This window comes from Enterobacter cloacae complex sp. P47BA (assembly GCF_014930485.1).
Taxonomy (GTDB): Bacteria; Pseudomonadota; Gammaproteobacteria; order Enterobacterales; family Enterobacteriaceae; genus Enterobacter; species Enterobacter bugandensis.
The window spans coordinates 33,255-90,384 of record NZ_JADBRF010000008.1 but is presented as its reverse complement, the minus strand read 5'-3'; the positions used below and the strand labels follow the sequence as shown (position 1 = coordinate 90,384).

Sequence of the window (57,130 nt, the reverse complement as noted above, 5' to 3'; positions counted from 1 at the left end):
TAATGCGCCCGCACGATCCTTTTGTGTCGCTGAGCGAGGAGCAGCGCCAGAAGGCCGATCGCAACATCATGTTCGAGGGCGTCAGCCAGAGGCTTGCTCAGAAGCCTCTCTACTGGGATTTTGTTCTGCAACTCGCCCAGCCGGGCGATCCGGTGGATGACCCTTCCCGGCCGTGGCCTAACGATCGCAGGCAGATCGTGGCCGGTACGCTGGAAGTGGCGCGCGTCGAAGCCCAGGCTGACGGTCCGTGCCGCGACGTTAACTTCGACCCCTCGACGGTTCCTTCGGGTGTGAACGTGTCTGACGATCCGGTGTTAAACGCGCGTTCTGCCGCGTATTCACACTCCTTTAGTCACCGGGAACGGGAAATTGGTTACGGCAAAGCCACCGAAGCTGTTGAAAAGCAGGAGGTAAAATGAACCCGAATCAAGAACATGGAAAAGCGCCGCAGCATTTCAACGCCCTGGCAAGAGGACTACACTGGCTAATGGCGGCGATGATTCTTGCCATGCTGTTTATTGGTACCGCAATGATGACGACGCTTCATCACCGGATTGCGCTTATCGACCTGCATCGCCCTCTGGGGATTGCCATATTACTGCTGGCGCTGCTCCGTCTGGTGAACCGACTTCGTAGCAAGACGCCCCGGCTGCCTGCTGATTTACCCTTCTGGCAAGTGCTTGCGGCTAAAGCGTCGCACTGGCTGCTGTATACGCTCATGCTGGCAATGCCATTTTTGGGCTGGGCGCAGCTGTCGGCAGCAGGCTTGCCCGTCGTCATGTTCGAGGGATTTAATCTCCCACCGATTTTGCCAGTAAGCCCAACCCTTTTCGCCTGGTGCCACGATGCGCATAGCCTTCTGGCAAAACTCCTTTTTGCCGTGGTGCTATTACATATTTCTGCTGCATTAGTACATGCCTGGATCTACCGGGATAGCGTTTTTGCCAGCATGACAAAAAGCGGCAACCAGAAAAATTAAATAAAAAAATGGCCTTTTTATCCGTTCTCGAATAAAAAATCGCCGGAGTGTGATAATTAAACGGCACAATTAGCGCGACATATAAATTGGCGAAAAATAACCAGGCGTCGTTGTCCCGGTAACCTGCAGTCTGGGGCATCCGACGTTATGGTTAGCAACGCTGCCCGGGCGATGCCTCGTGCGCGTCAATAAAAAACGATCGTTTTTTAGCCGAAAGCGACTTTATTCACATAATGGTCGCGTACTTAAAAAAAGAAGCACTCCCAGTGCTGTCAAACCCGCTCACACCAAACCACTTCAACTCGATGATTTTAAAGCAGTTTCCTGCAATGCATATCCAAAAACGGTAGCGTCTCAACAAAATACATAAACTAGTAGGATAACTAAATTATAATTCATATACTTCTGTGCAAAAGTGGAGGCCATAATGCGATTAATCCTAATGCTGGTGTGCTGTCTGGTTCAGAGTTTAGCCTGGGCGGGTGAACTGCCGAAACCCGCCGGAAAACCCATTTTGACGATTTACGGGAATATAGAAAATACTAACGAAGATGGAAAAGCAGTGTTTGATCTCGCAAGCCTTGAAAAACTCGGGATGGTGAGTTTCGAGACGACATCTCCCTGGTATACGGGCAGGACGAAGTTTGAGGGGGTTCCAATGAACAAACTCATGGATTATGTTGGAGCAAAGGGTTCTGTCGTTAATGTTATTGCCCTTAACGATTACGCTACCGCTATTCCTCTCAGCGATTTTAAGAAGTATAACGCTATTCTTGCCTTAAAGATTAATGGCGAATATATGCGTATCCGCGATAAAGGCCCATCATTCATTGTATACCCTTATGACAGTCTTCCTGAGTTGAATAATCAAATTTATTACTCGCGTTCAGCATGGCAGGTTAGCAAAATGAAGATTGAATAGCAGTTCAGGAGAACATAATGAACAGGATACTGGTTGGTATCATTTTTTCTCTTTTTATCACGACGGGATATATTGCATTTCTTGTTTACGATCGTCAGCAAGAGCTGCAAAAACTGACTCACTACACTGAGTCCTGGTCCGTGGCTCAACTGGTATCAGAGTACTACCGATTTGAATCATGGCTTGGTCTATACGCAACCGATACCGATGACGTTACGATAGACCAGGCCCGCATGCGTCTCGAAATTATGCTCAGCCAGGGCGAGTTACTGAACGGGGGAGACTTAGGCCGCTATATTGAGAGCGATAAAACGCATCAAGAGATCGCTGCACGCCTGAAAGAAATACTGGCGTATCTGGACAGTAACCTGGAAAAAATGAGCCATGAAGAATTAAAAAAGTACCTGGCAAATATGCACCTGCTCGACGCGCCGCTCAGTCAACTGTCTTCAAGCGCATTAACCAAAGATATTAACACAATTAATGAATCTAACCATAAAATACAGATCCTATATTATATTTACTCTGTACTTTCGTTACTTCTGGTGATATTAAGCTTTATTCTGGGGTTCTTAATGATCTATCAGAATAAAAATATTCTTAAAGCCCACATGCAGGTTAAAACCCTCGCTGACGAACTTCAGCGGTCAAAAGAAACGCTGCAAATACAGAATTCGAAGCTGGAATATGATGTGTATCATGACTCCCTTACCGGCATGAAAAACCGTCTATTCTTCTGGGACGATCTCAATAAAATTACCCTTCAGGCAGATAAAAACCATACCCCTGTTACGGTGATGTTATTTGATTTAGATCGGTTCAAAGAGGTCAACGATACCTATGGCCATGACGCTGGCGATTTACTGTTGAATCAGGTATCCCGACGGCTTACCTCAATGAGTAACGCGACGGATACGTTTTACCGCCTGGGCGGTGACGAATTTGCACTTCTCTCCAGCGGCCTGACCGAGAACGCAGCGGTTTTGCGCGCCAAAGAGATCAGCGCTCACATCAGTCTGCCCTATACGATCAATAACCAGCTGATAAAAATTGCCACCTGTGTAGGTATCGTTTTATCTGATAATGAGCGGCGCTCTGATTATCTCTATAAATTTGCCGATCTGGCCCTCTACGAAGCCAAAAAAGAGGGCTCACAGCAGATAAAAGTCTTCCGTCAGTGGATGCTGCAGAAGCTGCAGGAAAGCAGAACCCTTGAGCATGATATGGCTCTCGCAATCAGCAACCATGAATTCGTTGTTTATTACCAGCCTATTGTCGATTCATTCAGCAATGAAATTTACGGCTATGAAGCGCTTATTCGCTGGATACACCCGGTAAAGGGGATTTTGTCGCCTGATTACTTTATTTCTGTTGCTGAAAAAACAGGGATGATTAATGAGATTGGCAAAAATGTGCTTGAACTTGCCTGCCGGGAGGCAGCTTCCTGGGCGGTTCCGGCCAGAATCTCGGTAAACGTCTCACCTGTTCAGCTGGGGACTAAATCATTTACTGCAATGGTTCAGTCCATCCTGAAAGAGACAGGCCTGCCGGCCAGCCGCCTTGAGCTGGAAGTTACGGAGTCTTCGCTCTTCAGTGACAGCAACACGCCGCTTACTATTCTCAAAAAACTCAGATCGCTGGGGGTAAAAATCTCCATTGATGATTTCGGAACGGGTTATTCTTCGCTCTCGAGGCTGAGTGAACTCAATTTTGATAAAATTAAAATTGATAAATCCTTTGTGAATCCGATATCCACCCAAGACGATGCGCTTAATATCGTTAAACTGATAACCGGCATGGCGAAGAGCCTCAATATGCGGGTCATTGCAGAAGGTGTGGAAACCGAAGCGCAGCTTGAACGGCTTCAGGCGCTGGGCTGCGATCTCGTGCAGGGCTATCTGTTCGGAAAGCCACAGGCTGAAATCGATAAAAATATAAAAAACGGTACAGTGTGATCTTACCGGGATCACACTTTTCAACCCTGGGTATACACATACAATGACCGGGTGTTATCATTCACCCCGTAAATACCTTTCAACTCAATCCGAGGCTTTGATGCTGGAGAATGTAATCATCCGATAATCAGCTCCCCGACCTTTTCAGGCCGGACTGATTATCAATGCGCCGAAATCGAATGCGGACACCGCTGTGTGTTTGCACGTTTTGCACATGATGATTAAACAGGTTTTCCAGTATGAATTTATCCCGTCAGGAACAGCGTACCTTACACGTTCTCGCCAAAGGTGGCCGTATTGTGCACGTCCGCGATACGTCCGGCCGCGTCACTGCCGTTGAATGCTACAGCCGCGAAGGGCTATTGCTCAGCGACTGCACGCTCGCCGTCTTCAAAAAGCTCAAAACCAAAAAGCTGATCAAATCCGTTAACGGTCAGCCCTACCGTATCAATACTACCGGGCTGAACAACGTCCGTGCCCAGCCTGATAATCGTTAAGGAGAGGATGATGGATATCCCACGCATATTTACTGTTAGCGAAAGCGAACACCGTATTCATAACCCCTTCACGCCAGAAAAATATGCCACGCTCGGGCGCGTGTTACGCATGAAGCCAGGCGCGCGCCTTCTCGATCTCGGCAGCGGTTCGGGAGAGATGCTTTGCACCTGGGCACGCGATCACGGGATTACCGGTACCGGCATCGACATGAGCCCGCTCTTTACCGCGCAGGCAACGCGGCGCGCAGAGGCGCTCGGCGTCAGCGAACGCGTCCATTTTGTGCATAACGACGCGACAGGCTACGTGGCTGATGAACAATGCGACGTGGCGGCCTGTGTTGGCGCCACATGGATTGCGGGCGGCGTCGCCGGGACAATGGACCTGCTGGCACAAAGCCTTAAGCCCGGGGGAATCATGCTCATCGGTGAACCTTACTGGCGACAGGTTCCCGCAACGGAGGAGACGGCTCGGGCTTGCGGCGTCTCCTCCACCGCAGACTTTCTCACCCTGCCCGACCTTGTCGCGTCTTTCGATCGCCAGGGCTATGACCTGGTCGAAATGGTGCTGGCAGATCAGGAAGGCTGGGACAGATACGAAGCTGCGAAATGGATGACCCTGCGCCGCTGGCTGGATCAAAACCCCGACGATGATTTTGCACAGGAGGTGCGCGCGGAGCTGACGGCAGCGCCTAAGCGCCATGTGGCTTACACAAGGGAATATATTGGCTGGGGCGTGTTTGCGTTAATTGCACGATAGGAGGGAGTGCCGGTATAGCCTTTTGGGGCTATACCGGCCTTAAGCATGAAGCGCTCAGCATTGTGAACGCTGCGCTACGCCTGGCATGAAAAAACTTCTATCATTGCTTTTTCCGTTACCGCATTCACAGGCGCTTTATGGACACCCCTTCTTTTCTCTATTTATTGCTTTTCCCGGCCAAAAAGATGATGAAAGTGGGTAAAGCCAATAATATCTATAACCGCATTCAGTCGCTAAAACGGGTCTGGGGCGATGTGGATTATGCCCATTCTTACCGCATTGCGTTACCGCAGTCCGAGGTCTTTAAGCTGGAAAAAATGCTGCATTTTCTTTTGGCCAAATATCAAACGGGCATTGATGCCGGCGACGGCTATACCGAGCTGTTTTCCATTGAGGCGCTGGAGCCCGCCATTAAGCATATTCATTACGTCATTGAACATGGGGTCATTGATGCTCAGCTCCTTCAGGGAATCGAAAAGCCACAGCTTCGGCCCGGCAAAAGCGCGGCGCATCGCCACGCGAAAATGAAAAAGCGGTCAGATACTATGATTAACAACGTTGTCAGGGTGACGGAACAGTTCAGCAGGATAAATCGTTTACTGCTTATCTTGCTATTTAAGCAGCACCGCCTTCGTTATCAATATGACATTGAAGGTAATACCATACTGTTTCGGATAGCAGACAACCGTACTGACCAACGCGATGCTCACAAAATAATGCGCATGTTCAGCTTTTTTATTGAAGACTTCAGATACTTGGGAGGGACCAACTACTGCTCGGGGGTCTTTGGTGAAGGCACGGTCACGCAATACAACGTGGAGTTGATTTCAGGCGACCCTGACGCACATCCTCTGGTGGCCTATCTCGCCTCGCAAACAGAGCGCTTGTTTAATAAATTGCCATCGCGATCGGCGTTATTAATGGAAGATCTGCCGATACTGGAATCGAGCCGAATCCTGCGTAGGGTATTACAGAATGATGACGAGGATTAAGTTGCTTATGCGGCGACACTTAATGCTATTCAAGGCCAAGACGACGTACTGTCATCAAGACAGATGCCCTCTGGTGAATCCTGTATCGCGCTGTGGGAAGTCATGGATTATCGGTACGCCAGTTATATCTGGTGCTAGAAATCGCCGCTGAGGGCTTCTGGTGAAGCGTAGAAGGGATTGATGGGACTGCATGCGCTGGTGTGGAAAAAGATACGCATCTATGACCGCCAGGACGGGAGAATTTCGCCAGGTGAGGGTAGACCTTCTACCCGTTGTGGTAACGTCGCCGTAGTGGCTTTGTATCTGCTGGTGAATAGAAAAGTATGCTTTTATGGCGTTTAATGCTCTGGCAGAATCAAAGGCCTGAAACCTGAAGTTGTGGGGTGACCAGACAAACTCATCCAAAATCCTTGAACAAGTAAACTCACCTCAAATCCTCCCGAATGCTATCCTTCTGTTGATCAAATCGCTGTTGTATACCCCGCTTCACGCCAACGCGCCGAAAAGCAATACCTGACCAAAAAAGCCAAGTACTTAAAAGATACAATATGTTAAATGACTGTACAATTATTGAACAGATGCACTTCAAAACATCAAGTTATCTCCCTTGCGTCAGCCCAAAGCAGCATTGTGTAACTGCATTGCTTGTTGCAGTGAGGCGTGTCGCTGAAGGCATCACGTAGCGATTTTTGGCGAAGAAAAACGCTTTTCACCGAGGGCCTGGGCTGACGGTCTAGCAGATCACCAACAGAGCCGGGGATATTTGAACAGGAGAATGTAAACTGGAAGGATAAAGCAACGGGACACCCACGGGGGCGGGTTGTGAAAGTATTTCCTGTTATCTTCGACCTTATTGCACGTAAAATGACCAGACACATTTTGGGAAGGAGTCTTTAATGGATATTGCGCTGCTCAACAGGGGCTGGAACAGAACATGGTCAGATACCATGGTAAATCTGGAAGCCCGGAAACTCGTCGAAACTGCAAATCGGCTATCAGCATTCTATTTGCAAGATGGTCTTACACGAATCAAGTTTGTCGAAGAGATAAAACAGGTTGTAGATAAAGAATTTGAAACAGCACGACGAGCTAAAACCGATGAAGAATGCATTGCATGCATCAAAAATCTTCGTGCTGAAACAGATAATCTGCTTGAACAAGAGCGTCTGTTAAAAACCAAGTCCGCACAGCTTTACGCGAAGGTTGAGTTTGTTAAGGAAAATAATAAAATCGTCGGATACGTGATTTCAGCTATTCACATTGTGGTTTCTGGAATGGCAATTGCTGGCGGTGCGTTGATGGTCGCAACGATGACACCTTTAGGTATGCTGGCAGGGGCTATCCTTGTAACAGATGGCATTAACGGTCTGTCAAAAGAAATCATTCCCGGTATATATGGAAAACAATATAAAACAGAGGGATTTGTGGCTGATGGCACTATGGAAGCGGCCCAGTTTATGGGTTTCAAGCCTGAAACAGGACTTGCGATTTATAACGCTATTACGTTAACTGCAAATGTATATAGCATCTTTGGATTAGCCAGAAGACCCGAAGCATGGAGGCTATTTAAATGGATGCCCCGTGATTTCTATCGCAAGGTCGATACGATGAGCCGCCCAAAATTAACAATGAAAATAGTAGGTTATGGACTTAAGGCCAAAGTAATATTTGACCTGCTTTCTACTGACACATCGAACCATTAACCTCTGAATTTTCTCCAGAACCGCCAGGATTTGTAAGAAAGGACTGGCGGCTGAATAAATGCAACGATGACTATTGCGATCAGAATTGATATACCACCACCCACGACGGTTTCTTTCGCAGAAAACAACACTAAAATGATAAAAACCATCAGACATGCCGATGTTATCCATAAAACAACCCTGAATCGATTAGCCAGATCCTGAATCGCTTCCCCCAAGGTTCCGCCGTAGCTTTCAACGTTGTTTTTTATCTTCTGCAAATCCGATGGTGTAAACCCTGAACGTAACAAAGCCTCATCAGTCACTTTCATATCGTCTCGTCCCTTATCTTCCAGAAGTGTTTTCCCAATCGCTAATTGTGCAAGCAATCATACTGATGAACTTTACAGCAATCCACATGATGTTTGTGCAATGTATCAGATTTCAGACAATAGCATCCATAAAGCCCCGTTAGTGGTACAAGCAACAAGCGGAGCGTAGCGACTTCATCAGGCCAACCTGGTTGGTTTCGCTTTGCGAAAGTCACCAGTGACCAAATCAGATTGTCAGAGGGATCACACCTTATCAGGGTGCTCGTGTACCTTTCGGAGCGTGAGCGAAGCGCTGGCAGAGCCTGCATGTCGTGTGCAGGTACGTTTACCACTATTCACCTGTTTACGTGGCTCATACGGCCACACATCGGGCTTAAATGCGTGTGATCAATCTGTTTCGGTAGGTTTTAGAGACGTTGGCAGCGTCATCAGCTTCGAGTTGATAGCGGTTCGTGGGGACTGTTCACGCTTTGTACCTGTTCGAGCTTTACAACTACAGGCCGCTACGTGCTAACTTCCCTGAATAGCCACTGTTAACCATAGCGGCAACTGTTGGTCATAGAATCCCTTAAAAAAAGACTGTACCTTGAGAGCGATAATCGTCTTAATTCATTGTTTTTAAAGGATTTTGTTGTGTGAGTGCCGATAATAGGAGTCGAACCTACGACCTTCGCATTACGAATGCGCTGCTCTACCAACTGAGCTATATCGGCCCTGAGAGGCCGGTTACGAGTGTAACCACGGAGCAAAAGGTTAGATCTAACCGGGTGATGCGTCAATGCCCTTTTGAATCAAACGGCTATTTTTGCATCACCCGTGACTATTTACGCACGAATCGTATCGTCACCGAAGCCGATCCACTTATAGGTGGTCAGCGCTTCAAGGCCCATCGGACCGCGCGCGTGCAGTTTCTGCGTGCTGACCGCCACTTCTGCGCCAAGTCCGAACTGGCCGCCGTCCGTGAAACGGGTGGAGGCGTTCACATATACCGCAGAGGAATCCACTTCATTCACAAAGCGATCGGCATTGCGCAGCGTACGCGTCAGGATCGCGTCAGAATGCTGCGTGCCGTGTTCACGAATGTGCGCAATAGCGTCGTCGAGATCCGCAACCACCTTCACGTTCAGCTCCAGCGACAGGAACTCGTCGTCGTACTGCTCCGCTTTTACGGGAACCACGCTAGCCGGGCCACCCTGGAGCAGCGCGAGGGCATTGGTATCAGCGTGCAGCGTCACCCCGCTCTCCGCCATCTGTTTGCTCAGGGCTGGCAGGAAAGTACTCGCAATCCCCTGGTGCACCAGCAGCGTTTCCACGGTGTTACAGGTGCTTGGACGCTGGGTTTTGGCGTTGACGATAATCTTCAGCGCTGGGTCAATTTCGGCGCTGTCGTCTACCACGATATGGCATACGCCGATGCCGCCCGTGATGACCGGAATGGTCGACTGCTCACGGCACAGCTTGTGCAGGCCCGCGCCACCGCGTGGGATCAGCATGTCGATGTATTTGTCCATGCGCAGCATCTCGTTGACCAGCGCGCGGTCAGGGCTCTCAATCGCCTGCACGGCCCCCGCCGGCAAGCCGCACTCTTCAAGCGCCTGCTGGATGACTTTCACCGTCGCGGCGTTGGTGCGCCAGGTCTCTTTCCCACCGCGCAAAATGGCGGCATTACCGGTTTTCAGGCACAGGGAAGCGACGTCAACCGTCACGTTTGGACGGGCTTCATAAATCACGCCGATGACACCGAGCGGCACGCGGCGACGCTCCAGACGCAAACCGCTGTCGAGCAGCCCACCGTCAATCACCTGCCCTACCGGGTCGGCCAGATTACAAACCTGACGAACATCGTCGGCGATACTTTTAAGACGCGCCGGGTTCAGCGCCAGGCGGTCGAGCATCGCTTCGCTCAGGCCGTTTCGACGCGCTTCCAGCAGATCCTGCTCGTTGGCAAGCAAAATGTCCTGAGACTGTGCTTCCAGATAATCAGCGATTTTTTCCAGCACGCGGTTTTTCTCGCGGCTGGAAAGGAGCGCCAGTTTGTAAGAGGCGGCCTTCGCGGCTGCGCCCATTTGTTCCAGCATGTTCTGGCTCCTTAACGAATAATCATGTCATCGCGATGCACGGCAACCGGGCCATATTCATAGCCCAGAATAGCGTCGATCTGCTGCGAGTGGTGGCCCGCAATGCGGCGTAGGGCATCGCTGTTATAGCGGCTTACGCCATGCGCGATGTCGCGACCTTCAAGGTTACGGATGCGGATCACTTCACCACGGGAGAAGTTGCCTGTCACGCTTTTAATTCCTTTAGGAAGCAATGAACTCCCTCGTTCCAGAATCGCCGCGGTTGCCCCTTCATCAACGGTGAGTTCACCGGCAGGCGGCGCGCCAAAGATCCAGCGCTTGCGGTTCTCCAGCGGGGATTCCTGGGCGTGGAAGCGGGTGCCAACGGAAATGCCTTCCATCACGTCGCCAATCACGCCAGGGCGGCTGCCCGCGGCAATGATGGTGTCGATACCGGCGCGGCACGCCACGTCGGCGGCCTGCAGCTTGGTCCCCATCCCGCCCGTTCCGAGGCCGGACACGCTGTCACCGGCGATGGCGCGCAGCGCATCGTCGATACCATGAACATCGGTAATCAGTTCGGCTTCCGGGTTGGAGCGCGGGTCGGCGGTGAACAGCCCCTGCTGATCGGTCAGAAGCAGGAGTTTATCGGCACCGGCCAGGATGGCGGCCAGCGCAGAGAGGTTATCGTTATCGCCCACTTTTATTTCAGCGGTGGCAACGGCATCGTTTTCGTTGATAACGGGAACAATATTGTTGTCCAGCAGCGCGCGCAGGGTATCGCGGGCGTTCAGGAAACGCTCCCGGTCTTCCATATCCGCACGCGTCAGCAGCATCTGCCCGACGTGAATACCGTAGATAGAGAACAGCTGTTCCCAGAGTTGAATGAGTCGGCTTTGTCCCACGGCGGCCAGCAGCTGTTTAGAGGCGATCGTCGCGGGGAGTTCGGGATAACCCAGGTGTTCACGCCCGGCGGCAATCGCCCCGGAGGTCACAATCACAATACGGTGCCCTGCGGCATGCAGCTGAGCGCACTGGCGTACAAGCTCAACAATGTGGGCGCGATTTAGGCGGCGCGATCCGCCTGTTAACACACTGGTACCGAGTTTTACCACCAGCGTCTGGCTGTCACTCATGATTCTCTGCCGTTCAACGATAAGGGAAAGTAATGTCGAACGAACGTTTTAACAGGAGTCAGCCCGGTTGCCAACTGCCTTAGTGCATCACCAGGCACTTTGTTGCGCGGGATCAGGAAGCGTAGCGGCAGAATTTGACAAATTTATTACCGTAATAATAAATCACAGTTTTTTAAAATTATTCTTAGTTTGTCATAAAAGTTTCATTCCAGAACGATAAAACCCTTCCTGTTTTTTCACGGGACTTAAGCATCAGCTTATCGTCCAGCGAATTTTTAAAGCGCGTTTATAAGACAGGATCGAAAATGAAAAAGAGCACTCTGGCATTAGTGGTTATGGGCGTGGTGGCTTCCGCATCTGTTCACGCAGCAGAAGTTTATAATAAAAACGGTAATAAACTGGACGTGTACGGCAAAGTGAAAGCTATGCACTATATCAGTGATGATGACACCAAAGATGGTGACCAGACTTACGTTCGTTTCGGTTTTAAAGGCGAAACCCAGATTAACGATCAGCTGACGGGCTATGGCCGTTGGGAAGCTGAATTCGCAGGTAACAAAGCTGAAAGCGACTCCTCGCAGAAAACACGTCTGGCGTTCGCCGGTATTAAACTGAAAGACTTTGGTTCACTGGATTACGGCCGTAACCTGGGCGCGCTTTATGACGTCGCGGCATACACCGATATGTTCCCTGAGTTCGGCGGTGACGGCCTGGCACAGACCGACAACTTCATGACGAAACGTGCCTCCGGACTGGCCACCTACCGCAATACCGATTTCTTTGGCATGGTAGACGGTCTTGATATGACCCTGCAGTACCAGGGCAAAAACGAAAACCGCGACGTGAAAAAGCAGAACGGTGACGGCTTTGGTACGTCTCTGGCCTACGACTTCGGCGGCAGCGATTTCTCCGTCATTGGTGCTTATGCCAGCTCCGATCGCACCAACGCGCAGAACCTGCAGGCGCGCGGTGAAGGTAAAAAAGCCGAGGGCTGGGCAACCGGTCTGAAATACGACGCGAACGATATTTACCTGGCCACTATTTATTCTGAAACCCGCAATATGGCCCCTATCTCCGGTGGTTTTGCAAATAAAGCGCAAAACTTCGAAGTGGTTGCACAATATCAGTTTGACTTTGGTCTGCGCCCATCCGTGGGTTATGTACAGTCCAAAGGCAAGGATATCGAAGGCATTGGCGACGAAGATATCGTGAAATATATTGACGTGGGCGCCACGTATTACTTCAACAAAAACATGTCCGCGTTTGTTGATTATAAAATCAACCAGATTGACGACGATAATAAGCTGGGCGTGAGCAGCGATGATATCGTTGCGCTGGGTGTGACGTATCAGTTCTAAGATTATCCAGATAAGAAAATCCCGGCATACAAGCCGGGATTTTTTTGCCCAGGGTAAATGCGGTCTGCTGCCCTCCCCCCCGGCCCTCTTCCACAGGAAGAGGGAGAAACCATTACGCGGTCAGCTTCACCGCTTCGCTGGAAAAGTCATCCGCTGGCTCGAACTTAAGGTCCAGGGTGGCCAGCAGCGCGCTCGCTTTGTCGTGGAACTCTTTCAGAGTGTATTCCAGGCGATCGATCACTTCCTGATCTTTGATGGTCGTGGCCTGCCAGTTGCCGTCTTTGTTAAACAGGCCAAACTGGTAGCTATACGTAAAACGTTTCTCCTCTGCTTCCATTTCCATCCACCAGCCCCAGAATTCACGTTTTTCGGGTGCAGGCTTCACGTTGACGCATACAGCCAGGCAGTCGAAAAAAAAGCGATTCTCTTCACACTGCTCTTCTCGAATATACGGGCCGAGAGCCATAAATTTCTTAATCAGCCTACTTTTCGGGTGTCCACTCGGTAACGTCATTGCGATCTCCTTTTGTGAAGCCACTGTTTTACCAAACCAGCGAAATTTAGCAATCTATTAACACACTCTCTGGGCGATCCAGCGCGTGATCTCTTTCAAGGCTTTGTCAAAATTCTGATACACCGGGCTGAACGGCACCTCAAGCAATTTGCCATCCGCAGATGACGAAGTGATTAAGCGTGACTCTTCCTCCGGGCTGAACGGATCGTTTTTCCAGAAACCGGACAGCATCGGCGTCGGGCAGCGGCGTCCAAGCAACCCTTGCGTTTTTAACGAGTAGCGATTGAGTTCGACGCGCAGCGCTTCGTCTGAGGCATCATGCATGCCAAGTCGACTGGCAAGGACGTCCAGATACATCTCCGGCACGCTGCCCTGACGGGCAGGATCGCTGAGCAGGGCGTGAACCACCGGGCCCAGGCAGGCGACGGCCTTCAGACGTGAAGATTCAAGGTAAGCCAGACGCACCGCAACGTTGGCACCAAAACGGAAGCCGAACGCCGCGACGCGGGTGTGGTCAACCCACGGAACATTTTCCAGCGCTTTAAGCGCATGCTGGTGCAGCAGGCTCGAATCCTGCGTTAACTTCCACTTCGATGAGAATCCAATAGAAGGCATATCGAGCGTCAGCATCGCGATCCCTTTTGGTGCGAAGTAGCGCTCATACAGGCTGTAATAGTCGATTTGCAGGGAATCCAGCCCGCCGCACATTAGCACGGTCGGAAACGGGCCGTCGCCTTCAGGCATGTGCAGGAACCCGGTGACGGGCGCACCGCCCGGAACGGCGAACTCCAGCTCGCGCATCTGACCCGGCAGGCGTTGAGCAGCCTCCTCATAGGCACGATTCGCCAGCGCCTGAGCCTGCTCGGCCAGCTCATCCCCTTTCAAATGCGGATAGGCGGCGATGGCGTAGAGGTTGGCCGCATGCAGCCAGTGCTTGCCGCTGCGCGTGGCATCCTCTTCCTGGCTGGCTTTTTGCTGCCAGAGCATCGCCTGTTTAGACCATTCGTAGATCCAGTTCCCGCCCCGGTAGCCCACCACCGTGTCGTAGAGCTCGCTGTCAGTACGCTCCGACTCGCTCATTACGATACGCGCCTGCACGTCGAGGATTTCACGGGGATCGATACCGCGCCAGATCCACATCAGGCGGTTAATCATGCGATACCAGTGGGGCACGTTTTTACCGTCTAACGCAGACTGGACGGCAGGCATGGTTCCCGGATTAAACCGACGGACCAGCGTCGACGTTTCAGGGTGTTTGAAACGGGGTTTGAAAAGCGTCTCGGTGAGATTTGCCTGCGTCATTGCGTTGCCTCCATGGATACGTCATATAGTGCCCATTGTAACGCGTGGCGGGATAAAAAGAACAACGCCCGGCATAGCCGGGCGTGTAAAGTTACGTACTGGTATTAACGGCCTGAGATAGGCGGCACGAAGACCACGCCCATATCCCATGGCTGTTCAATCCAGGTATCCTGCGGGATATCAATCACGTAATCGTCGACCAGCGGACGGCCAGCAGGCTTCGCAAAGATAGTGACGAAGTGCGCTTTCGGGTACATTTCGCGAATAGCGACCGCTGTACCGCCGGTGTCCACCAGATCGTCGATAACGATGAAGCCTTCACCGTCGCCTTCAGCGCGTTTCAGCACTTTCAGCTCACGCTGGTTATCATGGTCATAGCTGGAGATGCAGACGGTATCGACATGACGAATACCCAGCTCACGTGCCAGCAGCGCCCCCGGTACCAGACCGCCACGGCTGACGGCAATAATGCCTTTCCACTGTTCGGAAGGCATCAGACGCGCAGCCAGTTTGCGTGCGTGAATCTGCAACATGTCCCAGGTGACGACGTATTTTTCGCTCATGTGAAGTGTCCCAGCCTGTTTTTATACGGCTTAAAAAGTGTTCGAGGGGGAAATAGGTTGCGCGAGATTATAGAGATCTGGCGCACTAAAAACCAGTGTTTAGCGCTCCCTGCCTGAGTTTTTACATGCTTTATGCTACCAGCCAGCAGAGAAAGTGGTATTCTCAGTTGCATCTCGCAAGCCTGTCTTGTGGTAACTATTAACCTGCTAACCCTGTGGCCTGCAACCCTGTTTGCAGCGCCTCGACAAGGAGACTTATCGTGTCTGAACTGTCTCAATTATCTCCGCAGCCGCTGTGGGATATTTTTGCCAAAATTTGCTCCATTCCACACCCTTCCTACCATGAAGAACAGCTTGCCGAACATATTATGGGTTGGGCGAAGGAAAAAGGTCTGCACGCAGAGCGCGACCAGGTTGGCAACATTCTGATCCGCAAACCGGCTACCGCAGGCATGGAAAACCGTAAACCGGTTGTACTGCAGGCGCACCTGGACATGGTGCCACAGAAAAACAACGACACCGTTCACGACTTCACTAAAGACCCAATCCAGCCGTACATCGACGGCGACTGGGTAAAAGCGCGCGGTACCACCCTGGGCGCGGACAACGGCATCGGTATGGCCTCTGCGCTGGCGGTGCTGGCTGACGACAGCGTTGAACACGGTCCGCTGGAAGTGCTGCTGACCATGACCGAAGAAGCGGGCATGGACGGCGCGTTCGGTCTGCAGGCGAACTGGCTGCAGGCAGATATCCTGATCAACACCGACTCCGAAGAAGAAGGTGAGATCTACATGGGCTGCGCGGGCGGGATTGATTTCATCTCTACCCTGCCGCTGTCACGCGAAGCGATCCCTGCTGGCTTCCAGACCTTCAAGCTGACGCTGAAAGGGCTGAAAGGCGGCCACTCTGGCGGCGACATTCATCTGGGTCTCGGCAACGCCAACAAACTGCTGGCACGCTTCCTGGCGGGCCACGCGGCCGAGCTGGACCTGCGTCTAGTGGACTTCAACGGCGGCACCCTGCGCAACGCGATCCCACGCGAAGCCTTTGCCACCGTGGCGGTGCCAGCGGCGAAAGCGGACGAGCTGAAAAAACTCTCCAGCGTCTACCTGGATATCCTGAAAAACGAACTGTCGGCGAAAGAGAAGAACCTGACCGTGGTGCTGGAATCCGTGTCTACGGATAAAGCCGCCCTGACCGCGCAGTCTCGCGACAGCTTCGTTCAGCTGCTGAACGCGACGCCAAACGGCGTGATTCGCAACTCTGACGTGGCGAAAGGCGTGGTGGAAACCTCTCTGAACGTGGGCGTGGTGACCATGAGCGACGACAGCGCGGAAATTATCTGCCTGATCCGCTCCCTGATCGACAGCGGTAAAGAGTATGTAGTAAGCATGCTGGAATCTCTGGGTGCGCTGGCGGGCGCGAAAACCTCCGCCAAAGGCAGCTACCCTGGCTGGCAGCCGGATGCAAGCTCTCCGGTGATGGCGCTGGTGCGTGAAACTTATCAGCGTCTGTTCAACAGCACCCCGAACATCCAGGTGATCCACGCGGGTCTGGAATGTGGTCTGTTTAAGAAGCCGTATCCGGACATGGACATGGTTTCCATCGGGCCAACCATTACCGGTCCACACTCGCCGGATGAGCAGGTTCATATTGAAAGCGTCGGCCATTACTGGACGCTGTTGACGGAACTGCTGAAGGCGATCCCTGCGAAGTAATTTGTCGTCTGTTGCCCGGCGGCGCTACGCTTGCCGGGCCTACGATGAGTGCAATCTACAATCCCAAAACCAGCTGACGCTCCAGCTGCGGATCCAGCAGCGTGACGTGCAGTCCCACCAGCCTCACCCCTCGTCCGCCTCGTCGTTCTTCCCACGCCTTTTTCGCTGTTGCGATAAGATCTTCTTTGTTCAGGCGCGGCCAGACGTGCTCCTGCGTCGTCTGCTGAAAGTCGTTAAATTTCAGCTTGATGCCCTGTCGGGCAATCAGTAAATCAGGCTTTACTTTGATCAGGCGTCGCTCCAGCTCCGGATAGAGCTGTTCCGTAATAATGGTTTCGCATTCCGACCAGTCATGGATGTCTTCGCTCAGCGTGCGCTCAACCCCGACCGATTTACGAAGCCGTTCGTTGTTTACATCGCGGTCGTCAATGCCCTGACTGCGCTCCCACAGCACGCGGCCAAACTTCCCAAAGCGCTTGAGCAGCATAGCCAGGTCGCTTCGCTGCACGTCTTCGCAGGTGCGTAACCCCATACTTTCCAGCTTCGCGGCGGAGACTTTGCCTACGCCGGGGATTTTGCCAAGCGGCAGCGTTTTTAAAAACGCCGGGACCTCTTCAGGGGTGATGACGTACTGGCCGTTGGGTTTATTTAAATCGGAAGCAATTTTGGCGAGAAATTTTACCGGCGCGACGCCTGCCGACGCGGTGAGATTCAGCTCGTTGAAAATGGTCTGGCGGATCTCCTGCGCCATCAGGGTAGCGGAGCCGTGACAGTGCAGGCTGTCGGTGACGTCCAGATAGGCTTCGTCCAGCGAAAGCGGTTCAATCAGTGAGGTGTAGCGGGAGAAGATTTCGCGTATATGGTTTGAGGCTTCTTTATAGGCGTCAAAGCGCCCTGGCAAAAGAGTAAGGTGCGGACACAGTTTCAGCGCCATCGCCGTCGGCATGGCGCTGCGCACGCCAAATTTGCGTGCAGGATAGTTGGCGGTGCTGATCACACCGCGCTGAACGCGGCTGCCGCCAATGGCGATGGGAATATCCCGCAGCGCCGGGTTGTCACGCATCTCCACTGCGGCAAAAAAGCAGTCCATATCGACATGGATTATTTTGCGCATCGGTCATACCACATATGTATTTATATACAGTATAACAAAAGGCAAAAAATGCGTCAGCTATTTTCCTTACTCACGATTGTCATATAAACGTGTTACAAACATTCGTAATAAAACCTTTATATACATACATTTATAAAATCAATGGAGCGTAATCATTCATGAAGAAAATTCTCCCGATTTCGTTACTGTTTCTGGCGAGTGCTGCATCTGCTAGCCCTGCGATCGTTGCCCACCGGGGCGGAACTGCGGATGCACCTGAAAATACCCTGCCAGCCATTAAGCTCGCCCTCGAAAACAAAGCAGATATCGTCTGGATAACCGTGCAGCTCAGTCGGGATGGCGTACCGGTTCTCTATCGACCTGCCGATCTGAAAGCGTTAACCAATCTGCAGGGAAAGGTGTCACAGTATACCGCTGAAGAACTGGCAAAGGCGGATGCCAGCGTGAAGTGGAAAGATAAGGGCCTGCCGGAAAACCTGCTTAATTCCCCGATACCGACGCTGAAGTCGGTGCTGAGCGCCTGGCCAGATACGCGTTTTTTCATTGACATCAAATCGCCGGATGCCGATCCGGCGACCATGGGCAACGCGCTGCTTAACGTATTGAAAGAGACCAACAGCCTGAATCGCGTTCGCGTTTATTCAACCGAAGATCGCTATATGGAAGCATTGCCTGTCGAAATCCCCCGCTTTGTCACGCGCAGCGAAACCCGCACGCGTCTGGCCACGATTTCGTTGAGCCATGAATGTCTGCCTCCTTCACAAAAAATGGACGATTACTGGTATGGGCTTGAGTTAAACCGAAAAGTAGAAGTGGTCGAGAAATTCACCTTAGGCGAAGGTGTCTCTCCTGCAACATTAACGTGGGACAAAGAGGCCGTTGACTGCTTCCGCTCTCAGGGCAATGCCCATCTGATTTTTATCGGCGTGAACTCAGAAGAGGATTACCAGAAGGCGAAAACACTGGGTGCCGAAGGGGTTCTTGTAGACTCACCAGCCAAAGCCAAAAGCTGGGCAAAATAAATGATAAAGGCCGCACGAAGCGGCCTTTTCCTAGATGATCCTCTGCTGATCCCGGGCCATCCGTTTTTTACGGGCATCACAGGGCTCCGGGCAGTCGCACACCTTTTCCATTCCGATGGAAGAGATACCTCCACAGCTGCCCTGAATGCTTTTACGCTTGATGATCCAGCCTAAAGACATACCGAACACCACCAGCAAAAATACCGCAAAGGTTGCCAGAAAGGTCAACATAATCAGCCCCCGAAATCATCAAGGAGGATGTTTTCATCTTCCACGCCGAGATCTTTGAGCATCTTGATCACGGCGGCGTTCATCATTGGCGGACCACACATATAGAACTCGCAGTCTTCCGGTGCCAGGTGCTGTTTGAGGTAGTTTTCATACAGCACGTTGTGAATGAAGCCCGTATAGCCCGTCCAGTTATCTTCCGGCTGCGGATCGGAGAGCGCCACGTGGAAGGTAAAGTTCGGATTCTCACGCGCCAGTTGTTCAAACTCATCGTCGTAGAACATTTCGCGCAGCGAGCGCGCACCGTACCAGAAGCTGATTTTACGCTTGCTGCCGAGACGCTTGAGTTGATCAAAGATGTGCGAACGCATAGGGGCCATACCCGCACCACCGCCGATAAAGACCATTTCCGCGTCGGTATCTTTAGCAAAAAACTCGCCGAACGGACCGGAGATCGTCACCTTGTCGCCTGGCTTAAGGGACCAGATATACGACGACATCACGCCCGGCGGCGCGTCAGGCACGTTTGGCGGCGGCGTGGCGATACGCACGTTGAGCATGATAATGCCCTTCTCTTCCGGGTAGTTAGCCATGGAATAGGCGCGCAGCGCGGGCTCTTTTACCTCGGAAACAAAGCGGAAGAGATTAAATTTATCCCAGTCGGCCCGGTACTCATCGGGCACGTCGAAGTCCGCATACGCCACGGTGTGCGCCGGACAATCAATCTGGATATACCCGCCTGCACGGAACGGGACGCTCTCCCCTTCAGGGACACGCAGCTTGAGCTCTTTAATGAACGTGGCTTTGTTATCGTTCGAGATAACCTCGCACTCCCATTTTTTCACGCCGAAAATCTCTTCCGGCAGCTCAATCTTCATGTTCTGACGCACCGCAACCTGGCACGCCAGGCGGCACCCCTCTTTCGCTTCACGTTTCGTGATATGCGACAGTTCAGTAGGCAGAATATCACCGCCCCCCTCTTTCACCGTCACACGGCACTGCCCGCATGAGCCGCCTCCACCGCAGGCTGACGAGACAAAAATCCCGTTGCCCGAGAGCGTATTAAGCAGCTTGTCCCCTGCCGAAGTGCGGATCTGGTTCTGCGGATCGTCATTGATATCAATGATCACATCCCCGGAATTAACCAGCTTTGCGCGCGCCGCCAGAATCAGCCCTGACAGCACCAGTACTATCAGCGTGAACATCACCACGCCAAGAATAATTTCCATCTGTTAGCCCTTATAGCTGCACACCGGAGAAGGACATAAAGCCCAACGCCATCAGGCCGGTGGTGATAAAGGTGATCCCTAAGCCACGCAGCCCCGCAGGCACGTTGGCATATTTCATTTTTTCACGGATCCCCGCCATGGTGACAATCGCCAGCATCCAGCCGATACCGGAACCGAAGCCGTACACCACCGATTCACTGAAGTTGTAATCGCGCTGAACCATAAACGAGACGCCACCGAAGATGGCGCAGTTCACCGCGATCAGCGGCAGGAAGATCCCCAGCGCGTTGTACAGCGACGGGAAATACTTATCGAGGATCATCTCCAGGATTTGTACCAGCGCCGCAATCACCCCGATGAAGGTGATGAAGTTCAGGAAGCTAAGATCGACGCCTTCCACCAGCGCGCCGTCCCGCAGCACGAAGTTGAACACCAGGTTGTTAATCGGAACCGAAAGCCCCAGCACAACGGTGACCGCCACGCCCAGGCCAAATGCCGTCGAGACCTTTTTAGAGACAGCAAGGAACGTACACATGCCCAGGAAGAAGGCGAGCGCCATGTTTTCAACAAACACCGCGCGCACAAATAAACTCAGGTAATGAGCCATTGTCGGTTACTCCTTTTCCTGCTGTTCAGGCTTCAACGTACGAATCAGCCAGATCAGCAAACCGATAATGAAAAACGCGCTTGGGGCCAGCAGGAACAGGCCGTTCGGCAGATACCAGCCGCCGTTCTGTACCGTATCCAGCACCTGAACGCCAAACAGCTTGCCGCTGCCAATCAGCTCGCGCAGAAAACCGACCGTCAGGAGGATCACGCCGTAGCCCAGGCCGTTGCCGATACCGTCCATAAAGCTCGCCAGCGGCGGCATTTTCATGGCGTAGGCTTCAGCGCGCCCCATCACGATGCAGTTGGTGATAATCAGGCCGACAAACACCGAAAGCTGTTTGGAGGTTTCATAGGCGAACGCGCGCAGCAGCTGATCGACCACGATCACCAGCGAGGCGATGATCGCCATCTGCACGATGATCCTCACGCTGTTGGGGATGTGGTGGCGGATCATCGAGATAAACATGCTGGAAAACGCCGTCACCAGCGTTACCGCCAGCGTCATCACCACCGCCGTTTCCAGCTTAGTGGTCACCGCCAGAGCCGAGCACACACCCAGCACCTGCAGGGTTATCGGGTTATTGGCTAAAAGTGGGCCAATCAGCACTTTTTTAACTTCTTTCAGTTCACCCGTATCAGCCATTATTCAGCGCTCCTTCACGTACGTTCTTCAGGAAGGGACCAAAGCCCAGTTCACCCATCCAGAAATCAAAACTGTGCTGCACCCCGTTAGAGGTGAGTGTGGCGCCGGAAAGACCGTCAACGGCGAATTCATCCCCAGGACGCGCACCTCCTTTCACCACCTTCAGCGCAGGCTGACCGTTATCATTGAGCACTTTTTTACCGATAAACTGCGCACGCCAGTTAGGGTTTTCCACTTCGCCACCCAGCCCCGGCGTTTCGCCCTGATCGTAATAAGTAATACCTTTGACCGTGCGGCCATCGGTATCCAGTGCCACAAACGCATACATCATTGACCATAAGCCGTTGCCGTAGATGGGCAACACGATTTCCTGTATGCGCTTCTGCTCGTCACGGACGAGGTAAATCTCCGCGACATTGCTGCGGCGCTTAATGCCAGCCGGATCCTGCGAGGCGTCAAGCACGGTGCTCATCTGTGGATCCTTTAATGCCAGCGCCTGGTTATATTTCGCCGGGTCTTTATCCATCAGCTCGCCGGTTTTTAAATCCACCAGCCGTGCGGTAATGCGTTCAGCAAACACGTCGGCGACGTCGTCCTTCGTCATGCCTTCCTGCATCAGCCCGGCCACGGCCAGGATGTTACGCTGTTTATCCAGCGCGCGCTGTTCCTGCTGCAGCGGTTTCAACCCTACGGCGGAACCGGCAACCACGATGGAACAGACCAGACACAGTACCAAAACCACCAGCAGCGTTTTGCTGATGCTGTCGTTATTTTTAACCTCAGCCACGCGCCTTCCTCCGCTTAATGTTGGCGCGCACGACCAGGTAGTCGAACAGCGGCGCAAACAGGTTGGCAAACAGAATGGCCAACATCATCCCTTCCGGATAGGCCGGGTTGACCACGCGAATCAGTACACACATCACGCCAATGAGCGCGCCGTAGCACCATTTCCCCCTGTCGGTAAAGGAGGCCGAGACGGGATCGGTGGCCATGAACATCATGCCAAACGCAAAGCCTCCCAGCACAAGGTGCCAGTACCACGGCATGGAGAACATCGGGTTCGTGTCTGAACCAATGAGGTTGAACAGCGTGGCGGTAAGCACCATGCCGAGCATAACGCCCGCGACGATGCGCCAGGACGCCACGCGGCCAAAGAGGATGATGGCCCCGCCAATCAAAATCATCAGGGTAGATACTTCGCCAATGGAGCCCGGAATGTTGCCAAGAAACGCGTCGAACCAGGTTACGGGCTGGCCGGTAGCATTGTTGACCAGCGTTTCGCCGCCACCTGCCGCCCACTGTGAAAGCGGCGTCGCGCCGGAGAAACCGTCCGCAGCCGTCCACACCAGGTCGCCCGAAATCTGCGCCGGGTAAGCAAAGAACAGGAACGCACGCCCCGCCAGCGCCGGGTTGAGGAAGTTACGTCCGGTGCCGCCGAAAATCTCTTTGGCAATCACCACGCCAAAGCTGATCCCCATCGCCGCCTGCCAGAGCGGCAGAGTAGGCGGAACAATCAGCGCAAACAGAATGGAGGTCACGAAGAAGCCTTCGTTGATCTCGTGTTTGCGGATGATGGCGAACAGCACTTCCCAGAAGCCGCCCACGATAAAGACGGTCATGTAGATCGGCAGGAAGAAGACGGCCCCCAGCGTCATCATGCTGACCCAGCCTGCATCAGCCGCAAAGCTGACGCCCAGCGACTGCGCCAAACGATAGTGCCAGTCAGACTGGATCACCTGCGCCAGCTGCTGGGCGTCGTACATATGATGCAGCGCCGGAATGGTTTGCAGACCAACGTTGTACATGCCCCAGAACATGGCCGGGAAGACCGCAAACCACACCAGGATCATCATGCGTTTCAGGTCGATGGCATCGCGAACGTGCGCTGCCCCTTTCGTCACCAGACCCGGAGTGTAGAAAATAGTCGTCGTCGCTTCATACAGCGGGTAGTACTTTTTGAGCTTCCCTTCGGTAAAGTGCGGCTCAATTTTTTCAAAGAGGTGCTTTAATCCCATGGTTATCCTTCCTGCTCAATGCGGGTTAACACCTCGCGTAATACGGGTCCATATTCGTATTTACCCGGACACACATAGGTACAGAGCGCCAGATCTTCTTCATCCAGTTCCAGGCAACCGAGCGCCTGCGCGCCGTCGGTATCGCCTGCCAGAAGATCGCGCAGCAGCACGGTAGGCAGAATATCCAGCGGCATTACACGTTCGTAGTTGCCAATCGGAACCATCGCGCGCTCGCCGCCGTTTGTGCTGGTAGAGAAGTTAAAGAGCTTATGACGCAGAAAGTGGCCAAGCGTGGTGCGGGTGACGGAGTATTTTTCTGCCCCAGGCAGAACCCAGCCGAACAGCTCTTTCTCACGCCCTTCCAGAACGACGCTCACCTGAAGATGGAAACGTCCCAGGTACGCGTGCGCATTGACAGCGCGGCGGCCGCTGAGTACCGAACCGGAAATGAGGCGGTTTTCACCCTCTTTCGTTTCCCCTGCCAGCAGTTCATTAATGTCTGCTCCCAGAAGCGTCTTAACCAGACGCGGGTTTGCGGCCTGCGGCCCGCCGATGGCGATAATCCGTTCAGCGCAGAGTTCACCCGTAGTAAAGAGCTTACCGATGGCAATGACATCCTGATAATTAAGGTGCCAGACCTGTTTTTTAAGGCTCACCGGCTCAAGGAAGTGGATATGGGTCCCGACCAGACCCGCCGGATGCGGGCCGGAAAATTCATTAAACGTAACCTGCCCCTGCGGATGGCCGCCAAGCTTGCCGCCGCTGGCCTGGCAAACGTGCACTTTTCCGGGCGTCAGGCGAGTCAGAACGGTCAGCCCGGCATCAAAGGCTTTACGCTGCGCCAGGATAATGGGCTGCGGGTCTGCGCTGAGCGGGTTGGTGTCGATGGCCGTCACGAAAATGGCAGCCGGGGCGGTATCAGGAACAGGTGATTTGCTGAAAGGACGCGTACGCAGCGCCGTCCACAGGCCGGACGCGAGCAGCTGAGCCTGCACATCTTCGCGGCTAAGCGTCGCGAGGTCTGCCGCATCATAACGAGCAAACTCACGCTGTTCATCGCCTTCAATGCGGATTACCACCGACTGCAGCATGCGACGCTCGCCGCGGTTGATCGCTACCACGGTGCCGCTGGCGGGGGTCGTGAACATGACGCCGGGATTTTTTTTGTCTTCAAAGAGCGCTTGCCCTTTGATCACGCGATCGCCCTCCTGCACCAGCATTGAAGGACGCATGCCCAGATAATCGTCACCTAAAATTGCGACATGACGGACGCTTGCGCCACACGAGACGTGCTGCTCAGGCACGCCTGCAATCGGCAAATTAAGTCCTTTTTTTATTTTAAACATGTGGTTAGCAGGTTTCCATAAACAACAATCCAGTGGGCGCAAAGTGTAACATTTTCCCCTTCTCTCGGGCAGGGGATCCACCGTCGGGCGCGCCAAAATGCGAGCTATTACGCAAAGTTCCTGGAGCCAGCGCGTTTTTGATGGTTTATAAAGTAAAACTAATTTGTAAACTCACCGCCCGGCTCTTGCGAAAATCTATAGCGGTGCTAATGTGAGCGCACCTAACAGAATAATCTGATTTCGGGTCTCTTTTGCCGTCCTGGCAAGTTAGTCCAGGTTTTATCAAGGAATTTGTAGTATGCGTAAAATCGCATTGTTCATTGCGATGCTTCTGATTCCGTGCATGTCGTTTGCCGGGCTGCTCAGCAGCAACAGCTCCACCACGCCGATCAGCAAAGAATATAAACAGCAGTTAATGGGATCCCCGGTTTATATTCAAATCTTCAAGGAAGAGCGCACGCTCGATCTGTTTGTAAAAATGGGCGAAACATATCAGCTGCTTGATAGCTACAAAATTTGTAACTATTCCGGCGGGCTGGGCCCGAAACAGCGTCAGGGCGATTTCAAAAGCCCGGAAGGTTTTTACAACGTTCAGCGTAACCAGCTAAAGCCGGATAGCCGCTTCTATAAAGCCATCAACATCGGTTTCCCGAACGCCTATGACCGTGCTCACGGTTATGAAGGGAAATACCTGATGATCCACGGTGCCTGCGTGTCTGTCGGCTGCTACGCGATGACCGACTCCGGCATTGATGAGATTTTCCAGTTCGTAACCGGCGCACTGGTCTTTGGGCAACCTAACGTTCAGGTCAGCATCTATCCGTTCCGCATGACCGATGCCAATATGGCGCGCCATAAGTACTCTTACTACGCCGATTTCTGGAAACAGCTGAAGCCGGGTTATGACTACTTTGAGCAGACCCACAAGCCGCCGGTAGTCTCTATCGTCGATGGCCGTTACGTGGTCAGCAAACCGCTGAGCCACGAAGTCGTCCACCCGCAGCTGGCCTCAAATTACACGGTCCCCGAGACAAAATAGCACCCACTCGCCTGGCATAATCTTTTGCCAGGTTTCGTTGCCCGTCAGCGGCTGCGTTGCAATAACGGTGACCACATCGTTCGGTGTGGTCTCTTTCTGAAAATCTATCTCCACATCCTGATCGAGCAGCGTAGCAACGCCAAACGGCGCACGGCGCGTGATCCAGAAGAGATTCGTCGAGCAGAACGCCATCACGTAGCGTCCGTCAGACAACAGCATGTTAAACACGCCTTTTTCACGCAATTCGGCTGCCAGCGTCGCGATGTATTTGAATACGGCGGCCATATTGCCGGGCGTGCGCGGATAACGTTCCGTCAGCTTATGCAGCAGCCAGCAGAAGGCCTTCTCGCTGTCCGTTTCGCCCACCGGGCGGAAGTTGCCCGTTTCCAGAGATTTATAGCCCGTAAGCTGCCCGTTGTGCGCGTAGGTCCAGTTACGGCCCCACAGCTCGCGGGTAAAGGGATGGGTATTTTCCAGCGCAACTTCGCCGCGGTTTGCCTGGCGAATATGCGCGATCACCGAACAGGATTTAATGGGATAGTCCTGCACCAGTTTGGCAATCGGTGAGTTAAAACTGGGCTGTGGATCTTTGAACGTGCGACACCCTTTGCCTTCGTAGAAGGTGATGCCCCAGCCGTCTTTATGCGGCCCGGTTCCCCCACCGCGCTGAACCAGCCCGGTGAAGCTAAAGCAGATATCGGTTGGCACATTGGCGCTCATCCCGAGCAGTTCGCACATACAACACCTCCACAACAGCGGGGGGCAGCCCCCTCGTCTTTCAAGCTGCACTTTTGTTGGCTGCCTTCGCTCACCCCAGTCACTTACTTATGTAAGCTCCTGGGGATTCACTCAGTTGCCGCCGCAGTGCAACTCGAAATCCATTGGGGATATGCCCCCCAGCGAAGTCTTACTTAACCATCTCTTTTTCGATCAGCTGGATCAGGATGTGGATCACTTTGATGTGAATTTCCTGAACGCGATCAGCATAGCCGAAGTGCGGAACGCGAATTTCGATATCCGCCGTACCGTCCATCTTACCGCCATCTTTCCCGGTCAGGGTGATGACCTTCATCCCTTTTTCGCGTGCGGCGGCGATCGCTTTGATCACGTTGGCGGAGTTACCGGAGGTAGAGATACCCAGCAGCACGTCGCCTTCACGGCCTACTGCCTCAACGTAGCGGGAAAAGATGTGGTCGTAACCGAAGTCGTTGCCTACGCAGGAGATGTGGCTCACGTCGGAAATCGCAATCGCCGGGTAGCCCGGACGGTTTTCGCGATAGCGTCCGGTCAGCTCTTCGGCGAAGTGCATGGCGTCACAGTGGGAACCGCCGTTACCGCAGGAGAGCACTTTGCCACCGGCCTTAAAACTGTCGGCCAGCAGGACCGCCGCGCGCTGAATAGCGTGAATATTGGCATCATCTTTCAGAAAGTTCGCCAGCGTTTCCGCCGCTTCGTTCAGTTCGTTACGAATAAGATCCTGGTACATGAGGATAATCCTTCAGTATTGATGAAATAACACAGTGGAGTGTACCGGATAGCGGGAAAAGCGAGAAGCTAAAGCCATGCGAATCGTCCGGCGTTTTGATTTTTTGTGCCGACGAAAACGCGAACAATGTGAACCAGGTTGTAATTATTTTGTAAACACATTGCTAAAGGAATTCACATCAACTACAACCATATCATCACAAGTGGTCAGACCTCCTACAAGCAAGGGAGCTTTTCTTTATGATGATTTTGAGCATTCTCGCAACCGTTGTACTGCTCGGTGTGTTGTTCTATCACCGCGTCAGTTTATTCCTGAGCAGCCTGATTCTTCTGGCCTGGACGGCTGCGCTTGGCGTCGCAGGTCTCTGGAATATCTGGATTTTGGTCCCTCTTGCCATCATTCTGCTGCCGTTTAACCTGGCCCCGATGCGTAAGTCGATGATCTCCGCGCCGGTATTTAAAGGCTTCCGCAAAGTGATGCCGCCGATGTCGCGCACCGAGAAAGAAGCGATTGATGCGGGCACCACCTGGTGGGAAGGCGACCTGTTCCAGGGCAACCCGGACTGGAAAAAGCTGCACAACTATCCGCAGCCGCGCCTGACCGCCGAAGAACAGGCCTTTATTGACGGCCCGGTGGAAGAAGCGTGCCGCATGGCGAACGACTTTGCTATTACCCACGAAATGGCCGACCTGCCGCCGGAGCTGTGGGCGTACCTGAAAGAGCATCGCTTCTTCGCGATGATCATTAAGAAAGAGTACGGCGGTCTTGAGTTCTCCGCTTACGCGCAGGCTCGCGTGCTGCAAAAGCTGGCGGGCGTTTCCGGGATCCTGGCGATTACCGTCGGCGTACCGAACTCCTTAGGCCCGGGCGAACTGCTGCAGCATTACGGTACGGAAGAGCAGAAAGATCACTATCTGCCGCGACTGGCGCGCGGTCAGGAAATCCCGTGCTTCGCGCTGACCAGCCCGGAAGCAGGCTCCGATGCAGGCGCAATCCCGGATACCGGCGTGGTCTGTATGGGCGAGTGGCAGGGCCAGCAGGTGCTGGGCATGCGCCTGACCTGGAACAAACGCTATATCACCCTGGCGCCTATCGCCACCGTGCTCGGCCTGGCCTTTAAGCTCTCCGACCCGGAAAAACTGCTGGGCGGTGAAGAGGATCTGGGCATTACCTGCGCGCTGATCCCAACCTCGACGCCGGGCGTTGAAATTGGCCGTCGTCACTTCCCGCTGAACGTGCCGTTCCAGAACGGCCCGACCCGCGGCCAGGATATCTTCGTGCCGATTGACTACATCATCGGCGGCCCGAAAATGGCCGGTCAGGGCTGGCGCATGCTGGTGGAATGTCTGTCGGTGGGTCGCGGTATTACCCTGCCGTCGAACTCAACCGGTGGCCTGAAGTCCGTCGCGATGGGAATTGGCGCTTATGCCCACATTCGCCGTCAGTTCAAAATCTCCATCGGCAAGATGGAAGGTATCGAAGAGCCGCTGGCGCGCATCGCGGGCAACGCCTACGTGATGGACGCCGCTGCATCCCTGATTACCTACGGCATCATGCTGGGCGAAAAACCGGCCGTGCTGTCCGCGATTGTGAAGTACCACTGTACCCATCGCGCGCAGCAGTCGATTATTGACGCGATGGATATCGCGGGCGGTAAAGGTATTATGCTCGGCGAAGGCAACTTCCTGGCGCGCGGCTATCAGGGCGCACCGATTGCCATCACTGTGGAAGGGGCCAACATCCTGACCCGCAGCATGATGATCTTCGGCCAGGGGGCGATTCGCTGCCATCCGTACGTGCTGGAAGAGATGGCCGCTGCGCAGAATAACGACGTGGACGCCTTCGACAAGCTGCTGTTCAAACATATCGGTCACGTGGGCAGTAACAAGGTGCGGAGCTTCTGGCTAGGCCTGACGCGCGGCCTGACCAGCGCGACGCCAACCGGCGATGCGACCAAACGTTACTACCAGCATCTGAACCGTCTGAGCGCCAACCTGGCTCTGCTGTCCGACGTTTCCATGGCGGTGCTGGGCGGTAGCCTGAAGCGTCGCGAGCGTATCTCCGCCCGTCTGGGCGACGTGCTGAGCCAGATCTTCCTGGCCTCTGCGGTGCTGAAACGCTACGACGACGAAGGCCGTCAGGAAGCGGATCTGCCGCTGGTGCACTGGGGCGTGCAGGATGCGATGTATCAGGCGGAACAGGCGATTGACGACCTGCTGGCGAACTTCCCGAACCGCTTCGTGGCTGGCGCTCTGCGCGTGGTGATCTTCCCGACCGGTCGTCACCATCTGGCGCCGTCAGACAAGCTGGACCACAAAGTGGCGAAGATCCTGCAGGTTCCGAGCGCAACCCGCTCCCGCATTGGCCGCGGTCAGTATCTGGCACCAACGCCGCATAACCCGGTGGGCCTGCTGGAAGAGGCGCTGCTGGACGTGATGGCCGCCGACCCGATTCACCAGAAAATCTGCAAACAGCTGGGTAAAAACCTGCCGTTTACCCGTCTGGACGAACTGGCGAAACAGGCGCTGGCCGGTGGCATTATCAATAACGACGAAGCTGCGCTGCTGGTGAAAGCCGAAGAGAGCCGTCTGCGCAGTATTAACGTGGATGATTTCGAACCGGAAGAGCTGGCGACGCAGCCGGTAAAGCTGCCGGAGAAGCACCGCAAACCTGAAGCGGCATAACCCGCTTCGCTCTGACAAACCCCGCCCGGTGCGGGGTTTTTTATTGCCACATTTTCTCGTAATGACGTGCTACAGTGTCAAAAAGGGGTCGTTTGAGGAGTCTGTATCGTGCCTGGTTTGAAGATTTCGATTTTGCAGCAGCCTTTAGTGTGGATGGATGGCCCTGCCAACCTGCGCCACTTTGATCGTCAACTGGAAGAGATTACCGGGCGAGATGTGATTGTCCTGCCGGAGATGTTTACCACCGGCTTTGCGATGGAAGCGGCGAAACAGTCGATGCCCCAGGAAGAGGTGGTCGCCTGGATGCATGCCAAAGCGCAGCAAACCAACGCGCTGATCGCCGGGAGCGCCGCACTGCAGACGGAACGCGGCCCGGTGAACCGCTTCCTGCTGGTTGAGCCGGAAGGAAAGGTGCATTTTTACGATAAACGCCACCTGTTCCGCATGGCCGATGAACATCATCATTATGAAGCCGGTAACGAGCGCGTGGTGTTCGAGTGGCGCGGCTGGCGTATTCTGCCGCTGGTCTGCTACGACCTGCGCTTCCCGGTATGGTCGCGCAACCGCAACGATTACGACCTGGCGCTGTACGTCGCCAACTGGCCCGCGCCGCGCTCGCTGCACTGGCAGGCGCTGCTGGTGGCTCGCGCGATTGAAAACCAGGCGTACGTGGTGGGCTGTAACCGCGTGGGGACGGACGGCAACGGCCACCACTATCGCGGCGACAGCCGGGTGGTGAATCCGCAGGGCGAGATTATTGCCACCGCCGAACCGCATCAGGCGACGCGCATTGATGCGGAGCTGTCGTTGACGGCGCTGAAGGAGTATCGGGAGAAGTTCCCGGCGTGGCAGGATGCGGATCCGTTTAGCATTGGGTGAAAAAATGCCGGGTGGCGGCTACGCCTTACCCGGCCTACCAATGTTGCTCGCTTCTTTTAACTCACTAACGCCTGCCCGTCCTTGCGGCTCTCCGTCGCGGCCACGTAGTGCCCTTCCGGCATACGATAGATCACCTGCGCACCGCCGAAGTTGTAATCCTGGAGCGGATCTTCCACCACTATCTGATGCCCGCGCTCGCGCAGCGCGGCAATGGTGTTGCGATCGAACGTCGATTCAACAATCACCTCCCTGCCCTGCACCACGCGCCAGCGCGGCGCGTCGATGGCCGCCTGCGGGTTTTGCCCGTGCAGCATGATGCGCAGCGCCATCTGCATATGCCCCTGCGCCTGCATCGGGCCGCCCATCACGCCGAAGGACATCAGCGGCTTGCCGCTGCCGTCCATCGCAAAGCCCGGAATGATGGTGTGGAAAGGACGCTTGCTGCCCGCCAGCGCGTTCGGGTGTTTGGGATCGAGCACAAAGCCGCAGCCGCGGTTTTGCAGGCTGATTCCGGTATCCGGCACCACAATGCCTGAACCGAAGCCCATAAAGTTGGACTGGATAAACGAAACCATCATCCCGCTGGCGTCCGCGGTGCTGATGTAGACCGTGCCGCTCTGCGTCGGTGAACCGTACACAAAGTCAGAGGCGTTATCGCGATCGATAAGCGCCGCACGCGACTTCAGATAGTGGTCGCTCAGCAGCTCTTTTGCTGCGAACTCCATATGTTCTTCATCCGCCACGTAGCGGTCGAGATCCGCCAGCGCCAGCTTCATGGCTTCAATGGATAAGTGCAGAGACTGCACGGAGTCCGGATGATGTTTCTCAATGCCGCACTGCTCCAGAATACCGAGCGCAATCAGCGTGGCGATCCCCTGCCCGTTTGGCGGCAGCTCCTGTACCGAGCCGCCCGCGAAGTCGCGCGACAGCAGGTCAACCCAGTCCACGCGATGGTTTGCCAGATCTTCCGCTGACAGGTGCGCGCCGTGCTCCTGGGCGAAGGCGGCAATTTTCTGCGCCAGCTCGCCGCGGTAAAAGGCTTCACCGTTGGTTTTGGCAATCAGCTCCAGCGAATGTGCCTGCGCCGGGTTACGGAAGATCTCCCCCACGCGCGGGGCGCGGCCTTCCGGCGCGAAGCAGGCGCTAAAGCCAGGCTGATCTTTCAGCTTGTTATAGCCGCGCTGCCAGAGATGACCAATCAGCGGCGAGACCGGGAAGCCGTTGCGCGCGTAGTCAATCGCAGGCTGCGCCAGCGTGGTCAGCGGTAGCGTGCCGAAGCGTTCTGCCAGGGCCACCCAGCCCGACACCGCACCCGGCACCGTCACCGCGTCCCAGCCGATTTCCGGCACTGCGCTTTTACCGGCAAACAGATCCGCATGCCAGCTGGCCGGCGAGCGCCCGGACGCGTTCAGGCCGTGAAGTTTTTCACCGTCCCAGACGATGGCAAAGGCGTCGCTGCCGATGCCGTTGCCGGTCGGCTCAACAACGGTCAGCGCCATGGCGGTGGCAATGGCCGCATCGACGGCATTACCACCCAGCTGCAGCATTTTCATTCCCGCCTGCGCCGCCAGCGGCTGCGAAGTGGCAACGGCGTTGTGGCCCATCATCGGCGGGCGGCGTGAAGCGTAACCGGATGTAAAATCAAGCGCTTTGGTCATCATGACTCCTTAGTCGTGGCGCGGATCGAGCGCATCGCGCAGCCCGTCGCCAAGTAAATTAAAGCCCTGCACGGCAAGGAAAATCGCCACGCCGGGGAAAACGGACATCCACGGCGCCTGCTCAAGGAAACCTTTCGCGGTATTGAGCATGGACCCCCAGGACGGATTGGGCGGCTGCTGCCCCAGCCCTAAAAACGACAGGCTGGCTTCGGCAATAATCGCCGAGGCAATGGCCAGCGTGGCCTGAACCAGGATCGGCGACATCACGTTTGGCAGAACGTATTTAATGATGATCCAGCGATCCGGCAGGCCTATCGCCCGCGCGCCGTCGATGTACTCTTCATTGCGAATGGCGATCACCTGCCCGCGCGTCAGGCGGGCGAAGATCGGCATCGCCGAAAGACCGATGGCGATCATCGCGTTGGTCAGGCTCGGGCCTAAAAATGCCCCCAGCGCGATCGCCATGATCAGGAACGGACAGGCCAGCAGCGCCTCGATAAAGCGCGAGATGACGCCGTCCCACATCTTCTGGAAGTAGCCCGCCACCAGCCCCAGCGGCACGCCGATGACCACCGCGATAACCACCGACATACAGCCCGCCATCAGCGAGGTTCGCGCTCCCCAGATAATGCGGGACAAAATGTCGCGCCCCAGCTCGTCGGTGCCGAACCAGTACATCGCTGACGGCGCTTTGCGCACCGCGAGGAAGTTGGCTTTAACCGGGTCAAACGGGGCGATCCACGGCGCCAGCAGCGCCACCAGCACAAAGAAACCCACCACAAGCGCGCCAATCACCGCGCTTTTATTGGCGAGGAATTTCTTCAGCACCCGGTTCTGCGCGCGCGGCAGCGCGGGGGCTACGGTTTGCGTCGTCAGTTCCGCCATCGTTAACCTCGCATTTTCGGGTTGATAAGGACGTAAAGCACGTCGGCCAGCAGGTTGAGCAGCAGGAAGCCGATCGCCACGATCAGCACCACGCCCTGCACCACCGCGTAGTCACGGTTGAACACCGAGTCGACGATCATCTTGCCAAAGCCCGGAATGGTGAACACCTGCTCGGTCAGCACCGCGCCGCCCAGCAGCTCGCCGAACAGCAGCGTGGTGAGGGTGATCACCGGTACCAGCGCGTTGCGAAACGCGTGCTTTAGAATGACCGCCTTCGGCAGCAGCCCCTTGGCGCGTGCGGTACGGATATAATCCGCCTTCAGCACCGCGATCATCGACGCGCGGGTATGGCGCATCAGCGTCGCCGCCAGCCCGGTTCCGAGCACGGACGCGGGCAGCAGCAGCGTGCGCAGGTTCTGAAGCGGATCTTCACTGAACGGCACGTAGCCGGACGCGGGCAGCCACTGCAGGTTCACCGAGAAGACCAGAATCAGCAGGATCCCCAGCCAGAAGTGGGGAATAGAGATCCCTGAGATCGCCACGAAGTTCGCCCCGTGATCGACCCAGCTGTTTTTGTTCACCGCCGCAAGGATCCCCATGCTGATGCCAAACACCAGCGCAATAATCATCGCCAGCAGCGACAGCTCCAGCGTAACCGGCAGCTTGCTGGCGATAAGCTCGGTCACCGGCTCGTGCGTGCGCAAGGAGACGCCCAAATCGCCCTGCAGCGCCCGCGTCAGCCAGTGGAAATACTGAACCGGGATCGGCGCATCCAGGTTCAGCTCCGCGCGCAGCTGGGCGATCACCGCCGGATCGCGTTCCTCACCGGCCATCGCAATCAGCGGGTCACCGGGCAGCAGCTTTTGCAGCCCGAACACCATCATGCTCACCAGCAGTAGCGTCGGGACGGCCAGCAGCAGACGTTTGCAAATCAGTTCCAGCATGGGTTCTCCTCAGGACGTTTATTTCGCCAGCGTCAAACCCGCCAGACGCACGATGCCGTCCGGGTAAGGCTTAAAGCCCTGCACGCGCTTGTTCAGGCCAAAAATGCGCGGCTCGAAGTAGAGGTAGGCAATCGGCATGTCGGTTTGCAGCTGCTTCACCACCTTGTCGTACAGCGACTGGCGCGCGGCCTGGTCGGTGCTCTGGCGCGCCTGCGTCAGCCACTCATCGACCTGCGCGTTGCTGTAACGGCCATCGTTAAGCGTGCCATTGCTGTGGATAAAACCGTAGATGCTGCCGTCCGGATCCGGGCGACCCGACCAGCCGGAGAAGCTCAGCTGATAATCACCGCTCTGCTGGCGATCCAGCAGCGTGGCAAATTCGGTCATCTGCAGGTTCAGCGTGAAGCCGGCCTCGGCGACCATCGCCTGCAATACCTGACCCACCTGCTGCGAGGTTGGGTTGTTCGGCACCAGCAGGTTGACGGTCAGCGGCGCGGTGACGCCTGCCGCTTTGAGCAGCGCTTTGGCTTTATCAACGTCGCGCGGCGGAACCGGCAGATTCACGTGATACGGGCTGACCGTCGAAAACGCCTGGTTGGCTGGCGTATACAGCCCTTCAAAGACCACCTGGTTTAACGCATCACGGTCGATGGCCTGAGAAAACGCCTCGCGCACGCGGGCATCTTTGAACGGATCGTTCGCCGGGACCTTGCCGTTGTTAATATTGAAGGTGATCCCCTGATAGCCCAGGCCGGTGACCTTCGCCAGCGCCAGCTTGCTGTCGGCTTCGACGGTTTTGACGTCGCTGGCGGCAATGCCTTCGGTCAGATCCAGATCGCCCGCGCGCAGGTTCGCCAGACGCACGGAGGCATCCGGGATCGGCAGATAGATAATTTTGTCGAAGTGGTAGGCGCCTTTGTTCCAGTAGTTGTCGAAGCGGGTCAGAACGATGCGGTCCTGCGACACGCGGCTGTCGAACTTGTACGGGCCGGAACAGACCGGATGGGCGGCAAAGTCAGGCTTTTTCGCGGCCTCGGGTGCCATCATCGCGCCCGCGCGGTCGGTAAGCTGCATCAGCAGCGCGGCGTCCGGCGTTTTCAGGTGCAGCGCTATCTGCATCGGGCCGGTGACCTCTACCGATTCCACGGAGGAGATCTCGCTTTTCCGCAGGGAGCCTTTGAGGGTCAGGGCGCGGTCCAGGTTGTATTTCGCGGCAGCGGCATCGAATTCCTCTCCGTCATGGAAGGTCACGCCTTCGCGCAGATCCATGGTCAGCGTTTTGCCGTCGGCGCTCCAGGCCCACGATTTCGCGAGACCTGGCACGACCTTCAGATGCTCGTCGACGTCCACCAGCCTGTCGCACAGAGAGGCAAACACGAAGCGGCCATAGTAGGTGCGCGCCAGGTGCGGGTCGAGCATGTCCGGGTCTGCCCCCAGGCCGATTCGCAGCACGCTTTCAGAATGGGCGGGCAGCGCCGCGCCAAGCAACATAACACTTCCCAGTACGGTCAAAAGAGAATTACGCATTGTCATTATCATGAGTTCCTTGAAGGAAGGGAGGAGTGAGTGGCCGCGTGTTCAAACAGCGCGCGGCGGCGCAGAAAGGCTTCGGATGGCGGTGCGATCTGGATAACGCTGCGATCGCGGTTAATCTCCTGCCAGCGGTGACAGGCAACCTGACGCCCGCCGTCGAGCACCTGATTAATTGGCTCGACCAGGCGGCATTCGTCAGTGACGTACGGGCAGCGGGTGTGGAAGCGACAGCCCGACGGCGGGTTAGCCGGGTTCGGCAGATCCCCCTGCAGCAGCGGCGCGTCGCGCTCAACGCCCGGCTGCATCTGCGGCGCCGATGCGATCAGCGCCTGGGTGTAAGGGTGCAGCGGTGCGTCAAAGATCTCGTCGACGGTGGCAAGCTCAACGATTTGCCCAAGGTACATCACCGCCACGCGGTCGCTCATGTGGCGGATCACCGCCAGACCGTGGGCGACGATCACCATCGTCAGCCCCAACTGGTGCTTCAGGCTCTCCAGCAGATTAACCACCTGCGCCTGCACCGACACATCCAGCGCGGAAACCGGCTCGTCGCCCAGCAGCAGCTTTGGCCCCGAAGCCAGCGCGCGCGCAATGCCGATACGCTGGCGCTGCCCGCCGGAAAACTCGTGCGGATAGCGCCCGGCCCAGGCGGCAGGCAGGCCAACGGTCTTGAGCAGCTCCGCGACGCGGTACTGACGATCCGCTTTCTTCATGTTCTGGTGCAGCCACAGCGGCTCACCGACGATCTGCTCCACCGTCATGCGCGGATTCAGCGAGGCAAAAGGATCCTGAAAAATAATCTGCAGTTCGCGCCGGAGCTGGTTCAGACGTGCGCCTGTGGCGTGGGTAATCTCCTCCCCCTGATAAAACACGCGTCCTTCGCTGGCGGCCAGCAGACGCAGCAGCAGACGGCCAAGGGTGGATTTCCCGGAGCCGGACTCGCCGACAATCGCCAGCGTTTCGCCCGGCATCACGGCAAGCGAAACGCGATCGACCGCCGTGACAAACCGGGCCGGGGAAAAGAGTTTTTTCGGACCGGGGAAAAGCTTGCTGAGGTCCCGGGCTTCAAGAATGGGCGTGGTCATGCGGTCTCTCCCAGGGCAATGTGGTGTTCGAGCGGCACGCGGAAGCAGGCGACCTGATGGCCCGCGCCGAGCGTGGTGAGCTGCGGTTTTTCATCATGACAGCGCGACTGTGCAAACGGGCAGCGCGTCGCGAAACGGCAGCCTTGCGGCATGGATTCCGGCAGCGGGACCGTTCCGGGAATGGTGGAGAGCTGGCCTTTGCGTGCGCCCAGCGAAGGGATCGAGCCCATCAGGCCGATGGTGTACGGGTGCTGCGGATCAGCGAATATTGCCTCAACGCTTCCCTGCTCTACCACCTGCCCGGCATACATCACCGCCACCTGCTGCGCCACTTCAGCCACCACGCCCAAATCGTGAGTGATCATCAGCACCGCCGTGCCGGTTTCCTCTTTTAGGGTGTTCAGCAGGGTCAGGATTTGCGCCTGGATGGTGACGTCGAGCGCGGTGGTCGGCTCATCGGCAATCAGCAGTTTAGGGTGGTTGATCAGGGCCATGGCAATCATCACGCGCTGGCGCATGCCGCCGGAAAGCTGGTGCGGATACGCCTTGAGGCGCATCTCCGCCGCCGGGATCTGTACCTTTTCAAGGATCTGCAGCGCGACCTTCATCGCCTCCGGGCGCGTAACGTTCTGGTGACGCATGACCGCTTCACTGAGCTGATCGCCTAACGTGAAGGCCGGATTAAGCGAGGTCATCGGCTCCTGGAAAATCATCGCCAGCTCGCTCCCACGCAGATCGGCATACTCCCGCTGGGAGAGCTTGCGCAGGTCGTGGCGGCGAAACTGCATCTCGCCGCTGACAATCTGCGCGCTGGCGGGCAGTAAACCCATCAGCGCCAGTGAGGTGATACTTTTCCCGCAGCCGGACTCCCCCACCAGCGCCAGCGTTTCGCCCGCTTTGACCGTCAGGGAAATGCCGTCCAGGACGCTGACCGGCGAGCCGGAAAACTTAACGTTGAGATTATTCAGCCGGAGTACAGGCGTGGAGTCCTTAAACGGGATCGTCGTCATAGCGTGAAGTCGTCCTCAAGGTGGATCGCCTGAATCAGGGCGTTTTGCAGGCTAAGCAGGTGTTCGCGCATGGCGGCCGCTGCTTCATTAGGCTGGCGATGGATAATCGCGGTCATGATCTTGTGATGGTGGTCGTTGTAGCTGTCGACACGTTCGGGCGTGCGGGCTAATTCACGCAGATGCTGCCAGCCGGGTTCGCGCCGCACGGCGTCAATGGCGTCAAACAGGCCAAGCATCAGGCGATTACCCGCGGCCTCCGCAATGGCGCGGTGAAAGGCGCTATCCCAGAGTTCATTGAGATCGCGGTCATCCGGGCTGACCTTGTCGATGCGTTCCAGCATGCGCTGCATGAGCGCGAGGTTTTCCCTGGTGGCACGCAGTGCCGCAAGCCGGGCTAAGCCGGGTTCGATCTGTATACGAGCTTCCATCACTTCCAGCAGATTGGTCTGCTGAACCAATCCCTGAAGGGCCAGCGGTTCAACAGGGGCAGCCGGACCAATAAAGGTGCCTTTGCCCTGTTTACGCCAGATCCGCCCTTCTTCTTCCAGCACGTCCAGCGCGCGACGCACTTCGCGTCGTCCTACGCCGAGTGTTTCCGATAGCTCACGTTCCGTGGGCAGCGGAGTGCCTGGTGTTGACTCATGCTGGTTGATTAGCCCGCGCAGTTGCTCAAGCGCGGTGCTGGAATTGGCCAGAAACCGTGACGGTTTTTCCATATTGGTTCGCTCACTATCATCGTTATTTTCTTTTTATGAACGATAAGTTATTGATATGACGTGCTACTTATCGTGCTAATGATTAAGCAATAAACGAACCAATTTTCTAATGGTTCAAAAGAGATTTAAAAAAGCGGTAGTAAATGAAGGGGTTACAGCAACGTATTGTTACAGACGCAAGCGGCATCCTGAGACGATAAAGGCCGGAAAAGAACATGAAACGCACAAAAACAGTGCAAATATTGCACTACAATAGTGCCATTGTTAATTTTTTGCACTATAAATGATAACAATAAGTTAACAAAAAGTAATAAATAAGGCGCGCTTACGCCTGAAAATGGCCCCCTTGCGAGGGCCGCGAAAGATTAAGGAACAGGCTGCCAAAGCGTCGCAGCCGCAGTCGGCGCCCAGTCGGACTGAGACGTATGCCCCTGCACGCAGCGATACTGTGTGCCGTTATACGTGACAATTTCTCCAGTCTTATAGCGCGTACCGACTTTCCACTCGCCTTCCGGCTCAGGCGTCACAGACCCCTCTTTCGTCGTGGCTTTAAGCGGTGTACTGGCGAGAGACTGATGACCTTTGGCATTTTCGGCGATCACCTGGTAGCTGTAGGTTGTTCCCGCGCGCAGGCCGCTGTCGAAGATCTGCGTTCCGCTTACGGTGAGTAACTCCGCCCCATCGCGTAGTACGTGGTATTTCACCGCGTTGTCTACCGCATTCCATTTCACCGTCAGGCTGTTTTCCGTCGAAGAAACCAGGGCCAGGCCACCTGGCGCGTCAGGACGTCCCTCTTCGACCTGTACGGTTTCTACCTTAACCACGTTGCTGCTTTCAGAGATGTTGTTCGCTGCATCACGTGCTTTCACGCTGTAGTGGTACACCACACCGCCGGTCTCTACCGCATTATCGGTCCACTGGGTGTCCGTTGAAGACCCGACTTTGATGTCATTACGGTAGATGTCATATCCCACTACGCCACGGTCATCGGTGGAGGGCTGCCAGGCAAGGGTGATAGTCAAGCCATTGTTCAGCACCTTCAATCCTGCTGGCGCAGTTGGCGCGACGGTGTCCTGCGGGCGTTCAGGTGACATCAGGTCCGCGCGCTCTTTCATTTCATTGAAATAGTCAACCTGCTGCGGGATGGACAGCTGCTGATCGTTTGAACCCAACGTCCAGATAAAGAACCCACCATAGCCGTTTTCCGCCTGCCAGCCCGCACGGTTTACGTTGTTCTGTCGGTTTTCAACAAAGCGACCTTCTGGCCCCCACTGGGAGTTGATGGTCTGACCGAGAACGATTTTGCTCTTATCACCCACCGCCCGGGCGTAGTTAGCCATCGCCACGTCATACTTAAAGCGTGGGCCGGCGTCATAGGCCATGACGTTGAAGAAATCGAAAACGTTTTTCCCCTGCGTCAGCAGCGGCAGAACTTCGCCATGGTGTGAAGAGCGAGCCGCCTCAACGAAGGAACAATTCTCGGTTACCGCGCTGTTGGCGCAGTTCTCCGGGTCAGCACCAACGTGATAGGTGGTCAGGCTCAGCAGCTTTTTGCTGCCGGACGCATTGAGCTTGCTACGAACCCGTTCAGCCAGATCCAGCAGGTTTGCGTTTTCCTCTGGCGTGACGCGATCGGGCTTTTCAAAGTCAAAATCGATGCCGTCAAGCTGAACGGTACCCGCCTTCTGGTAGTTCGCCATATTACATTTGCCTTGCCAGTCGGCGCTCAGGCATTCGCCAACCATCTCTTCGGGCTTCAGGTTCTTTTTATATACCGGGAAGTTGGTATTCAGCAGATTCACCAGATTCTGCGCCAGCGTTTCTCGCGTTTGCGCGTTATTCAGATAAGACCACATCGCGGAATACGTCTCGCCGCCGAGCGCCAGCATCATTTTTTTCTCCGGGTGCGCCAGCTTCAGCTGACTCCACACGACATAGGCTGGCGCATTAATGTACCAGGGATCATATTGTGGTACTGCAACAATATTATCGGAACTGGACAGCTTACCGCTTGCATCCCAGCCACCAAATGAAAGCAGGAACGTATCCGCTTTCACCTCTTTCATATCCTCAACGGACTCGACCGGAACGCCCCAGGAGGTCAGATAGGTGACCGCTCGCGGTGCCTGCGCCGCGAAAGCCGACTGCGCCATTAGTGCGCTACCAATTAACAGAGATAATGTAAGTTTTTTCATCAAAGTTCCTTATTGCTTTGTGATGATAGTCCTGTGGATTACCTCGCAAATTGTCTTTTTTTTTAGCGCCGAGATCGTTGGGGATAATAGAGTGGTGAATCAGGAAACCCTCCGCATTAAATAAGAAATATCTCTCGCATTTATAATAAATACTTCAACGACAGCGCGGGAGAATTCTCGCATCCTGTAAGACGCTTCTTTATTTAATTTTCCCATCTTCACCAATTAAAAAAGATGGCATACCTGTGTTCCCGCTCTTTTATCAGGGAAAATTCAGGAATTAATCACAACTATTATCCAACTAGGGACGCTCTCAATGAAATATGCAACAAACGTGATGCGAAAACAGGGTGGTTTCACCCTGCTTGAACTGCTGGTCGTGCTGATGATTATTGCGCTGCTGGCAGGATTTGTCGGGCCAAAAGTCTTCTCAAATGTCGACTCGGCTAAGGAGAAAACCGCCATGCGCCAGATGCGCTCGCTTGCTGAGGCACTCGGGCAATATCGCCTCGATACCGGCAGTTATCCAACTGAAACACAAGGTCTGAAAGCGCTGACTGAAAAGCCTTCCAACGCGCAAAACTGGAATGGCCCTTATCTTAGCCAGCATGTGCCGTTAGACCCGTGGGGCAATCCGTACCAGTGGCATAACCCCGCCCGGACAAAAGACGCCATTAATGAAGTCGAAATAACCTCCGGCGGTAAAGACGGTAAGCCTGTCACTTACGGGTTCTGAATATGTTGCGCCTGTCCATATATTCGCTGTTTATCTTCAGCGTATTTTCCTGCCGGGCCGATTGCTGGCAGTTGGCGGGAGAACGTTACGGCATTGAGCCAGAGCTATTACAGGCGATAGCGATAGTGGAATCCAACGGTAATACCCGGGCCATCAACAAAAATCGTGATGGCTCAATGGATGTCGGTCTGATGCAGATCAATAGCATTCACTTCGATGCGCTGCGTAAATTTCGTATTAGTCAAAAAGATCTGCTTACCGACCCTTGCCAAAGTGTCATGACCGGCGCCTGGATCCTGGCAGGTCAAATCCAGCGCTTTGGTTATACCTGGGACGCGGTGGGGGCGTATAACGCCGGAACGGCAAATACCCCCCAGCGCCGCGCGCTTCGTCAACAATACATAAGAAAAGTGGCTCCGCATTATGCCCGCCTTAAAAGGCAGAGCCATACACTGTCGCCAAAATGAAACCATATACCGTCACCATCCTCCAGGGGGGGAAACGCGTCAATCAGACCGTACTTGCCGCGTCGCCTGATGATGCCAGCGCCCGCATTATTGCCGGCGGCGGCATCGTTTTGCAGGTACAGGAACGCCCCGCCCGCAAGGAGAAACGCTTTCCACTGAATCTGTTCTTGCAGGAGCTTATCGCTCTGCTGGAAGCCGGGCTGGTCGTGGTCGAGGCCGTCGAAGCGCTGCGCGAAAGCAGCCGCGACGGTGGCACCTCGCTGGTTCTGGATACGCTGGTTAAAAAGCTCTACGAAGGAGCGCAACTCTCCCAGGCGATGATGGCGCTACCAGCACTGTTTCCGCCTCTGCTGATTAACACCGTTGCCTCTTCTGAGCAAACCGGACACTTACCCGAGGCGCTAAAGCGTTTTCAGTTTTACGAATCAAGAATGGAAATTCTGCGCAAGCGGATTAAATCAACCCTGCTCTATCCGACGATTGTCATTGCCGCCGGCGGGATAATTCTGTTCTTTCTGCTCGGCTTTATTATTCCGCGTTTTTCCGTGGTGTTTGACGGGATGAAGAACCCGTCCGCCAGCGCACAGCTTATCCTCTGGTGGGGACGCCTGACGCAAACCCATGGCTCGCTGCTGCTGGCCGGTTGCGCGGCAGCGGTCGCAGGCATCGTGATGGCGGTACGTAGCCCGCGCCTGCGCCAGCGCGCGCTCGGTTTGTTGCTGCGCATTCCCGCCTTACGCCAGCAGCATCAGCTTTCTGTGCTGGTGCGTTTTTACCGCACGCTGGGCCTGCTGTTACAGGGCGGCCTTCCCGCGCCAGATGCGTTAATGCTGAGCCGGGAGATCCTGCCCGCCACGCATCGTCAGCAGGTTGAACAGGTTATCCGCGACGTCGCCGCTGGCGAGTCGCTCTCCCGCATGCTGGAAGCGCAACGGATGACGACTCCTGTCGCCAGCCGCCTGCTGCAGGTGGGCGAGCGCAGCGGCGAGCTGCCTGCCATGTGCGAGCGGATCGCCGCTTTTTATGATGAATCGCTGGAACGCGCGATTGAAACCTTTAGCAAAATTTTTGAACCGATTCTGATGATGGTCGTTGGCGGCATCGTTGGGCTCGTCGTGTTTTTACTGTACATGCCCATTTTTGAACTGGCAGGAGGATTGCAATAATGTCTCACTCACCGTCTGTAGAACCCCTTTTCGACCTGCCAGACGAGCAGCGCTGTCAGGCGCTGGCGGAACTGCTGGACAGTTTCCCCGGCGCGTTAGAAGAAGCCGCCGGTTCCCTGGGGCTCACGCCGCTCTCACCCACACAGCTCGCCGACAGCGAAGAGGATTTCGAAGCCGTGCCGCTGACCGAATCGCTCAGCCAGCGAGCATTGCCGCTGCGCGTTAACGGTCAGCTCCACGTTGCGCTGGGCGATCCGTTTTCACTGGCACTGCGCCAGTGGGCTTATAACGTGAATGCGCTCCCCGCGCTCGCCCCGCTCTCTCAGCTTAATGCCCGCCTTGATGAACTGGCAAAACAGCAGCGCACGCTCGATCAGCTGGAGCAGCAGCAGAGTGAAGAGAATAAAGAGGCCCGGTGGCTGGAGATCACCCCAGCAGCCATCGCCAGTGAACCCCACGCCGTCATTAAGCTGGTTAACGCCACGCTGTTTGATGCCCTGCAGAGCCGCGCCAGCGATATTCATCTTTGCGCCGTCGCGGATGGGTTGATGGTGAAGTACCGCATCGATGGCGTTCTGCACAGCATTCGCCACTGCGCCGGACTTCAGCAGGCGGAGCAGGTGATCTCCCGTCTCAAGGTATTAAGCTGCATGGACATTTCCGAACGACGCACGCCACAGGACGGGCGCTTTAAGGCGTTGATTCTCCAGCGTCCCGTCGATTTTCGCGTGTCCATCATGCCGGGCGTCTATGGCGAGGATGCTGTACTGCGCGTGCTGGATAAATCTCACGATCAAAACCTGCGCCTGGAGACGCTCGGCTTTGATGAGCACACGCTAGGCGCGATTCGCCAGTTAACCCATCTGCCCCACGGTATGGTGCTCGTCACCGGGCCAACGGGGAGCGGGAAATCCACCACTCTTTATTCAGCACTCAGCGAACTCAACAGCGGTGAATGCAAAATTATCACCATTGAAGATCCCGTGGAGTACCAGCTCAACAGCGTGCTGCAAATTCCGGTCAACGATAAAAAAGGGCTCACCTTCGCCCGCGGCCTGCGCGCCATTTTGCGTCACGACCCGGACATCATCCTGGTGGGTGAGATCCGCGACGGTGAAACCGCCGGCATTGCCGTGCAGGCGGCGCTCACCGGCCACGTGGTGCTCTCCTCGGTTCACGCCAATGACGTCTTTAGCGTACTGGAACGTTTTTTATATATGCAGGTAGAGCCCGCCAGCCTGATCACCGCCCTTAACGGCGTCGTGGCGCAACGGCTGGTGCGCCAGATTTGCCCGGACTGTATTGATGACACCACGCCCACAGATGACCTTCTCGCGGCGTGGCAATCCGGACCGCTGCAGCAGCTCACGCCCCGCTGGCGTCGAGGGCGAGGCTGCGATACCTGCCGCGACAGCGGTTTTCGCGGCAGGCTGGCGCTGGCGGAAGTGCTGCATTTCAGCGATGCGATGAAAGAGGCAATGCTGGCGCGATCGCCCCGGCGCAAGCTAAAGGAAGTGGCGCTGAATGACGGTTTTGTTCCGCTCTCGACCATCGCGCTGCGCGCCGTGGTCGAAGGCAAAACCACCTGGGAGGAGGTGAACCGTGTTATCACTCACTAGCACCTGGCAGTGCGATATCTGGCCTCATGCCGTGCGGTTGCGCCGCAACAACGTGGTTCTCGCCACCCATGAACGCCGGCCAGATGAGCCTCTTGAAGCCGCGCTCGAAACGCTGCTGCGCCTGCGCCCTTCCGTCTTACCGTGGCGTGACGCGGTGGAGTTCCACCTCGATACCGACGATCTGACGTTTTTAATCCAGCCCTGGCATGACGGCGTGACCACACCGCAGGAACTGCTCCAGCTCGCCCGACAGCAGGCGGTTCTTCGCGCGAGTCCGCCCGTCGACTGGCAGGTGCGCTTCGAGACCCTTAACTGGCAGCAGTCAGCGCTGGCCGCGTGCCTTAAGCAACCATGCTGGCATCTGCTTGTCACGCTGGCGCGTCGGGAGCGGCTGCGTTTTCGCGGTGTTGTCACGCCGTTTCAAAAGCTGTTTAGCCACTTCGCCGCCGCACTGCCGGAAAACGGCCTGTTTGTGGCGATGAGCCCCCACCATAGCCGGATTGCCAGCCGTCAGCACCACAGCTGGCGCGACGTCTGGACACTCACCCTGCCACAGCAGGAGATGGACGCCCAGCTGCGGGTTATCGCCCGGCTAAGCGGAATGCAGGACTGTCCTGGCTACGTCATTCATACCGACGGTGAGCATCACCAGGAAGTCGCGCTACAGGAGAGTCCTCATGACGCCGCTGTTTACGCGTAGTTCCCCGTGGGCCGCACGCACGCTGCTGTTAACCGGACTCCTCTGTTTACCGCTCACCGGTGCCGTGATGTATGGCCTGTTTGAGCACCAGCGCCTTGAGCTGGAGACGTTGCAGGTACAGCAGCAGCTCGCCCAACGGCAGCAGGTGCTGCGCAAGCTGCGTGAAGCGGAGCAGCGCCGGTTGCGCCAGGCTCAGCAACTGCAGGCCGTCCCGCCTGCCATCAAGCTGCTGGACAACATCGGCAGCGTACTGACCCCTGATATTGCGCTCCTGAGCATTGACGTCATTGCCAGTAAAGGCGATGCGCGGCTTACGGTGAATGCAGGCAATCTTGACGCCCTGCTCGCCTTTAGCGAGCGGCTACAGCAGTTGCCGGCGCATGTGGTGCTTGAGAACCATCGCCAGTCGGCGCAGGGCGATCCTGCCTGGCCGATTAACGCGGTACTCGACGTCAAGGTGACGACGGAGGCGCACCATGCGGCTTCAGAATAAACCCGCCGTGCTGCGCTGGCAGGCGGCGTTATTTGCCGGGCGCATCGGAACGGTTCCGCTCGTGCTCGCCGGGCTGCCCGCAGGACTGCTGCTGTTATGGCTTGGCGGCGTGCGGCCGCACACCATCCATTTGCAGGAGAACCTTGCCCGGATCCAGGCGCAGCTACAAACCACGCTGCCGCTGGATAAACAGCAGCCGGAACTGCAAAGCCGCATCAGCCTCGGAGAATATCAGCAGGTCAGGCTCATTTTTGAGCAGTTCAGGAGCCGAGGGATGAAGGTCGACGCCAGCCGCTATCAGCTGGAAAACGACGACGGCAAAACCGCGCTACGGCTGGATATTCCGCTGCGCGGTGAATATCTGCCGCTGATGGACGCCCTGGAAACGCTAAGCCGCACTTTGCCGTTACGCATTGAGCAGCTAAGCCTGCGGCGCGCCGGGCCATCGGAAAGCCAGCTCAGCGCCACCGTGCAGCTTCGCCTGTTGAAGGAGTCGCCATGAAACTGCCGCGCTATTTACAGCTGGCGCTGGTGCTGACCGCCGGTGCTGTTTTCTGGAGCCAGTTTGCCGATGACGAGATATCGCCAGCGCCGCTTGAGGCGCAGCCGGTCTCACGCCCGCGCCCCGCGCCAGCAAAGCCGGAGACGGCTCACGCAACGCGCGTCGATCTCTTTTCAACGCCACATAGCAGGGCGCAAGACGCAGCAGAACAGCCGCCGGAAAACGATCGGCCTGAAGAGGCGACACCAACCGCACCGCCGCTACCGCTTCAACTCCTCGGTGCCTGGTGGGAAAACCGTCAGAGGATCGTTGTGCTGACGGATGGTAAAGAGACCTGGCCGGTCTGCGAGCGCTGCAGGGCGGACGGCAGGATCTGGATCGGCAGTTCGCCGGTCAACAACTGGATTTTAAAAGCGGTGGCGAACGACCACCTCCTGTTTGAATGGCAGCCCACCCATAGCCAGCAGCGGCTGGAACTGGATGAGCTGCAATCGGAACCGACACATTAATCATGAAAAAAACTATTGCTCTCACTTTTTTGTTGTCATGCGCGCTACTGAGCGGCTGTGCACAACGTGCGGCGCCTCCGGTCCGGGAATCAGTGACCGCCTCGCCGCAGGTGCTAGTTAAGCGGCTTAAGGAGATAGATCAACAGCGCATCGCCAGCCCACAGGATATTGCGCTTCGCGCCGAGCAGGCTGACATCAGCAAAAAGCTGGTCAATGACTACCTGAAAAACGCCGATCTCGCGGTGCGTCAGAACAATTACACCCTGGCGACGCAAATGTGGCGCGATGCGCTTACCTATGAGCCCGGTAACCTGCGCGCCCTGCAGGGCTTACGCAAACTCGATGCCCGTAGAGCGCTGGACGCATTGTATAAGGAGGCGGTGGCTAACAGCACCCGCGACCCGGCACGCGCGCTGCACAAAATCCAGCAGGTACTGGAAGAAGATCCCAACTGGCCCCAGGCGCGCGCGCTGCGCGATCACCTGATGCGTGAGGTGTCGCGGATCAACCAGCCGGAGCAGCGTCTGAACCGGGAACTGCAAAAAACGATAGCGCTTAATTTTCGCGAGCACAGCCTGATGGCCATCTTTAACACCATCAGCCAGATGACCGGGGTCAATATCATTTTTGACAAAGATATTTCCTCCAGCACTACCGGCAGCCTGATAGCCAAACGCACCACTGCGGAAGATGCTATCAACGTGCTGCTGTTGTCGAATAACCTGCGGAAGAAGGTGCTGAACAGCAATACGTTGCTGATCTACCCCGCCACCGCGCAAAAAGAGAAGATCTATCGCGACGTGGTCGTCAAAACCATCTTCCTGGGCTACGCGAAAGCGAAAGATGTCAATGTCGCCCTGCGCAACATGGTCAAGCTGAAGGATGTGCACGTTGATGAGCGAACCAACTCTGTCACCCTGCGCGGGCCAAAAGAGAGCGTGGAAAAAGCGGAGCGCCTGTTAGTGACGCTCGACCGGCCTGAAGCGGAGGTCACGCTGGCCGTTGAGGTGCTGGAAGTAAATACCAACGATCTCGAAGCGCTTGGCGTGAAGCTGCCGCAAACCATCAGTGCGGGTTTTGCGAAAAGTAAAGAAGGTGATTTAAAGGGAAGCGGGATCCCGCTGGGCGACCTGAGCGCCAAAAATATCATGGTCGATATCGACAATATGACCATTGACATGAAAAAGGTGTTGAGCAACGCCAGAGTGCTGGCCAACCCGCGGATCCGGGTAAAAAACAATAAAAAAGCGCTGGTTGATATTGGTCAAACGATCCCGGTACTGACCACAACCGTCAATGACGGGATTTCGCAACAGAAAGTGGATTATCAGGACGTCGGCCTGAAGCTGGAAGTCACCCCGGAAGTCAGTATGGATGACAATATCTCAATGGAGGTGAAGTTCACGCTCAGTGCCCTGGGCGCCGAAGAACCCGGTGAGAACGGAGCAAAGTATTACCGCACCACGAAACGCGAAGCCAATACCACGCTCAGCAGTATGAACGGCGAGACCCAGATGCTGGCAGGGCTGATCAAGCAGGATGAAACCACGACCCAAAAAGGAACGCCGTTATTAAGTGACATCCCGGGGCTGGGCCGCCTGTTTAGCAGCAATTCCGACAACAAAGAGCGCACGGAGGTGGTGCTGTTAATTACGCCGACTATTGAGCGCAACCTCGATTTACCGGGAAGCCACGTCAGTACCATTGAGATGGGCAGCGACGATTTAACGGGCGACAGCATTCAGCTGCGCGACCTGCAGCGCGACGAGCCGGGCAGCGGGTTCACCGCACCGGCGCTTGCGCCGCCAGCCCATTTCCCTGACCGGGCGGCCACGCTGCCGCCACCGATCCTCGATGAGTCAGAAACGGAAAACGGAGCATCGTAATGCAGCGCCAGCGCGGTTTTACCTTGATTGAGATGATCGTCACGCTGGCGCTACTCGCCACGCTTGCCGCTGCCGCTGCGCCGCTGATGCGTAACTACCATCAGCGGCAGCAGGAGACGCAGTTACGTGAGTCGCTGCGCACGCTACGCGATGCCATTGACCGTTATCACCAGGCAAGCGTGGACGGCATCATTGAGAAAAAAACCAGCGAATCGGGATATCCGCCGACACTAAAAAGCCTGGTGGAAGGCGTCCGGGATAAGACATCGCCCACTGGCGCGATGATCTACTTCCTGCGCCATATACCGCGCGATCCGATGTGCGATTGCGAGGGAAAAAATGATGAAGAGACCTGGCGGTTACGCGCATCCACGCAGCCACCTGGCGATTTCAGCGGCGGCGGGAAAGACGTGTTTGATGTCAGTAGTACCAGTACGGCCAGCGGTCTGAATGGAGTGCCCTATGCGCAATGGTGAAAAAGGTTTTACGCTCATCGAGCTGCTGGTGGTGATGGCGATCATCGCGACATTGATGACCCTTGTCGCTCCACGTTTTTTCCAGCACGCGGACAGAGCCAAAGAGGTGGTGCGCGAGCATAACCTGCATGCGCTGCGCAGCGCGATCGATCACTACCGCCGCGATCGCCTGGCGGGGCCATACAGCCTGGAAGATCTGATCGAGGCCGGTTATCTGCGCCAGATGCCGCTGGATCCCATCACCAACCGCCGCGATATCTGGGAGGCGAAGACCGATGACGAAGGGCAAATTATTGACGTCGAGACGCCACCTAAACCCGGGCAGGATCATCGCGATGCGTTCGATTAAACAACAGGGAGGTTTTACCTATCTGCTGCTGCTGATTGCGCTCTCCACGCTGGCGTTGTCGCTGCTGAAAAGCCGCGATGAGGTGCAGATGCGTTATCAGGCGCAACAGGAGGCTGAGCTTTTATTTCGCGGCGATCAAATCCGCGCGGCGATACAGGCCTACCGCGGCAACGGTGATGGCTGTTTTCCCGTGCGTTTCGAACAGCTGCTTATTGATAAACGCGGGCGAAAACCGCTTTATCACCTGCGCCAGCACTACGCCGACCCGCTAACCGGGAGTAAAAACTGGGGGATGATCCTCGATCCTCAGGGGCGCTGGATTGGCGTGCGCAGTCTCGGAAAGGGTACGCCACGTAAAAAAGTCGGCTTTCGTCACGATCCAAAACAGTTTGCCAAAGCGAAAACGTATTACGACTGGAAATTTCAGGTAGAGAGCGATCCGCAGGCCCCGCTGCCTGCGGCTTGTGGTCGCTAATGGAATAATAAGGTATTAGCCGCAATATCATAAAAATATGTCTTTTTCTTACCAGCGGGGCCATGGCGGGCATGTTATTGATCGCCACTCTGGAAGTGCAGAAATACACAAACTGGAGAGTGCGTATATGCAAAAAAAAAGACTGGCTTATTTTTTCATCTCGCTGGCTGCTGTGTCTCAAAACATAAGCCCTGTATTTGCTGGTGAGCTGGCAATTAAGGCAAAAAATCACGTAACGGCTATTCCACTGGAGGAAGTTGATCATTATCTGAATCAAAATAAAACGCAGGAGACGATTGTTATAGAAGATGCGGCGCTGCTTGATGTTCATATCTCGTATGCTAACCTGCCCGCCGAGGCGATAGTGGAAATTGCGGGTAAAAATAACAACGAAGTTTACCGCTATGCGGCTGAGAAAATCCTGAGCGGCTCGGATGATCACCATGTCAGTTTCGATGCATTATCCATCTTTGGTGATAGCGTAACGGTACGGTTGTTATCTGCCGATGGCTCTGCACTTCCCTCTTCCCGACAGGCCGAAATTGCCTTCCAGGTCAGGGGCGAGGCAAAGCTTCAGGATGTGTCATTGTTTAATATCATCCCGGGTGACAAAAACCCGCCCCCGCACTCCTGCTTTAAAGAGTCACCTTTTATCTATAACTATACAAAACCCGTCGCGGTGATCCGCGATACCTATGACCGGGAAAAACCGCATTACAATACCGGATGGCGCATCGGCGAAAAAGGGGTTGATGGCGATCTGCTGGTATTAAGCAGTTTCCCTTTAAAAGAAGATAAAAAGGTAAGAACCACAGAGGTCTGGTTTGTTCAGGAGGTTGAGGTTAATCCAAACGATTGCACCAGTTATCAGATAAAGAAAACGGCCAAAGTGAAAGCCTTTGGCAAGTCATCCAGCAGAGACGGTAAATATCGCTTATTGTCGTTAGATTTTGCGGGCGATAAAGCGCAAGAAGATTTCGTCAAATCACTGGGTTATTTAGGGATTGATCCAAGAGATGAGACGAAGGCTAACGACATTGCCACTCAAAAAACCGAATTTTATCTGCCGCAGGCGCAGTTTAAAAAAGATAATGCGCGTTTGTATGCTGCAGTGAATAAGTCAGATGGCACCCACTGTGCTATTGAGCTATATGACCGCGAAGCGGGTCAATTCCGGCATCGTTGTAGCACATACAACAACGATATGAGTAATAAAAACAACCCCATGAAGCCGGGCGTAGGTGCGCCGCTGATCGATAACGACACGCAGCGCGTTCTGGCGCTCAGTACCAGCGGTGAGCTGGTGAATGGTTATAATCAGGCAATGCCGATTGCCCGGATCTGGCCGAAAATTAAAGAATTCTTTCCTGATGGCGCGATCCCCGATACGTCTTTTATCGTTAACGATCGGGTGGCTGCCGCCCAGAAATCATTGAAAGGCTATGCGAGCGTTAATGTGGCACAGGTCATTCCAGAGCCGGGCTCCACGCCCGATGTTTCCCAGTTTGCCTGCAAATGGTGGCTGCCTGCAGGGGTTAAAGCATCCGAACCCAATCCTGAGAGCAGTACAATGTTACTTTATGAAAAAACAGGTACCGTTGCCGACCCGCTTATTGCCTGGTGTGATATCAAAGGTGGAGAGCAAAAATATCGGCCACAATGGGTGATGACCGCTATTCCCTAAAACTCTGGCGCGTCAGGCAACATGCTCCTTGAGATGTTGCCTGACGGCTTGTTAGCTTTTCGCTAATGTATTGCCGTTTTTACTGCGCGATGGGAATGGTCCCTTTGATAACCACTAATGTGATTGTCGCCTTTGCGTCTCCTGCTTTCAGCGGGATTTTATATTCATCCGGCTGGGTAAAGAGCGCCATGTATTTGTCATCTGGCATATCTATGATGACGTCATCGTCTGCGGCGGTGGCTTCGATCCGTTGCAGCAGCTCTGCTTTGGTCAGAGGTTTGTTCCATCCGGCAACAATACGATCGTTTTTAATGTGAATCTCATTACTCTCAAGGACGCAGAGCGCATTTTGCTCACCGCCCTGAAGGCGATAAAGTCGGTTTTCCGTTAAGGTGTCAAGAGACGGGCAGACGACCTCTTTTTGCGAACCCGACTCTGCCAGCGTGTAGCTAAACTTCACTTTCAGGTTATCCCCATGGCGAACGCCCTGTTTTTTCCAGTCGCCACTGTCCCCGGTGAACATGCGGATCCCGTTGGGGATGATCGCGCCGGCGGCAGCAAAAAAATCATTCCCGTTAACGGAAAAATAGGGCCGAAGCGTTAAAGATGAATCATTAATAATGGTGATCACCGGAGAGTTAATGGAACGGTAACTCTTTTTCTTATAACGACAGTTTTTCCCGTTTGCCTGTAAGTTGACGCCGTTGTCTTTACTGACAATCATGGCATAGTTGCAGTTAAGGCCGTTTTCAATAGATTCGTTCAGCACCGCACCATTATCGACAATGATATTCATCACGCCGTTATCTTCGTTACCAAACCAGACATGAGGAATAAAATCGCTATCGTAACCCTCTTCATAAATAGCATTCTGAACCCTGATTTTCAGATGGTCAGGGTTTTCAATATTAATCATACGCGCATAATCACTGGCACATACTGATGCCGTTGAAAAAGCGCTAAGTATGGCTAATGCTACGACGGTCTTTGTCATGAAAATGTCCTCTTTGAGAAATATAAAAAAGTACAAATTTGCACAACAGTGACCATATCTTAATGTATCAGACAGTAAAACATGACTCTGAATAAAATCATCGTTTATTTGTTTTTAACTCACGGATGCAGAGACAATTCTTATTAATCGCATAACTCATTCTGCCTAATTTTATTCTGAGGAATGAAAATACTGCCTTGCCAGTATTCAGACTGGAAGAGTAGGCTTGAAAGCCATCTCATACTTTGTGCCATAGTAAGCGAGACAAAAGATGGATCAATCAATTAAACAGACTCCTGAGAAAATTCGGGTTTGTGTGCGGACGAACTCTTTTTTATTCGAAAAGGGCCTTGCGGAATTAGCACGCTATTACTTTATCGCCCGAGACAAAATGCTCTGCATTATTGATGCAGACACATTTGGTACGAAGACGCATCTGGTGAAGTATCTGGAGTTCATCAGGAGAATAAAACCCGACATGCTTGTTTTGATCACCGGTCATCTCCCCCGGAGAGAACAGCATGCATGGTATGTAAAAGCAAATGAATCCCTGGCGGGCTGGCGTGACACCATTGATGCCATGAACTTTATGCTCCCCAATCTCGACAATATTATTGACCATTATAAAAGGAGGAAGGCAGGTGAAATTAAGTTTTTGTATCAGGACGAATATGATGGCAAAGATGGCCGACGTGAGTGAGGCTGAATTAGTTTATGCGCTGATGACAACAGGAAAGCTGTTCGGCGTGAAAATACCGGCACCGTTACCCGGCAGACATAACGCAAAGACACGTCGTTTTGATTACAAAGAGGCTCTGGATTTTGCTGAAGAAGTGAAAATTTCCCGAGGCAACAAAAGGCAGGACTGATAATGCAATAATACGCCATGCTTTTAAGCGACAGGTTTATCGCGACACGCCTCATCGTTATAACAGAACCGTTCGGCTGGCCTGGCGTTTTCCTTCAACATTGCAAGTGCAATACCAATCACCTCAGCATACAAGCAATCATCAATACGCCTGGCATACTCAAGTTTTTTACTCAGGTAATGACTGAGCGAAACATGATCAATTTTTATACCCTGCAAAGATAACTGCGTGGCGGCATCACCAATGAGTAGTGATGCTTGCTTTTCAGGATAAGCATTTTTCATGCATGCGAGCCTCTTTTTCGTTAAGAACCAGCTAACAGGATCATTGAAAAACCCATACCCCAGCTTACAACATTACCTTAGATTGAATTAACGAACCCACCTGTCAAAATGCTGAATCCAGCATTACTTTTAATTCCCGTATTTATTAGCATCACGCTAACACAGGCATTCCCCCCATTAGCCGTCAAATTATTTAACCATGATACAGAACAGTTTGCCAAAGCGGAAAGGGCCTGTGATGGGACCTTCCGGGGGAAAAACGAACCGCAGGTCCCGTTTCCGGGAGCCTGCGAGAGGTGAATTACGCTACACTGATATAAGTGTTAATGGTTAACACTGGTAGCGTTTATTTGACGATATTAACCGGGTCGGAATAGGCTGTACCGCCTGTTCTTTGCGACCCCAGAGTACCGCGTGGGGTAACACTTACCCGGATATCTTTCAAAAATCCATAGGCTTCTTTTATGTATAACGTTTTACCGGTCTCTCCGTCTAAATTCCGATAACGGCCGCTAAATTCATCCCATGAAGCCCACTGATATAACGAGTTATCCTCACCACTGCCATTAGCATTGAAGATATAACTGGCCTCAATTGTATTACCCACCCGGGCTTCATTCTCAATATGAAGTTGGCTGACAGAAGGTGTACCCGCATCTGTAACCCTGAAATACCCGTCGTTAAATACCTTAGCACCTGAGCCGCCAGCGCTGCCCCTTGGCGTGACCGAGACATAAAGATATAACCCGTACTGACCGCGTTCGGTCTTCAGCGTTCTTCCGGTTGCACCAGGAATAGGTGTCGGAGATTTATCGTAACTGTTCTGAGACCAGTACCATTGATACTGCGTTCCGCTCTCATCGCCTCCGCCGTTGGCTTGATAAACATAGTCCACCGAGATTTGGTTTCCATATACTGGATCGCCCTTAATCTTCACATCGCTCGCGGAAGGTGTACCCCGAATCGTGACCGAATCTGATTCAAGCCGCACTGATGGGTTATGGCTATCGATAATTTCTACGCTCACCTTTTGGTTTATCAGCGTGGTGTCTGTCAACTCAAGTGATGCGCTGTCCACCGTGGTATTGGCGCTCGAACGATAGATTGTGCCATTAACCTTCCAGTTGACTGTTGCCGTACTAAACCCGGAACCTTTGCCTATCGTTAGGGTGTAGCCTATTTGTGGCGTACCCGCGATCCAGGGTTTTTGCGCCATCACCTTAACGGTCGCTTTAAGCGCGCTTAACTCAACTCGGTCTACAACAGGCGTGACAGTATAGGTATCAGCACGTGTTCCTTTTACATTGAACGGATAGTTTCCTTTTTCAGTCTCAACAATTCCCCCGCTGTTAGTATGGATCAATCCTCCATTGTTTCTCCCCTGACTATCGGCCAGCACGGCGCCGATTCGTCCCGTCAGGCCACTGACAGGGTTACCAAACTTATCCTTCATCGCTATCAGCATGGATAACTGATTGCCAACGACCATCGTGTCACTGACGGGGGTCAGACTCGACTTCGCGTAATCAATTTGCCCTACACTGAGCTGTAACGTTTTCGAATCCTTCACTGACTCGCTGACTTTCGCTGTGAGGGTATAGCCTCCCATTGCACCAAACCCTTTTTCCGGTCTGATGGTAGCCACAGCGGTGGCAACACCGTTGCTGCCCGTTGTTGCGCTTTCTGGCGTTATCACCATCCAGTCCGGATGGTTGCTACTAAACGTGACCACAGCGCCAGGCATCAGTACTCCGCCTTTATCCTTTGCCGTTACCGTGAGCGTGACAGGTTCGTCCACGCGTGCAGTCGATGCCATCGTAAGTTCAACGCTACCTGCAACCGGCGGCAGGGCAATCGAGGAGGAATCCTCAACGTTGTTTTCCGATTTCGCGGTCACGACCAGATTTTCCGCTTTTACTGTACCCATTTGCAGCGTCAGCTTAGCCACCCCAGAGTTGTTGGTCATTGTATCGCTCTGGCTGTCGATTTTTGTCGCCAGAGCCCCCGGGAAAATCCAGTTTACAGCCGTATTTGGCACTGGATTGTTAAAGCTGTCGAACATCGCTATCTGCCAGGTGGCATGAGTGACACCGTCCGCCTGAACACTTTCCGGCTCGTCGACAAAAGTCACCCGGTTGACCTTTCCTGGCACAAAGTTAACCAGAACAGATTTTGCGTGTAACCAGTTATCGCCAATGGTCGCGTTTACCTGAAACTCCCCGGCTTTCTGGCTGGTCTGACTGACGGTGACGGTACCATCCTTCCCGGTCTCTGCCGTTGCCGGAATGATGACGCCGGTTCCGGCATCAAAACTCACCACCTGCCCGGCAACCGGGTTCTCATGGGCGTCTTTCACCGTCACCCTGACGCGGGTGGTGTCCGTACCGTCTGCCGCGGCGTTATTGTCGGTCACCTCCAGCGCGCTGACTTTTGCCGTGCTGCTGTCAGCCGTGAACGTCACCAGGCCAGACTTCGCCTGCGTCCAGTTATCGCCGGTGGTGGCCTCCACCCGGAACTCCCCGGCCTTCAGGCTGGTCTGGCTGACGGTGACGGTGCCGTCCTTCTCCGTCGTTGCCGTTGCCGGAAGGATAACCCCCTCTCCGGCCCTGAAATTCACCACCTGCCCGGCAACCGGGTTCTCATGGGCGTCTTTCACCGTCACCCTGACGCGGGTGGTGTCCGTCCCGTCTGCCGCGGCGTTATTGTCGATCACCTCCAGCACGCTGACTTTTGCCGTGCTGCTGTCAGCCGTGAACGTCACGAGGCCAGACTTCGCCTGCGTCCAGTTATCGCCGGTGGTGGCCTCCACCCGGAACTCCCCGGCCTTCAGGCTGGTC

General features: G+C 54.8%; 57 protein-coding genes and 1 tRNA gene (2 of these 58 only partly in view). 29 read left to right on the top strand and 29 right to left on the bottom strand.

The features are described 5' to 3' along the window. From IM299_RS10315 to IM299_RS10280, 8 genes are all read left to right on the top strand, one after another. On the top strand, window positions 1-419 hold the end of the coding sequence (locus IM299_RS10315; RefSeq protein WP_193357445.1) for a catalase family peroxidase. Its footprint begins 655 nt before the window's first position; the window shows 419 of its 1,074 coding nt (coding positions 656-1,074); its start codon lies off the left edge, out of view; the stop codon is at window positions 417-419. Beyond that, a complete protein-coding gene (locus tag IM299_RS10310) occupies window positions 416-979 on the top strand; it encodes a cytochrome b (protein WP_193357444.1) in 564 nt (187 codons plus the stop codon). Before IM299_RS10315 ends, IM299_RS10310 begins: the two co-directional genes overlap by 4 nt. Window positions 980-1,406: 427 nt before the next feature. After that, window positions 1,407-1,901: a molybdopterin-dependent oxidoreductase gene (locus IM299_RS10305; protein ID WP_028012099.1), complete on the top strand. Its 495-nt coding sequence runs from the start codon at window positions 1,407-1,409 to the stop codon at window positions 1,899-1,901. 17 nt (window positions 1,902-1,918) lie between these two features. After that, the gene (locus IM299_RS10300) at window positions 1,919-3,856 is read left to right on the top strand and encodes a bifunctional diguanylate cyclase/phosphodiesterase (RefSeq protein ID WP_048957578.1); all 1,938 of its coding nucleotides are present in this window, start codon (window positions 1,919-1,921) and stop codon (window positions 3,854-3,856) included. Window positions 3,857-4,095: 239 nt separating this feature from the next. Then, window positions 4,096-4,353 (top strand): YjhX family toxin, encoded by a 258-nt coding sequence (locus IM299_RS10295; protein ID WP_028012097.1) that lies wholly within the window; start codon window positions 4,096-4,098, stop codon window positions 4,351-4,353. A gap of 10 nt (window positions 4,354-4,363) precedes the next feature. Further along, complete coding sequence (locus tag IM299_RS10290; protein ID WP_048957579.1) at window positions 4,364-5,110, top strand: cyclopropane-fatty-acyl-phospholipid synthase family protein; 747 nt, start codon at window positions 4,364-4,366, stop codon at window positions 5,108-5,110. Window positions 5,111-5,247: 137 nt separating this feature from the next. Then, window positions 5,248-6,102: a GIY-YIG nuclease family protein gene (locus IM299_RS10285; RefSeq protein WP_041911128.1), complete on the top strand. Its 855-nt coding sequence runs from the start codon at window positions 5,248-5,250 to the stop codon at window positions 6,100-6,102. An 896-nt stretch (window positions 6,103-6,998) separates the two neighbouring features. Next, complete coding sequence (locus IM299_RS10280) at window positions 6,999-7,805, top strand: DUF4225 domain-containing protein (protein ID WP_193357443.1); 807 nt, start codon at window positions 6,999-7,001, stop codon at window positions 7,803-7,805. Here the strand turns inward: IM299_RS10280 and IM299_RS10275 are convergent. The 4 genes from IM299_RS10275 to proB form a co-directional block, all read right to left on the bottom strand. Then, window positions 7,802-8,116, bottom strand: coding sequence for a hypothetical protein (locus IM299_RS10275; protein WP_041911130.1), 315 nt, complete (start codon window positions 8,114-8,116; stop codon window positions 7,802-7,804). The two genes, IM299_RS10280 and IM299_RS10275, sit on opposite strands and share 4 nt — an antisense overlap. A gap of 640 nt (window positions 8,117-8,756) precedes the next feature. Further along, window positions 8,757-8,829, bottom strand: a tRNA-Thr gene (locus IM299_RS10270). A gap of 111 nt (window positions 8,830-8,940) precedes the next feature. Further along, complete coding sequence (gene proA, locus IM299_RS10265) at window positions 8,941-10,194, bottom strand: glutamate-5-semialdehyde dehydrogenase (RefSeq protein ID WP_193357442.1); 1,254 nt, start codon at window positions 10,192-10,194, stop codon at window positions 8,941-8,943. Window positions 10,195-10,205: 11 nt separating this feature from the next. After that, window positions 10,206-11,309, bottom strand: coding sequence for a glutamate 5-kinase (gene proB / locus IM299_RS10260; protein WP_014882684.1), 1,104 nt, complete (start codon window positions 11,307-11,309; stop codon window positions 10,206-10,208). A gap of 305 nt (window positions 11,310-11,614) precedes the next feature. Here proB and phoE point away from each other — a divergent pair, with 305 nt between their 5' ends. After that, a complete protein-coding gene (gene phoE, locus IM299_RS10255; RefSeq protein WP_028012086.1) occupies window positions 11,615-12,667 on the top strand; it encodes a phosphoporin PhoE in 1,053 nt (350 codons plus the stop codon). 112 nt (window positions 12,668-12,779) lie between these two features. Here phoE and crl read toward each other — a convergent pair whose 3' ends face one another. The 3 genes from crl to gpt form a co-directional block, all read right to left on the bottom strand. Next, window positions 12,780-13,181 carry a sigma factor-binding protein Crl gene (crl, locus tag IM299_RS10250; protein ID WP_008500249.1) on the bottom strand — a complete coding sequence of 134 codons (402 nt, stop codon included), beginning with the start codon at window positions 13,179-13,181 and terminating at the stop codon, window positions 12,780-12,782. A 57-nt stretch (window positions 13,182-13,238) separates the two neighbouring features. Beyond that, entirely contained in the window at window positions 13,239-14,483 is a 1,245-nt protein-coding gene (frsA, locus tag IM299_RS10245; protein WP_028012084.1) for an esterase FrsA, read from the bottom strand. A 104-nt stretch (window positions 14,484-14,587) separates the two neighbouring features. After that, window positions 14,588-15,046, bottom strand: coding sequence for a xanthine phosphoribosyltransferase (gpt, locus tag IM299_RS10240; RefSeq protein ID WP_003863205.1), 459 nt, complete (start codon window positions 15,044-15,046; stop codon window positions 14,588-14,590). Between the two features lie 260 nt (window positions 15,047-15,306). Here gpt and pepD point away from each other — a divergent pair, with 260 nt between their 5' ends. Continuing rightward, the gene (pepD, locus tag IM299_RS10235; protein ID WP_045630671.1) at window positions 15,307-16,764 is read left to right on the top strand and encodes a cytosol nonspecific dipeptidase; all 1,458 of its coding nucleotides are present in this window, start codon (window positions 15,307-15,309) and stop codon (window positions 16,762-16,764) included. A 55-nt stretch (window positions 16,765-16,819) separates the two neighbouring features. Here pepD and dinB read toward each other — a convergent pair whose 3' ends face one another. Further along, window positions 16,820-17,878 carry a DNA polymerase IV gene (dinB, locus tag IM299_RS10230; RefSeq protein ID WP_041911133.1) on the bottom strand — a complete coding sequence of 353 codons (1,059 nt, stop codon included), beginning with the start codon at window positions 17,876-17,878 and terminating at the stop codon, window positions 16,820-16,822. Between the two features lie 158 nt (window positions 17,879-18,036). On the opposite strand from dinB, the gene IM299_RS10225 reads away from it, so the two are divergent. Further along, the gene (locus IM299_RS10225) at window positions 18,037-18,900 is read left to right on the top strand and encodes a glycerophosphodiester phosphodiesterase family protein (protein WP_088205255.1); all 864 of its coding nucleotides are present in this window, start codon (window positions 18,037-18,039) and stop codon (window positions 18,898-18,900) included. 30 nt (window positions 18,901-18,930) lie between these two features. On the opposite strand, the gene nqrM is transcribed toward IM299_RS10225, so the two are convergent. The 7 genes from nqrM to IM299_RS10190 are packed head-to-tail and all read right to left on the bottom strand — an operon-like array spanning window position 18,931 to window position 24,970. Further along, entirely contained in the window at window positions 18,931-19,131 is a 201-nt protein-coding gene (gene nqrM / locus IM299_RS10220) for a (Na+)-NQR maturation NqrM (protein ID WP_041911135.1), read from the bottom strand. Window positions 19,132-19,133: 2 nt separating this feature from the next. Further along, on the bottom strand, window positions 19,134-20,357 hold the full coding sequence (gene nqrF, locus IM299_RS10215; protein ID WP_193357441.1) for an NADH:ubiquinone reductase (Na(+)-transporting) subunit F: 1,224 nt from the start codon (window positions 20,355-20,357) through the stop codon (window positions 19,134-19,136). 10 nt (window positions 20,358-20,367) lie between these two features. Then, on the bottom strand, window positions 20,368-20,964 hold the full coding sequence (nqrE, locus tag IM299_RS10210; protein WP_003863217.1) for an NADH:ubiquinone reductase (Na(+)-transporting) subunit E: 597 nt from the start codon (window positions 20,962-20,964) through the stop codon (window positions 20,368-20,370). A gap of 6 nt (window positions 20,965-20,970) precedes the next feature. Further along, entirely contained in the window at window positions 20,971-21,609 is a 639-nt protein-coding gene (locus IM299_RS10205) for an NADH:ubiquinone reductase (Na(+)-transporting) subunit D (RefSeq protein ID WP_028012078.1), read from the bottom strand. Further along, window positions 21,602-22,396, bottom strand: a complete 795-nt coding sequence (locus tag IM299_RS10200; RefSeq protein WP_063942698.1) for a Na(+)-translocating NADH-quinone reductase subunit C — start codon at window positions 22,394-22,396, stop codon at window positions 21,602-21,604. Before IM299_RS10200 ends, IM299_RS10205 begins: the two co-directional genes overlap by 8 nt. After that, the gene (locus IM299_RS10195) at window positions 22,389-23,624 is read right to left on the bottom strand and encodes an NADH:ubiquinone reductase (Na(+)-transporting) subunit B (protein WP_028012076.1); all 1,236 of its coding nucleotides are present in this window, start codon (window positions 23,622-23,624) and stop codon (window positions 22,389-22,391) included. The genes IM299_RS10200 and IM299_RS10195 overlap by 8 nt, the downstream gene beginning before the upstream one ends. Before the next feature lie 2 nt (window positions 23,625-23,626). Beyond that, window positions 23,627-24,970: a Na(+)-translocating NADH-quinone reductase subunit A gene (locus IM299_RS10190; RefSeq protein WP_193357440.1), complete on the bottom strand. Its 1,344-nt coding sequence runs from the start codon at window positions 24,968-24,970 to the stop codon at window positions 23,627-23,629. Window positions 24,971-25,268: 298 nt separating this feature from the next. Here IM299_RS10190 and dpaA point away from each other — a divergent pair, with 298 nt between their 5' ends. Beyond that, window positions 25,269-26,009 (top strand): peptidoglycan meso-diaminopimelic acid protein amidase, encoded by a 741-nt coding sequence (gene dpaA, locus IM299_RS10185; RefSeq protein WP_041911140.1) that lies wholly within the window; start codon window positions 25,269-25,271, stop codon window positions 26,007-26,009. Here dpaA and IM299_RS10180 read toward each other — a convergent pair. Together IM299_RS10180 and lpcA are read right to left on the bottom strand one after the other, a co-directional pair. Beyond that, window positions 25,980-26,747 (bottom strand): class II glutamine amidotransferase, encoded by a 768-nt coding sequence (locus IM299_RS10180; protein WP_028012073.1) that lies wholly within the window; start codon window positions 26,745-26,747, stop codon window positions 25,980-25,982. The two genes, dpaA and IM299_RS10180, sit on opposite strands and share 30 nt — an antisense overlap. 169 nt (window positions 26,748-26,916) lie before the next feature. Continuing rightward, a complete protein-coding gene (gene lpcA / locus IM299_RS10175; protein WP_003863232.1) occupies window positions 26,917-27,495 on the bottom strand; it encodes a D-sedoheptulose 7-phosphate isomerase in 579 nt (192 codons plus the stop codon). A 239-nt stretch (window positions 27,496-27,734) separates the two neighbouring features. On the opposite strand from lpcA, the gene fadE reads away from it, so the two are divergent. Both fadE and IM299_RS10165 read left to right on the top strand, forming a co-directional pair. Continuing rightward, complete coding sequence (gene fadE, locus IM299_RS10170; RefSeq protein ID WP_028012072.1) at window positions 27,735-30,179, top strand: acyl-CoA dehydrogenase FadE; 2,445 nt, start codon at window positions 27,735-27,737, stop codon at window positions 30,177-30,179. A gap of 108 nt (window positions 30,180-30,287) precedes the next feature. Beyond that, window positions 30,288-31,058 carry an amidohydrolase gene (locus IM299_RS10165; RefSeq protein ID WP_041911141.1) on the top strand — a complete coding sequence of 257 codons (771 nt, stop codon included), beginning with the start codon at window positions 30,288-30,290 and terminating at the stop codon, window positions 31,056-31,058. 56 nt (window positions 31,059-31,114) lie between these two features. Here IM299_RS10165 and IM299_RS10160 read toward each other — a convergent pair whose 3' ends face one another. The 8 genes from IM299_RS10160 to IM299_RS10125 form a co-directional block, all read right to left on the bottom strand. Next, window positions 31,115-32,716, bottom strand: a complete 1,602-nt coding sequence (locus tag IM299_RS10160; RefSeq protein WP_041911142.1) for a gamma-glutamyltransferase family protein — start codon at window positions 32,714-32,716, stop codon at window positions 31,115-31,117. A 9-nt stretch (window positions 32,717-32,725) separates the two neighbouring features. Next, the gene (locus IM299_RS10155; protein ID WP_028012069.1) at window positions 32,726-33,601 is read right to left on the bottom strand and encodes an ABC transporter permease; all 876 of its coding nucleotides are present in this window, start codon (window positions 33,599-33,601) and stop codon (window positions 32,726-32,728) included. Between the two features lie 2 nt (window positions 33,602-33,603). Beyond that, window positions 33,604-34,545, bottom strand: coding sequence for an ABC transporter permease (locus IM299_RS10150; RefSeq protein WP_028012068.1), 942 nt, complete (start codon window positions 34,543-34,545; stop codon window positions 33,604-33,606). 18 nt (window positions 34,546-34,563) lie between these two features. Continuing rightward, complete coding sequence (locus IM299_RS10145) at window positions 34,564-36,078, bottom strand: ABC transporter substrate-binding protein (protein WP_193357439.1); 1,515 nt, start codon at window positions 36,076-36,078, stop codon at window positions 34,564-34,566. A gap of 2 nt (window positions 36,079-36,080) precedes the next feature. Continuing rightward, window positions 36,081-37,163 carry an ABC transporter ATP-binding protein gene (locus IM299_RS10140; protein ID WP_193357438.1) on the bottom strand — a complete coding sequence of 361 codons (1,083 nt, stop codon included), beginning with the start codon at window positions 37,161-37,163 and terminating at the stop codon, window positions 36,081-36,083. Next, on the bottom strand, window positions 37,160-38,173 hold the full coding sequence (locus IM299_RS10135) for an ABC transporter ATP-binding protein (RefSeq protein WP_193357437.1): 1,014 nt from the start codon (window positions 38,171-38,173) through the stop codon (window positions 37,160-37,162). Before IM299_RS10135 ends, IM299_RS10140 begins: the two co-directional genes overlap by 4 nt. Beyond that, window positions 38,170-38,889, bottom strand: a complete 720-nt coding sequence (locus tag IM299_RS10130) for a FadR/GntR family transcriptional regulator (protein ID WP_193357436.1) — start codon at window positions 38,887-38,889, stop codon at window positions 38,170-38,172. The genes IM299_RS10135 and IM299_RS10130 overlap by 4 nt, the downstream gene beginning before the upstream one ends. A gap of 365 nt (window positions 38,890-39,254) precedes the next feature. Continuing rightward, a complete protein-coding gene (locus IM299_RS10125) occupies window positions 39,255-41,084 on the bottom strand; it encodes a glycosyl hydrolase family 18 protein (protein ID WP_172976478.1) in 1,830 nt (609 codons plus the stop codon). 316 nt (window positions 41,085-41,400) lie between these two features. On the opposite strand from IM299_RS10125, the gene gspG reads away from it, so the two are divergent. From gspG to IM299_RS10060, 13 genes are all read left to right on the top strand, one after another. Then, the gene (gspG, locus tag IM299_RS10120) at window positions 41,401-41,820 is read left to right on the top strand and encodes a type II secretion system major pseudopilin GspG (RefSeq protein ID WP_045630682.1); all 420 of its coding nucleotides are present in this window, start codon (window positions 41,401-41,403) and stop codon (window positions 41,818-41,820) included. Between the two features lie 2 nt (window positions 41,821-41,822). After that, window positions 41,823-42,287 (top strand): lytic transglycosylase domain-containing protein, encoded by a 465-nt coding sequence (locus tag IM299_RS10115; protein ID WP_100170718.1) that lies wholly within the window; start codon window positions 41,823-41,825, stop codon window positions 42,285-42,287. Next, entirely contained in the window at window positions 42,284-43,453 is a 1,170-nt protein-coding gene (locus IM299_RS10110) for a type II secretion system F family protein (RefSeq protein ID WP_045630683.1), read from the top strand. The genes IM299_RS10115 and IM299_RS10110 overlap by 4 nt, the downstream gene beginning before the upstream one ends. Next, the gene (locus IM299_RS10105) at window positions 43,453-45,072 is read left to right on the top strand and encodes a GspE/PulE family protein (RefSeq protein WP_028012059.1); all 1,620 of its coding nucleotides are present in this window, start codon (window positions 43,453-43,455) and stop codon (window positions 45,070-45,072) included. The genes IM299_RS10110 and IM299_RS10105 overlap by 1 nt, the downstream gene beginning before the upstream one ends. After that, window positions 45,056-45,772 carry a hypothetical protein gene (locus tag IM299_RS10100; RefSeq protein WP_193357435.1) on the top strand — a complete coding sequence of 239 codons (717 nt, stop codon included), beginning with the start codon at window positions 45,056-45,058 and terminating at the stop codon, window positions 45,770-45,772. The genes IM299_RS10105 and IM299_RS10100 overlap by 17 nt, the downstream gene beginning before the upstream one ends. Next, window positions 45,750-46,265, top strand: coding sequence for a hypothetical protein (locus tag IM299_RS10095; RefSeq protein ID WP_193357434.1), 516 nt, complete (start codon window positions 45,750-45,752; stop codon window positions 46,263-46,265). Before IM299_RS10100 ends, IM299_RS10095 begins: the two co-directional genes overlap by 23 nt. Then, entirely contained in the window at window positions 46,249-46,767 is a 519-nt protein-coding gene (locus tag IM299_RS10090) for a hypothetical protein (protein WP_182034038.1), read from the top strand. Before IM299_RS10095 ends, IM299_RS10090 begins: the two co-directional genes overlap by 17 nt. Further along, entirely contained in the window at window positions 46,764-47,276 is a 513-nt protein-coding gene (locus IM299_RS10085) for a hypothetical protein (RefSeq protein WP_193357433.1), read from the top strand. The genes IM299_RS10090 and IM299_RS10085 overlap by 4 nt, the downstream gene beginning before the upstream one ends. A gap of 92 nt (window positions 47,277-47,368) precedes the next feature. Further along, window positions 47,369-49,162 carry a secretin N-terminal domain-containing protein gene (locus IM299_RS10080; RefSeq protein ID WP_239658974.1) on the top strand — a complete coding sequence of 598 codons (1,794 nt, stop codon included), beginning with the start codon at window positions 47,369-47,371 and terminating at the stop codon, window positions 49,160-49,162. Beyond that, complete coding sequence (locus tag IM299_RS10075; protein ID WP_028012053.1) at window positions 49,162-49,638, top strand: type II secretion system protein; 477 nt, start codon at window positions 49,162-49,164, stop codon at window positions 49,636-49,638. The genes IM299_RS10080 and IM299_RS10075 overlap by 1 nt, the downstream gene beginning before the upstream one ends. Beyond that, window positions 49,625-49,987 (top strand): type II secretion system protein, encoded by a 363-nt coding sequence (locus tag IM299_RS10070; RefSeq protein WP_080339181.1) that lies wholly within the window; start codon window positions 49,625-49,627, stop codon window positions 49,985-49,987. Before IM299_RS10075 ends, IM299_RS10070 begins: the two co-directional genes overlap by 14 nt. Then, on the top strand, window positions 49,974-50,462 hold the full coding sequence (locus IM299_RS10065; protein WP_045259774.1) for a type II secretion system protein: 489 nt from the start codon (window positions 49,974-49,976) through the stop codon (window positions 50,460-50,462). The genes IM299_RS10070 and IM299_RS10065 overlap by 14 nt, the downstream gene beginning before the upstream one ends. A 127-nt stretch (window positions 50,463-50,589) precedes the next feature. Next, window positions 50,590-52,146 (top strand): hypothetical protein, encoded by a 1,557-nt coding sequence (locus tag IM299_RS10060; protein WP_047363885.1) that lies wholly within the window; start codon window positions 50,590-50,592, stop codon window positions 52,144-52,146. 79 nt (window positions 52,147-52,225) lie between these two features. On the opposite strand, the gene IM299_RS10055 is transcribed toward IM299_RS10060, so the two are convergent. After that, window positions 52,226-53,140, bottom strand: coding sequence for a hypothetical protein (locus IM299_RS10055; RefSeq protein WP_127341590.1), 915 nt, complete (start codon window positions 53,138-53,140; stop codon window positions 52,226-52,228). A 271-nt stretch (window positions 53,141-53,411) separates the two neighbouring features. Here IM299_RS10055 and IM299_RS10050 point away from each other — a divergent pair, with 271 nt between their 5' ends. Next, window positions 53,412-53,840: a hypothetical protein gene (locus tag IM299_RS10050; RefSeq protein WP_193357432.1), complete on the top strand. Its 429-nt coding sequence runs from the start codon at window positions 53,412-53,414 to the stop codon at window positions 53,838-53,840. Further along, on the top strand, window positions 53,812-54,009 hold the full coding sequence (locus IM299_RS10045) for a hypothetical protein (protein ID WP_047367552.1): 198 nt from the start codon (window positions 53,812-53,814) through the stop codon (window positions 54,007-54,009). Before IM299_RS10050 ends, IM299_RS10045 begins: the two co-directional genes overlap by 29 nt. 23 nt (window positions 54,010-54,032) lie before the next feature. On the opposite strand, the gene IM299_RS10040 is transcribed toward IM299_RS10045, so the two are convergent. The 3 genes from IM299_RS10040 to IM299_RS10030 form a co-directional block, all read right to left on the bottom strand. After that, window positions 54,033-54,293, bottom strand: a complete 261-nt coding sequence (locus IM299_RS10040) for a hypothetical protein (RefSeq protein ID WP_059355243.1) — start codon at window positions 54,291-54,293, stop codon at window positions 54,033-54,035. Window positions 54,294-54,639: 346 nt separating this feature from the next. Beyond that, window positions 54,640-57,102, bottom strand: coding sequence for an Ig-like domain-containing protein (locus tag IM299_RS10035; RefSeq protein WP_193357431.1), 2,463 nt, complete (start codon window positions 57,100-57,102; stop codon window positions 54,640-54,642). After that, window positions 57,080-57,130 carry the end of an inverse autotransporter beta domain-containing protein gene (locus IM299_RS10030; protein ID WP_193357430.1) on the bottom strand. It continues 2,373 nt past the right edge of the window, so only the last 51 of its 2,424 coding nucleotides appear in the window; the start codon falls outside the window, past its right edge — the gene reads right to left on this strand; its stop codon occupies window positions 57,080-57,082. Before IM299_RS10030 ends, IM299_RS10035 begins: the two co-directional genes overlap by 23 nt.

Bases quoted from the DNA above. Each gene is read 5' to 3' on its own strand.
- IM299_RS10290 (WP_048957579.1), top strand. From the start codon at position 4,364: ATGGATATCCCACGCATATTTACTGTTAGCGAAAGCGAACACCGTATT.
- fadE (WP_028012072.1), top strand. From the start codon at position 27,735: ATGATGATTTTGAGCATTCTCGCAACCGTTGTACTGCTCGGTGTGTTG.
- IM299_RS10150 (WP_028012068.1), bottom strand. From the start codon at position 34,545: ATGCTGGAACTGATTTGCAAACGTCTGCTGCTGGCCGTCCCGACGCTA.
- IM299_RS10085 (WP_193357433.1), top strand. From the start codon at position 46,764: ATGAAACTGCCGCGCTATTTACAGCTGGCGCTGGTGCTGACCGCCGGT.
- IM299_RS10060 (WP_047363885.1), top strand. From the start codon at position 50,590: ATGCAAAAAAAAAGACTGGCTTATTTTTTCATCTCGCTGGCTGCTGTG.
- IM299_RS10275 (WP_041911130.1), bottom strand. From the start codon at position 8,116: ATGAAAGTGACTGATGAGGCTTTGTTACGTTCAGGGTTTACACCATCG.
- IM299_RS10285 (WP_041911128.1), top strand. From the start codon at position 5,248: ATGGACACCCCTTCTTTTCTCTATTTATTGCTTTTCCCGGCCAAAAAG.
- IM299_RS10040 (WP_059355243.1), bottom strand. From the start codon at position 54,293: ATGAAAAATGCTTATCCTGAAAAGCAAGCATCACTACTCATTGGTGAT.
- IM299_RS10280 (WP_193357443.1), top strand. From the start codon at position 6,999: ATGGATATTGCGCTGCTCAACAGGGGCTGGAACAGAACATGGTCAGAT.
- IM299_RS10135 (WP_193357437.1), bottom strand. From the start codon at position 38,173: ATGACGACGATCCCGTTTAAGGACTCCACGCCTGTACTCCGGCTGAAT.
- IM299_RS10140 (WP_193357438.1), bottom strand. From the start codon at position 37,163: ATGACCACGCCCATTCTTGAAGCCCGGGACCTCAGCAAGCTTTTCCCC.
- IM299_RS10295 (WP_028012097.1), top strand. From the start codon at position 4,096: ATGAATTTATCCCGTCAGGAACAGCGTACCTTACACGTTCTCGCCAAA.
- IM299_RS10155 (WP_028012069.1), bottom strand. From the start codon at position 33,601: ATGGCGGAACTGACGACGCAAACCGTAGCCCCCGCGCTGCCGCGCGCG.
- IM299_RS10305 (WP_028012099.1), top strand. From the start codon at position 1,407: ATGCGATTAATCCTAATGCTGGTGTGCTGTCTGGTTCAGAGTTTAGCC.
- IM299_RS10130 (WP_193357436.1), bottom strand. From the start codon at position 38,889: ATGGAAAAACCGTCACGGTTTCTGGCCAATTCCAGCACCGCGCTTGAG.
- nqrE (WP_003863217.1), bottom strand. From the start codon at position 20,964: ATGGCTCATTACCTGAGTTTATTTGTGCGCGCGGTGTTTGTTGAAAAC.
- gpt (WP_003863205.1), bottom strand. From the start codon at position 15,046: ATGAGCGAAAAATACGTCGTCACCTGGGACATGTTGCAGATTCACGCA.
- IM299_RS10070 (WP_080339181.1), top strand. From the start codon at position 49,625: ATGCGCAATGGTGAAAAAGGTTTTACGCTCATCGAGCTGCTGGTGGTG.
- IM299_RS10055 (WP_127341590.1), bottom strand. From the start codon at position 53,140: ATGACAAAGACCGTCGTAGCATTAGCCATACTTAGCGCTTTTTCAACG.
- IM299_RS10065 (WP_045259774.1), top strand. From the start codon at position 49,974: ATGCGTTCGATTAAACAACAGGGAGGTTTTACCTATCTGCTGCTGCTG.
- nqrM (WP_041911135.1), bottom strand. From the start codon at position 19,131: ATGTTGACCTTTCTGGCAACCTTTGCGGTATTTTTGCTGGTGGTGTTC.
- IM299_RS10145 (WP_193357439.1), bottom strand. From the start codon at position 36,078: ATGACAATGCGTAATTCTCTTTTGACCGTACTGGGAAGTGTTATGTTG.
- IM299_RS10190 (WP_193357440.1), bottom strand. From the start codon at position 24,970: ATGTTTAAAATAAAAAAAGGACTTAATTTGCCGATTGCAGGCGTGCCT.
- IM299_RS10180 (WP_028012073.1), bottom strand. From the start codon at position 26,747: ATGTGCGAACTGCTCGGGATGAGCGCCAATGTGCCAACCGATATCTGC.
- IM299_RS10105 (WP_028012059.1), top strand. From the start codon at position 43,453: ATGTCTCACTCACCGTCTGTAGAACCCCTTTTCGACCTGCCAGACGAG.
- lpcA (WP_003863232.1), bottom strand. From the start codon at position 27,495: ATGTACCAGGATCTTATTCGTAACGAACTGAACGAAGCGGCGGAAACG.
- nqrF (WP_193357441.1), bottom strand. From the start codon at position 20,357: ATGGAAATTATTCTTGGCGTGGTGATGTTCACGCTGATAGTACTGGTG.
- IM299_RS10110 (WP_045630683.1), top strand. From the start codon at position 42,284: ATGAAACCATATACCGTCACCATCCTCCAGGGGGGGAAACGCGTCAAT.
- IM299_RS10225 (WP_088205255.1), top strand. From the start codon at position 18,037: ATGAAGAAAATTCTCCCGATTTCGTTACTGTTTCTGGCGAGTGCTGCA.
- IM299_RS10045 (WP_047367552.1), top strand. From the start codon at position 53,812: ATGATGGCAAAGATGGCCGACGTGAGTGAGGCTGAATTAGTTTATGCG.
- IM299_RS10125 (WP_172976478.1), bottom strand. From the start codon at position 41,084: ATGAAAAAACTTACATTATCTCTGTTAATTGGTAGCGCACTAATGGCG.
- dpaA (WP_041911140.1), top strand. From the start codon at position 25,269: ATGCGTAAAATCGCATTGTTCATTGCGATGCTTCTGATTCCGTGCATG.
- crl (WP_008500249.1), bottom strand. From the start codon at position 13,181: ATGACGTTACCGAGTGGACACCCGAAAAGTAGGCTGATTAAGAAATTT.
- gspG (WP_045630682.1), top strand. From the start codon at position 41,401: ATGAAATATGCAACAAACGTGATGCGAAAACAGGGTGGTTTCACCCTG.
- dinB (WP_041911133.1), bottom strand. From the start codon at position 17,878: ATGCGCAAAATAATCCATGTCGATATGGACTGCTTTTTTGCCGCAGTG.
- phoE (WP_028012086.1), top strand. From the start codon at position 11,615: ATGAAAAAGAGCACTCTGGCATTAGTGGTTATGGGCGTGGTGGCTTCC.
- proA (WP_193357442.1), bottom strand. From the start codon at position 10,194: ATGCTGGAACAAATGGGCGCAGCCGCGAAGGCCGCCTCTTACAAACTG.
- IM299_RS10300 (WP_048957578.1), top strand. From the start codon at position 1,919: ATGAACAGGATACTGGTTGGTATCATTTTTTCTCTTTTTATCACGACG.
- IM299_RS10115 (WP_100170718.1), top strand. From the start codon at position 41,823: ATGTTGCGCCTGTCCATATATTCGCTGTTTATCTTCAGCGTATTTTCC.
- IM299_RS10205 (WP_028012078.1), bottom strand. From the start codon at position 21,609: ATGGCTGATACGGGTGAACTGAAAGAAGTTAAAAAAGTGCTGATTGGC.
- IM299_RS10195 (WP_028012076.1), bottom strand. From the start codon at position 23,624: ATGGGATTAAAGCACCTCTTTGAAAAAATTGAGCCGCACTTTACCGAA.
- IM299_RS10310 (WP_193357444.1), top strand. From the start codon at position 416: ATGAACCCGAATCAAGAACATGGAAAAGCGCCGCAGCATTTCAACGCC.
- IM299_RS10090 (WP_182034038.1), top strand. From the start codon at position 46,249: ATGCGGCTTCAGAATAAACCCGCCGTGCTGCGCTGGCAGGCGGCGTTA.
- IM299_RS10050 (WP_193357432.1), top strand. From the start codon at position 53,412: ATGGATCAATCAATTAAACAGACTCCTGAGAAAATTCGGGTTTGTGTG.
- frsA (WP_028012084.1), bottom strand. From the start codon at position 14,483: ATGACGCAGGCAAATCTCACCGAGACGCTTTTCAAACCCCGTTTCAAA.
- IM299_RS10160 (WP_041911142.1), bottom strand. From the start codon at position 32,716: ATGACCAAAGCGCTTGATTTTACATCCGGTTACGCTTCACGCCGCCCG.
- IM299_RS10095 (WP_193357434.1), top strand. From the start codon at position 45,750: ATGACGCCGCTGTTTACGCGTAGTTCCCCGTGGGCCGCACGCACGCTG.
- proB (WP_014882684.1), bottom strand. From the start codon at position 11,309: ATGAGTGACAGCCAGACGCTGGTGGTAAAACTCGGTACCAGTGTGTTA.
- IM299_RS10075 (WP_028012053.1), top strand. From the start codon at position 49,162: ATGCAGCGCCAGCGCGGTTTTACCTTGATTGAGATGATCGTCACGCTG.